Raw genomic sequence first — 56,938 nt, 5'->3', positions numbered from 1 at the left:
TCATCGGCATCATATCGAACGCGGATGTCATCCGGTCACAGATAGAGCATGTCTCCCCTGAAAAAGTCTTCAAATTCATCGAGACGCTCAAGAAACTCTACGGGATGGAACCGGCGCTGAAACGCGGCCAGGTTCAGATCAACGCCCTGCTCCCCACGCAGTCGAAGATATACGAAGACGAGCTCGAAGGGCGCATGTACGAGATCAAAAAGGGTCTTGCCGAGCCCTTGATCGTCGTGCGGCGACCCGGCCGGCTGATCCTGGTCGATGGCCATCACCGGGCGATTGCCGCAAAGAGACTCGGGATCAAGAACCTCGACGCCTATATCATCGAGATCGAGGACGACATCGAGCTCGGCATGGAGCGGACGGCACGGACGCTGAACCTCAAGACCCTCGACGACATCAAGGTGCTCGACTACGCCCGCCATCCTCTCGTCGCACTCACGCACCGCCTGGTGCGGCACGGTTAGGACCCTTCGGTCCGGGTATCGTATTTGTCGTTCAGCACGTGCTCTTTTACCACGGTCCCCTCCGGGATCGTGACCTCCGGCCAGATCCGCGTCCCAGAATGGACGATCACCCCATCCTTCAGCACGACCTTCGGCCCGATGACGGTATCGTTCTCGATGTTGCAGCCGTCACCGATGAACGTCTCGTTGTCGATGATGCTCCCGCTGACAGTGGAGTCGCGGCCGAGCACGACCCGGTTGTAGATCGAAGAGGAGAAGATCTTCGCATTGCTCTTGATGATGCAGCCGTCACCGATGCTGGTGTAGGGGCCGATGATGACGTTCTCCTCGATGATCGTCCCGGCACCGATTGCCACCGGACCGATGACCCGCGAGTTCGTGGAGAGCGAGACCGAACCGCCCATCTGCACCGGTCCGGCGATCCGGGCGCCCCTGACGACCAGATCGCCGCTGATATTGGTGAACGCGATGTCCTGGAGTTTCCACCGCTCCGCCTGCCGCAGCGATCGGGGGTTGCCGACGTCGGACCAGTTGCCGCGCGCGAGCCAGGCCTTGAGGGCATACCCCTTCTCCATCAGGGCGGGGAAGAGGTGCCGGGCGAAGTCGTACTTCTCGCCGACGGGGATGAAGTCGAGGATCTCCGGGTTGCAGACGTACATCCCGGTGCTGGCGAGGTTTGAGAAGATCTCACCGGGGCCGGGTTTTTCCTTGAACCGTTTTATGGTGTAGTCCGCATCGATCTCGGCAATCCCGTACTCGGTGGGGTCGTCGATGCTGATCAGCCCGATGGTCGCAATCGCGTCGTTATTCAGGTGTTCGCGGTAAAACTCGAGGAGATTGAGATCGACGACGTGGTCGCCGCCGACGACGAGGAACGGCTGTCCGTCCAGATACTCCTCGGCATTTTTGACGCTGCCGGCGGTCCCGAGCTTCGTCCGTTCGGGCACGTAGGTGATGCTCGCGCCGAAGAGCGACCCGTCTCCGAGCGATTCCTCAATCTCAGTGCTCATATACCCGAGGGTGATGATCACGTCGTTGAACCCGAGGTTCGCGAGATGAGAGATGAGGTGCTGGAGCGAAGGCTGATTGACGATGGGAACACAGGGCTTCGGACGGCCGAAGGTGAGGGGGCGCAGGCGCGTCCCTTCGCCTCCGCACATGATGCATACCTTCATGCCACTTCATTATCCGCATTCCGATTTATAGTTGATTCCGTCGCACCAGGACAGGTAGCTAGACATACCCGGGCGATCTACCCTTCTTCCGTATGGCTCAGTTCGAATGCACACGCTGCGGGAAGTGCTGCATGAACGCCGGGGAGTTCATCGCCATTGAAAGCCGCCTCTCGGGACGGAATTTTGCCTGCATCACAAAGATCACCGGAGAGCGGTTCGTCGCCCGGATCGAAGAGGAACACCTCGGGCTCTTCAACGATCCCGGATATGCACCCCGGTCGGCACGCCGGTGTCCGTTTCTCCGCCAAAATCCCGGCACGGACGAGTACATCTGCACTATCCACGCCTCCCGCCCGCCCGTCTGCAGGGTTTTTGTCTGCTGCAGCATGCGCATCTATGCTCCCGACGGCTCTCCCGTCGGGACGGTCAAGGGGCGACGGAGCCTCGTCACCGACGATGAAGCGCTTCGGACGTGCTGGGACGAGGCGGTCAAGCCCCTCACTACGGATGACGATGTTGCCTGGCAGGCGATGGTGCAGACAGCCCTCGCAGAACACGGATACCGGGTGGAGCGGTATGAATAAACGCCCTGCAGCCATTCTCCCCGTGACCGGCGGCCGGGTTGCGTGCCCGTCAGGACAGACCGTTTCCATCGAGAAGTGCAGATTCTGCGTTCACTCGACACACTTTCAGGTGGCGGGAAAAGAGGTGCCGTCACCGGCACGTGCCTACTGCACGATGCAGCGCAAAGCTGAAGAGGTCGATCTTACCCTGGTCGAAGCGGTCGTCTGCGACGATGCCTCCGGCGAGGGGTACCGGAGCATCATGAACATCATCAGTTAAAAAGAGCCGGGAGCCGGCTATTTCCTCCAGAACTCCCACGGGTGTTTGGTCTGGAAGGGTACTCCCCGCACCTCGTTGCTCCAGTCGGTCTCGATGGTATGGTGAACCAGCCGCACCTCTTTCCGGAGCTCGGCGAGGACCTGCTTGACCTCTGCCATATCCTTTCGGAGCGTATTCAGCTCCTCAAAGGAACGCTGCTGCTTCGTCGTGACGGTTCCACCCTGCTCGAAGTGTGCGAATCCCGCTTCAATCAGTTCCAGGATTGCTTCGTTCCGATCGAGCAGGCGTTCTTTCGCAAACTGATCGATCTGCTCCATCAGGTCGGGATCCAGTGCAAACGAGCATCTCATTACCATGCATCATTCCTCGCGAGTCATCGCATCGTCACCTGACCGGTCGTCAGGATCGCCGAAGAAAGATACGATGACGTCCATATTAACATGCTGCTCGAAATGCCGGGCGAGATCGTCGTACGGAGCGTCGACACCGACACCCCGCGCATCAGACACCGCACCGGTGATCGGATCGAAGGGTTCTCCCCGCCGCTCGTGCAGATAGCCGAGGAGCGCATTCACTGCCGGGACATTCTGGAAGAGCCCGTGCATATAGGTGCCGAAGATGAGGCCGTCGGGGCTCACCGCACCGTCGCCTGCAAACGCTTCGTCCGCGGATCGGCGCCGGGTCTCCCCCATATGGATCTCATAGCCCTGCACGACGCCCATCCGGGAGAGGATAGGGCCGCAGGGAGATGCCTGCCGCCGGACCTGCACCGTCGTCTTACGGTAGTCGGTAAACCCGGTGACGACATCCAGAAAGCCCAGCCCCTCGTAGACCCCGGCGGTGCCGGACTCGATACCGGCATCCTGAATGTGAGTGCCCAGCATCTGGTACCCACCGCAGATGCCGATGATGGGGACGCCCGCCTCCCGTGCCCGGGCGAGCTCCGGAGTCGCGCCGTTCGCTTTCAGGAGCGCCAGGTCTTCGACGGTGTTCTTCGTTCCCGGCAGGATGATGCAGTCGTACCCGGCGAGCGGCGCTCCGGGAGCCACGTACTCGACCGAGGCATGCTGCTCGAGGAGCTCGAAGTCGGTGAAGTTCGCTATCCGCGGCAGCCTGATGACGGCGATCCTGACAGAGCGATCGGTCTTTCGGCGTTTGTCGGCGATCGAGAGCGAGTCTTCGCTCGGGAGGTGCAGATCGGCGTACGGCACAACGCCCAGCACCGGGACGCCGCAGAGGTTTTCGAGCAGGGTGACGCCCGTCGCAAAGAGCGTTGGATCGCCCCGGAACTTGTTGACGATGACGCCGGCGACGAGCGGCCGGATATCCTCCGGGAGGAGTGCCAGCGTCCCGTAGACCTGTGCGAAGACCCCGCCGCGCTCGATGTCGGCGACGAGGACGATCGGCAGCTGCAGCCTGCGGGCAAGCCGGATGTTGGCAATGTCGCGGTCGTAGAGATTTACCTCTGCAGCCCCTCCGGCACCCTCGACGACCACGTGGCCGTAACGGGTCTGCAGGGAGTCGAACGCCTCCACCGCCCGCTCGAGCAGCAGGTCGGTCTCGGCATAGTAATCCCGGATCTGCACATCTTTGTACGGCCTGCCGAGCAGGACGATCTGCGAGACCTGGTCGCCTTTGGGTTTGAGGAGGATCGGGTTCATCTCGGCCACCGGCTCGAGGCCCGCCGCAGATGCCTGCATCGCCTGGGCGATGCCGATCTCGCTTCCGTCACCCGTCACAAATGAGTTCAGGCTCATATTCTGCGACTTGAAGGGCGCCACGGAGATGCCGCGGTTCCTGAGAGCACGGCAGAGTGCCGCAACGGTGATACTCTTGCCGACATGCGATGCGGTTCCGAGCACGATCAGAGACATTGCACCTGTAGCTTCGCACGACGCTTTATTAAGAGCAGCGTTCTTCTATCCCACATGAAACTCTCGGGAGCAGCACTGCATCTCCTCAAAAGCCGATACCTCCTCCCCGGCGAGACCCCCGCGGATCTCTTCCGGCGGGTCGCCGGTGCCGTCGGCGATGCAGAGGCACAGGAGTACTTCTCGCTCATGAGCCGCCGTCTCTTCCTCCCGAACTCCCCAACACTGATGAACGCCGGAACGCCGCTCGGGCAACTCTCCGCATGCTTCGTGCTCCCGGTCGAAGACACGCTCCAGGAGATCTTCGCCACTCTCGGCCACATGGCATTGATCCACAAATCGGGAGGGGGGACCGGGTTTTCGTTCAGCCGTCTCCGGCCGGCGGGCGACGCCGTCAACGGGACGAGCGGGGTTGCAAGCGGCCCGATATCGTTCATGCACGTCTTTAACACCGCAACCGAGGCGGTGAAGCAGGGTGGGCGGCGACGGGGGGCGAATATGGGGGTGCTGGCAAGTTCGCACCCCGACATCGAACGTTTCGTGAACAGCAAACGCGACGGGTCGCTCCAAAACTTCAACATCTCGGTGGGCCTCGACGCCCGGTTCTTCCGCTGCCGGGAGACCGGCCAGAGCTACGACCTCGTCAACCCCAGGGACGGGAGCGTCTGGAAGAGTATCGCACCGGCCGACCTCTGGCGGGCGGTGGCGGCGGCGGCGTGGGCGACGGGGGATCCCGGGATGCTCTTCCTCGATGCGATCAACCGGACGAACACGACGCCGGGTCTGGGAAGGATCGAGGCCACGAACCCCTGCGGCGAGCAGCCCCTCTACCCCTACGAGAGCTGCAATCTGGGGAGCATCAACCTCGCCCGCTGCATCAGGAAGACCGATCTCGATGAAGAACTGCTTCGCACGGTCACGCGCAAGGCCGTGGCGTTCCTTGATGCGGTCATCGACATCAACCGGTTTCCCCTGCCCGAGATCCGGGAGGCGACGCTGGCCACCCGGAAGATCGGCCTCGGGGTGATGGGATTTTCCGAGGCACTTATCCGGCTCGGCATCCCCTACGCATCGGGCGAGGCGGTCGCTGTCGCCGAAGCGGTGATGGCATTCATCAACGAAGAGGCACGGGCGACGTCGCACGAACTCGGAGAGCGGAAGGGATCGTTCCCGGCGATCGACCACAGCGTCTTTGCTGAAGAGATGCGGAATGCAACGGTCACCACCATCGCCCCCACCGGTTCGCTCCATATCATCGCCGATACCACCAGCGGGATAGAACCCGTCTTCTCGCTTGCACACACGCGGCAGATCGGTGAGGAAAAGGTTGATATTGTCAGCCCCCTGATCAGGGAGTACCTGCCGGCCCGGATCGGAGGCATGGACATCATGACGCAGATCCGAAAGACCGGCAGCATCCAGGATCTCCCGCTGGACGAGGATCAGAGAGAGCTGTTCCGAACTGCGATGGAGATCGCCCCGGAACACCACGTTCGCATCCAGGCAGCCTTCCAGAAGCATGTCGACAACGCCGTCTCAAAGACGGTGAATATGCCGGGGCCCTCAACGCCGGACGATGTCATGCAGGTCTTTGACCTGGCACACAGCCTCGGATGCAAGGGGATCACCATCTACCGCTACAACAGCCGCCCGGATCAAGTCCTCGCACAGGGATGTCCCGTGTGCGCAATCGACACCTGAACATGCCAAGAAATATATAACGAGAGCTGAAAGGTACATTGTAATGAATGGTGGGATATGTCCGAAATGCGGACTGCCAAGAGAACTGTGTATTTGTGAAGAAGTTGCAAAAGAGCAGCAGAGAATCACTGTGAAAATAAACAGGCGCCGGTATGGAAAAGAGGTAACTGTCATCGAGGGCCTCGATCCCTACGACATCGACCTGGAAGAACTCACAAAATACCTGAAAGGAAAACTCGCCTGCGGCGGCACCGTCAAGAACAGCTCCATCGAGCTGCAGGGCAATCACCGGGAGCGGGTCAAGGACTTGCTGACCCAGAAGGGGTACAGTCTGGATAATATCAGTTGAATCCCACGACCAGCCTCTTTCCCGGGGCTGCGTTCTCATTCTTTTTGCCAGATGTACATATGCCAAGAGTCCTGTATCGCCCGCCGATGCCGTCCCGGACTAGAATACACAGTCCCTCTACTCTTTTTCCGAACAGACCCCAGAAGTCCGGCTCCGTATTGGCCGGGTGTGCACCCCGGGTGTGACGTCCGGCATATCTGCGCCGCACCATGACCGGATACGGGCGACCGTGAAAAAGAGCACGGCCAAAACCCGGGACAGAGATGCCCCGGGAAGGCCCGGATTATATCAGGAACCGGAACGCAATCCAGGCGACGAGCACCATCAGGGCGGAGTACTTCAGCCCCGCAACCATCCGCCCCTCGCCCATGACTCCCGCGGCAAGGCCGGAGAAGAAACCCTGGATCAGGGCGGCGTGCGCAAAGAGCCGGTTGTAGAGGAAGAGGTCGACGCCGCCCATAAAATTGCCGGCAGCCGCCGCTCCCGATGCACTGACCGCAGAGCCTGCTTCCGCCATGGTGGCGAGGAACGTACTCGAGAGGACGGCGATGACGAAGAGGAAGACGACGAACGACATCAGGATGATGACCATGTAGATCAGCATGCTGCTCTGCCGTTCGGATTTGAGATTATAGAACTCGTACGCGTCGTTTGCCGCAGCCCGCAGCACCTCGGAGACATCACCGCCGGCTGCGCTGGCGTGGGCGATCAGGTCGACGCTCCGTGCCGCAAGCGGCGTGTGCACCAGCTCGCCGAACCGCCGTATGGCATCCACGAACGGTACGCTCCATGACATCTCCTTGTCGAGCTTGCGGATATAGGGCGTGAGAGCACCATACTCCCCCTCCGATACGATGCGGATGGCATGCGGCAGCGTCATGCCCGAGTCGTTCATCCCGGCAACATCACGGAAGAAGTTCGGGAGCGACTCCTCGACACTGCTGACGCGTCGCGACTCCTTGAGATCGAGCAGCGCAAGCGGAACGATGGCGATGAGCAGTGCAAAGACGGCGACGTCATCGATCATCGTCGTCGAGAAGAGCACCGAGAAGCCGTAGGACGCAATCATGCTAATGAACCCGCCGAGGAGCACCAGAAGGGCAATCGGCACGGAGATGAAGAGGACATTCACCGGGTTTTCGACGAGGTACTTCACCGGATCTTTCACAAACCGGCCGAAACCGACACGATATTTCCGCTGGTACTCGATCTTATCGAAGATATTCTGCTGATGGCGTTCGATCGTATCGAGCTCGGGAGCAGGGAGATCGTCGCTCCGGGTCTGCCCGCGGTTCAGGAAGTTATCCATGACATCTTTGAACCTCATATCACACCTCCGGGGTCATCGAGCTGATCAGAATGACGAACATCAGGCTCCCGAACGGGATGATCATGTAGATGATCACGTACAGGAAGAACGGGTCGCTGTCCCCCGAGAGGATCGTCATGATCGACTGCAGGATGATCAGAAACAGCATGCCGGCGACCATGGCCGTGACATACGACTCGGCGATCAGCCCGAGCGTCTCCAGGAACGCCTTCTGCTGCTGGTTATTCTCGAGCGAGTACTGGCGGGCCTTCGTGCGGAAGTACTCGGTGAGATTGCTCCCACTGGAGATGGCCGCCACCGCCCCCTGCAGAAACTCCTTCATCCGGTCGCTCGGCGTCACCATGGAGACCGAACGGAGAGCGTCGAGGAGATCTTTGCCGAAAAAATCGATCTCACGTGCGATGTAGCGCGCCTCCACGGCACTCTCCCCGTAGATCCTGCTCTCCCCGAGGAGGCGGAAGACCTCGTCGGGCGTGATGCCCGCCGTCGACATCGCCGTGACGTAGTTGATCGCATAGGGCAGCGTGGCGTCGATGTTCCGCCGCCGTTCGCCCGCAGCGATCCCGGGATAGATCAGGAAGACCAGGTAGGTTACCCCGCCGAATACCGCGAGTGAGAAGGCGGTGATGATGAGCGTACCGAGTATGAGACGGTAGTCGGAGAGCACGTAGAGAAACTCCGGCACCGCACCCCGGTAGGTGATCATCTCCGGGATCCTGAAGAGGAACGTGAAAAGGCCGATCAGCACGGCCGCAATCAGGCCGACCGCGATCGAGGAGATATACGCGGTAGCCATGTAGGCCTCAAACGGCGTACGCATGCGGGCGCTCATCAGGTCGTTGCGCAACTTGAGGTAGTCCCCCCGCTTGTCCTTCATCTGCGTGCCGACGAGATTGAAGCAGAACCGCTCAAAGGTGTTCATGCCCCGCCCCCTTCGCCGTAGAGATCCGTTCGCACACGCTGGATGATCGCTTCCGGATCACGGAAATACGAGATCAGGATCTTCGAGACGTCCGTATAGTGCCGGATCTTCTGAAGCCGCATCCACTCAAGCACTTCCTGCCTTCGTTTCAGCTCCTCCCGCATTCTCTCTTCGCCCCAGCCGCGATCCTCCATAATCTGCTCGAGGATGTAGGACTTGCCGGAGTAGCGGATCTCATCGGTGGACGGGTGCCACCGGAAGACCTCGTTGGTGATCAGTTCGTTCGTCCTCGGGTCGATGTCCAGCACTTCGATGAGCTGTTTGTTCCGGCGGATCCGCTGGCCGCCGACCCGCCCCTGCACCTGGATGGAGATCAGGTTCAGAGCAGAGAGCATGTTCCGCGGTACGCTTATCGGAGGATTTTCAAGACGGTGAACGGCACTCGCCACCGAGTCTGCGTGCATCGTCGCATAGGTGACGTGACCGGTGCTCATCGCCTGGAAAAGCGTCAGCGCCTCCTTGCCGCGCACCTCACCGACCAGAATATACTCGGGGCGCTGCCGGAGCGCGGCACGGAGCAGTTCGTACATGTCGATCTCTCCCCGCCCATCGCTCGCGAAGGAGTCGCGGGTGATGCTTGGGATCCAGTTCGGGTGTGGAAGTTTCAGCTCGCGGGTATCCTCGAGCGTGACAATCTTCGCCATCGGCGGGATAAAGAGCGATATCGCGTTGAGCGTCGTGGTCTTCCCCGATGCGGTTCCACCGGCAAAGATGCATGATTTGCCGCTCTCGACCGCGAGCCAGAGGAACGCGATCCCGAGCGGAGAGAAGGTATGCCACTCGATAAGGTCGGTCGGCGTGATCGGCTCTTCCCGGAACTTCCGGATGGTGAAGGTCGAACCGTGAGCGGTGACCTCCGACCCGAGCGTCATCTGGATACGCGAACCGTCACCCATAGTGGCATCGAGCATCGGCTCTGCAATGGAGATATATTTTCCCGCACGCTGTGCGAGCTTCGTAACGAATGAATCGAGTGAGGCCGAACTCCGGTACGACAGGCTGGTCTTCATCGACTCATAGGTCGTGTGGTAGACGAAGATCGTACTGTTCACGCCGTCGCACGAGATATCCTCGATGTATTTGTCGTGCATGATCGCATCGATGAGTCCGTCGCCGAGGAATTCCCTCTCGACATTGTAGAGGATCTTTTCCCGCTCCGCAGGCGAAAGCTTGATCCCGTAATCGCCGATGATGCTGTCTGATGCATCCCGGAGGGCTTTTCGGGCGGTCTTCCGGGTCATATCCCGGGCGGAGATGTCCAGCGTCTCAAAGAGACGCTCTTTGATCTCGCCCAGAAGTTCCATCTCAGCGGGATTGAGCACCGGTTCGATGACCGTGTAGGTGTACTCGTGGGATGCGCTGTCGTAGATCACCCGGATATACGCATAGGGTTCATTCACGGCGTAGGCCTCAATCTCCTCAACGCCGACCGGCGGCCTGAAGGAGAGATCGACGAGCGGCCCGTGCACCGCCGGATCGTACTCCTCCACGATCTGCCGGATCTTCGGCAGGCGCACCTTGCGGAGTCTACCGAACCGTGACTGCTCCGTATCGTCAGGAACTGCGACAGCCCCCTCTGCCGCTTCACTGATCGCCGTTGCAGAGAACGTCCGGGAAAATATGTCGTCAAACTCGGACGCAACCCGGGCATCTTCAGCGAACTCAAAGTGGTGAATGTTTCTGCTGATCTGCAGCTCGTCGATATCGAACGTCGCGCTCTTCGGGAGGATCAGGTCGGCGAGGTGACCGAGTTCATCGACCGAGATCACCCCGGCCTCTTCGTCGTCCACGTTCTCGGGAGCAGGAGACGAACGTTTGATGTTCCTTGCCCGGTTCAGAATACCGTCGCCCGCCCCGGTGCCGGGATCGCCCTTCATCTCAGGATCGGCCTTTGGCTCCGGAGCTTCAGACGGAACAGCCGGTTCATCGAAATCCCCGGCGGACTGGGAAAGAACGGAATCAACGATCGACCGAAAGCTCCTCTTCCGGGCAAACGGCGGAGACGGCGGCCGGACACCGGCCGGAGAAGCGGCCTCTTGCGGGCTCTTCGATCTCCCCTCGTCTCCTCTCTCCGGGGGAGGAGGCGTGACCTGCTCTGGAGGGTCCGCCCTGTCCGGAACTTCTGCGGCACCGGCATTGCCCTCTCCGGGAGAAGTACCTGCACCAGAGAAGGCACGGGCGGAACCAACGATAGATCGAAAACTTCTCTTTTCGGCGGATGAGGGAGCGGCGTCTCCGGAGACCTCCGGGACGGCGCCCCGGCAATCCTCCTCGCCGCGTGTCTCCGGCGAAGACGGCGGAATACGCCCTACAGACCGTCTCCTGCCGCTCGCCTCCTCACCGTCGGCGTCACCGTTCGCCGGACTCGCATCTGCAACGGGATCGCCCTGCAGCCCGGCAGCAGATTTGGCAAGAACAGAATCAACGATGGATCGAAAATTCGCCCTCTCCATGGCCGGGGGAGGGGAGGGCTTTTTACCGGTGGAATCCTTATCGACCGGCGGAGCCTCTCCCTCTTCACTCCCGGATTCTTTGGCGGAAAGGTCGCTCTCCTCGCCTTTCACGGCATTCTGTGCGAGAACACTCCTGACCGCCGCTATTAATTCGTCTTCTGCGTCATCACTTGCTCTCATATAATGTGCCCCCGATATCGACAATCGATTCGTGCTTCGCGTCCGAGAAATCCACCACAAAACGGCTGAAATCGCCGGATTTTCCGGATATAACACAGATATATCGCCCGTTCAACAGTTTGAAACAGGCACGCCCGCTGGACGTCGTTACGTCCGTGGCGAGTACGAGTTTTCCCTTTCTGATTGAGACGTGAACCCCTGCTACAGGGTTCTGGCGATCGACCACGGTCAGGCAGAGCACCCCTATTCGCTGCTTGGTACCGGTAGCAATCGTGGGTATGTCCGCCAGGCCCCCCTGTTTTATATGGCTGCGGTCATACACCCGACACCGGGAAACCAGTGCGTCGATTATGAGTGGAGCTGCTTTGTAGAGCCGGAACTCCTCCGACCCTTCAAGCTGGTAGATCGCCTTGTCCCCGAAGAGGGATCCTTTCGCATCAACAAAGAGAGCCCCCTCAGGTTCGCCGCCCACTATGGCCAGCATAAACGTCGTGTCGCCTCTCTCCGATATGCCGAAACCGCCGAAGTTCTGCCCGGCAGAATAGTGCAGCAGCTCGTCAAGGGTGAAATTCCCAAGATACGTCGATTGCCGGATAATTTCATCTATAAGACCATGTATATCCATCGAAACCGTCAAATGTATGTGTACACACCGCTCCCACCTGAGAGCAGCAGCCACATTACCAAATCAATATACAATTATTAATAATTTACGCGTCATCAACAGCACCATAGAGCACGATATTCAAAAAATAACGGCGAAACGGACGGTTTCGCTGATCGATTGCCGTGAGACGACCCCATCAGGATACCATTCGGGGCGCCTCCTTCCGCGCTGCCGCAGGACCGCCCCCGAAGCACCTGAATCCCGGTTCATCCGACCGCCGTACGCGGTGAAATCGCCAGACATAAGACCTCCAAGACACATATTCTACTCGTCCCATGATTCTGCCTCTCGTGATCACAGCAGTTGCTTTCGGCATCACCCTCCTTTACGCCTCATACCGGGACCTGAAGGAGCGACGCGTGCCGCACAAAACCTGGCGGCCCGCGCTGCTTGTTGCCGCACCGATGGCCATCCTGATCTACGGCCAGGCAATCCTTGCAGACTGGCGGACGGGCATTGCGTATATCATCATAGTCGCCCTGTTCTGCGGATTTTTTTACGCGTTTGCAGCCCTCAACATGTTCGGGGGAGCAGATGCATACGCCCTGATCGTCATTACCGCGGCGATGCCGTTCTTTCCGGTCGAACCCCTCCTCGGCATTCCACCGCACGCATTCTTCCCATTCACCGTACTTGCAAACGCCGTCATCCTCAATATCGTCGCCCCGGTGGCGCTCTTTCTCCGGAATATTGCAGAGGGGAACCGTGCACCGCTCCCGTATCTGTTTCTCGGGTTTCCCGTCGACGGCAGGAACATCCAGAACGTCTTCGGGTTTGTGATGGAAGATATCGAAGAGAGAGACGGGATCGTAGAACGACGGTTCGTCGGGTTTGCCGAGACGCTCCGGCGGATGGCATCGGGAAAGGGGCGCCGGTATACAAAGGACCTCCGGCTGCACCCCGAAGAGCACCGGGAGGAGCTCGCACTCTACCGGAAGGCCGGACGGGTATGGATCTCGTACGGCATACCGTTCATCATCCCGATCACGGCAGGATTCATGACAGCGCTCTTCATTGGGGATATCCTCTACTGGATTATGAAAACTCTGGCAGGAATGTGATACATATATGGCGATCAACTTTGACAGCGGGCCGATACCGGTGATTGTCCAGGACAGCGCCACCCGCGAGGTACTCATGCTGGCATACGCAGACAAAGAGGCACTCAGGCTCACCAGGGATACGGGGTATGCACACTACTACAGCAGGAGCAGGAGAAAACTCTGGAAGAAAGGCGAGGAGAGCGGCCACGTTCAGCGGGTCATCCGAATACTCGTCGACTGCGACGAAGATACCATCCTCTACCAGGTGGAGCAGCAGGGCGCGGCCTGCCATACGGGTCATATGAGTTGTTTCTACAGAACCATTGGCGGAGAAGAGATATCCGGGAGAGTCTTTGATCCAGAGAAGGTATATGCTAATAAGGGTGAATGACCTCAACTATATGGTGATATTTTTATGAAAATTGTACCCGATACAAGCGTCGTGATAGACGGGCGCATCACCTCAATGATAAAAAATGGTGAATATAGAGGCGCAACAATAATTATCCCCGAAGCGGTTGTCGCGGAGCTCGAGGCTCAGGCGAACCAGGGACGGGAGATCGGTTTTTCAGGGCTCAACGAGCTCCAGGAACTCTATAAAATGACGGGCGAAGGGCTCATCGAACTGAAGTTCGCCGGTGAGCGGCCGAGCCTGGAACAGGTGAAGCTCTCGAGCGGCGGTGAGATCGACGCGCTGATCCGCAGTGTCGCCCACCAGTACGAGGCCAAGTTCATCACAAGCGATCTCGTGCAGGCGGAGGTTGCGAAGGCAAAGGGGCTCGACGTCCTCTACCTCCGGCCGCAGATAGGAGACTTCTCTCCACTCTCAATCGACCAGTTCTTCGACGAGGAGACGATCGCGATCACCCTCAAAGAGAGGGTTCCCCCGATCGCACGGAAGGGCAAACTGAAAGAGATGCGGCTCGTCACCCTCAGGGATGCACCGCTCTCCGAGCACGAACTCAGATATATGGCTCAGGAGATTCTGGAGCGGGCAAAGCGCGATCCCGACGGCTTCATCGAAGTGGAGAAGCGCGGCATCACCGTGGTGCAGATCGGATCCCTGCGGATCTCCATCGCAAGACGGCCGTTCTCCGACGGTATGGAGATCACGGCAGTCCGTCCGCTCATCGACGTCTCGCTCGACGATTATAACATGGCGCCCGAGATCAAACGGCGTATCCTCGGAGACCGCAGAGGGGTGCTCATCGCCGGACCGCCGGGAACGGGCAAGACGACGCTGGCACAGAGCATCGCAACCTTCCTCGCCGACAACGACGCCATCATCAAGACGATGGAGGCTCCGCGAGACCTGCAGGTGCCCGATCACATCACCCAGTACGCGGCCCTCGACGGGAGCATGACGAATACCGCCGAGGTGCTCCTCCTCGTCCGCCCGGACTACGTCGTCTTCGACGAGCTTCGAAAGAGTGAGGATTTCAGCGTCTTTGCGGATCTGCGGCTTGCGGGAATGGGTATGGTCGGCATCGTGCATGCCCAGGGCGTTGCCGACGCCCTGCAGCGCTTCTGCGACCGTGTCGATTACAGTGTTCTGCCGCAGATCATCAATACGATCATCTTCGTCCTGAAGGGTGAGATCGCCAAGATCTACGATCTCGAACTGACCATCAAGGTTCCCGAAGGGCTGTCGGGCGAGATGCACATGCGCCCGGTCGTCGTGGTGCGGGAGCATAGCAGGCGCAGCGTGGAGATTGAGATCTTCCGCTACGAAGGCGAGACGATCGTGATGTCGATCGGAAAGGGGGCTGAAACGCCTGAAGAACCCCAGAAACCGACCGTAGAAGCGCAGGAGCCGGAAGAGAACGTTTCATGGCGGCTGGCTGAGAAGGAGATCCAGCGCGAGATCGGGAGATATACCGAAGGCCCGATCGAGGTCCGGATCGTGAGCGACAACAAAGCAGTCGTCTATATCGAGGACAAGGATGTCCCCGCCGCGATTGGAAAGGGCGGCAAAAACGTTGCGGCAATCGTGAACAAGCTCGGTATCGGGATCGATATCAGACCTCGGAGCGAGCTTGAGACGAAGAGACCGGCAGAGGAGGAGATGCAGGTCAGCAGCGGTATTCGGATCCGCATCGACAAGAAGCAGCTGACGATCATCTCCCCCGAACACAAAGGAAAGATCGTCGATGTCTTCGCCGGCAAGGAGTATCTCTTCACGGCGACGGTCAACGATGACGGCGATATCCTGCTCGCCAAGAACAGCACCATCGCCCAGGAGATGATCAAGCGGTACAACGAAGGAGAGACGATCCGTCTGCGGCCGGTATAAGGAGTAATACGGAGAGAACCGAACCAATTGCGGAGGAATTCTATTGAGCGGAGTTGATATGCACCAGAACGAAAAAGAGCTGATTGCTCGATGGGATCATGCCTTTGAAGCCGATCCGGCAGAGAGGGAGAAATACTACCTGACGGTAGCCTATCCCTACCCGAGCGGCGCCATGCACGTCGGGCACGGGCGCACCTACATCGTGCCGGACGTGATCGCACGGTTCCAGCGGATGCATGGCAAGCAGGTGCTCTTTCCGATGGCCTTCCACGTCACGGGAACGCCGGTCATCGGGATCTCAAAACGGATTGCCAACGGCGATAAGAAGACCATCGGCCTGTACCGGAACCTCTACAAGGTGCCCCAGGACGTCCTCGACCGGTTCATCGACCCGATGGAGATCGTCCGCTACTTCAGCGAGGAGTACACGCGGGTCATGCAGCGGTGCGGCCTCTCGATCGACTGGCGGCGGCGGTTCATCACCATCGACCCCCAGTACTCGAAGTTCATCGAGTGGCAGTACAAACACCTGCACGAAGAGGATCACGTTGTCAAGGGCGCCCACCCGGTGAAGTACTGTCCCCAGTGCGAAAACCCGGTCGGAGACCACGACCTCCTCGAGGGCGACAAGGCTGAGATCATCAGGTTCACCCTGGTGATGTTCCGGTGGGGCGATGCCCTGGTACCGTGCGCGACGCTCCGCCCCGAGACGACGTACGGCGTGACGAACCTCTGGGTGAACCCCGGCACCACCTACGTGCGGGCGAAGATCGACGGACGCGAGTGGATCGTCAGCCCCGAGGCCGCCGAGAAACTCCGCCTGCAGGACAACGACGTCCGGGTTATGGAGGACGTCCCGGGAACCGCCCTGATCGGTGAGACCGTCTCCCACCCGCTCTCCGGCGACGTGCCCGTCCTCCCCGCCTCCTTCGTCGATCCGGATATGGGCAGCGGCATCGTCATGAGCGTGCCCGCCCACGCACCCTTCGACTACATCGCGCTCCGCGACCTCCAACAGCAGGGGAAGTACGCCGATATTACGCCGATCTCGCTTATCAGCGTCGAGGGCTACGGCGAGTTCCCGGCAAAAGACGCCGTCGAGCGTGCAGGCATCACCGACCAGAACGATCCCGCCATGGAGACGCTCACCCAGGAGGTCTACAGCGCCGAGTTCTCACGCGGACGCCTGCACGACCAGTACGGCGGCAAACCCGTCCGGGAAGCACGTGACGACGTGGCCGAGACGATGATCGCGCAGTACGACTCCACCGTCATGTACGAGTTCGACATCCGCCAGGTCATCTGCCGCTGCGGCGGGAGGGTCTTCGTGCGGATTCTCCACGACCAGTGGTTCCTGGAGTACAGCGATCCTGCGTGGAAGACGGAGATCCACGATCAGCTTGCTGAGATGGCGCTCGTCCCGACCGAGGTCAGGGCAGAGTTCGACAGGACGGTCGACTGGCTGAAGGACTGGGCATGCACCCGGCGGGTCGGGCTCGGAACAAAACTGCCGTGGGACCCGGCGTGGATCATCGAGCCGCTCTCGGACTCGACCATCTACATGGCCTACTACACCATCGCCCACCATCTCAAGGCGATCAGCCCGGAGAAACTCACCCCGGACGTCTTCGACTACATCTTCCTTGGGCAGGGGGCACCGGAGACCGTCGACCGTGCAACGCTTGATGCTATCAGAGGCGAGTTCCTCTACTGGTACCCCTACGACTACCGGTTCAGCGCCAAGGATCTCATCTCAAACCACCTCACCTTCCAGCTCTTCCACCACCGGGCAATCTTCCCGCATGACCTGCAGCCGCAGGGGATGGTGGTCTTCGGCATGGGTCTTCTGAACGGGGCGAAGATGTCCTCGAGCAAGGGGAACGTCTTCCTGCTCGAAGATGCCATCGAGGAGTTCGGCGCCGACACGGTCCGGATGTTCCTGGTGGGGAGCGCCGAGCCGTGGCAGGACTTCGACTGGCGCAACGAACTCGTCTCTTCAACGAGAAGGCAGATCGAGCGCTTCTGGAACACCATTATGGAGGCAAAGGACGCCGAAGGCACCGCCGGCATCGATGCATGGCTCCAGAGCAGGCTCCAGCAGCGGATCGGCAGCACAACCACAGCGATGGAGGCGTTCCAGACCAGGCAGGCACTCCAGGAGGCATTCTTCGGTATCGAGTCCGATCTGAAATGGTATCGGCGGCGGCTTCCGGAGGGGATCGGCGGCGCTGTTCTTCAGGATCTCTGCCGGGCATGGGTGCGGCTCCTAGCACCGTTCATCCCCTTCACCTGCGAGACGCTCTGGAAACACCTCGAAGGACCGGGCATGGTCTCCTTCGCAGACTGGCCGGTGACCGACGAGGCGCTGGTCAACCCGGAGATAGAACTTGCCGAGGAGCTCCTCCTCCGAACGGTGGAGGATATCGAGTCGATCGTCAGGCTCATCCCCATGGAACCCGCCTCGATCAACCTCATTGTGGCGCCCGCATGGAAACACGAGATCTTCCGGACGGTAGCCACAACCGCCGACAAGACCCGGGTGGTCAGGGAGGTCATGAAGGACGAAGAGATGCGCAAGCGCGGCCGCGCGGCAACCGATACGGCGCAGCAGATCACCAAACTCGTCCTGAAGTTCCCGCCCAAGCTCGTGGAGCAGCTCCTGGAGACCTCGATCGACGAACGTGCGGTTCTGCAGGGTGCAAGCGAATTCCTAGCAAAGGAGTTTTGCGTGCCGGTGCGGATCCTCACGGCCGAAGAGAGCGGGCACCCGAAGGCATCCGGAGCCCTCCCCTTCAAGCCCGCAATTGTAATCGAGTAATATAATCTTTCTTTTTTGGTACGCCTGCAGGATTCCGGTCTACTTTCGCCCCGCAGGGCTCTGCGGCGAATGCGAGTATCGGGCACAGACGGGCTGCAGGGGCTGCACGGCGATACATAAGCCGTTCTGGGGCGACAGTTGTCCGCTGAAAACCTGCTGCGAGGCAAAAGGGCTGGAAAACTGCGGTCAATGCGAGGAGTTTCCCTGCGAGGCGCTGATACGGTTTGCATTCGACGAGAGCCAGGGCGACGACGGAAGAAGAATCGCACAGTGCAGAGCATGGTGCGGAGAGTGAGGAGGCGATACGTACGGCGTCAAGTCCGAAGTTTGCAGCGTTCGTAGCCGAACATCTCGCCGGTGCGGGGGATAATCACATACAGAAAAATGTTCGGCGAATACGGCTTTAACTGCGACGGAAAGTTTTTTGCCTGCGTCTGCGATAACCGGTTCTTCGTAAAGATTACCGAACAGGGAAAGGAGTTCATGCCGGACGGTAAGACTGCACCGCCGTACACGCGGATACCCTGTGCCCCACTTCCGGCGCCGATACCCGGGAAAAGAAGAGGTTATCCCAATACTCTCTGGCAAGAGAGGCCGGCCCCGTATGCCCTAACTTTAGATACGGGGATTTGAGCGTATACCGCATTCTTCCCCTGATGAGGCTTGTCCCGGGGACGCCCTTTTTCCCGGGCGTCTCCCCATGCCGTGGACCGTGGCGGCCAATTGCCTCCGGGGTGGGGCCGACGGGGAGGAGTTTTCCCCTCCCCTGTCTCCCGCGAAGATCCCCAGGACCGCATCAACCCCACCCCTCAAAGGGCGGGGGCAGTCATGGCGATACCCAGGGGAACGCCGTGCCCCCGAATACCCCGGATTGCGGTCATCCGGAGCAAGAGATGGGATCTCATCAATTGCCTGAACCCCGCCGATAGCAACGGAAATACAGTGCAGGCATACGGTACGTTGACGCCAATGGGGAAGACGCCCTCCCGCACCCTCCCCCCACGCGATACCCCCAGAAATATCGTGTTTGTAGGTTCTGCCTCTGATTGCACCTCCTTGGCTGATACATCGAGATGTGTTGCGTCGATTCGGATCGAACGTTTCCATCCACGAATACTTTTGGGATGACCTCAAAGATAAACCACTGAACCCGTTTCAGGGGAAAACGGGGACTGACAGTTTTTGCGGGCTTTGAGCCCGGGAGACCCCGTCACTATCCCCGCACCGCTGCTTCACGTGAAACCGGCGGGAGGCGGGATGAGAAAAGTATCGACCGGCCGCCTCACTCGGCCATCTTCTTGGCCTTCTTCGCCCGTTCTTTCGAGTTATATCCGGTTGCCTGCTCAAGATATCTGCGGAAACGCCGGTTCGTGTCGATGATCGTCTCATCGTCCACATCTGTCCTCGACTCCGTGTCGACGATCAGGGTCTTGCCCTTCTCACCCGTCCAGACTTCAAGACGCTTCAATGCACCGTAGCTGACGACATAGTGGCCGTCCGACTCCTCAGGCTCGATCCCGAACTGATCCCGGAGACCCTGAACCATGTTTTCCGCGAGATTTTTGCCGTAGCCACGTTTTATTGAATACTCTTGCATAATATTTTTAAGGGACATCCAGCTATGTTAAACTAATCCGACGGGGAGCGAAGTGATCGTATGGATGATATAAAGGTAATTGCCAGGGACCTCGGAAGCGCTGAAAAATCAGTGCTTATAGGGTTTCCGGGCAGCGGGCTCGTGGGCAGTATCGCCCTGCAGTACCTGGTCGAGCAGATGGAGTTCGAACAGATCGGATCGATTACCAGCAAATACTTCCCGCCGGTGGCGCTCATGGCAAAAGGCGTGATCAGCGCCCCCGTGCGCCTCTACGAGAAGGACAGCCTTGCGGCGATCGTCTCGGACGTCCCGATCCACCCCATGATATGCTACGAGGTGGCAAACGGCATCATGAACTGGCTGGTACAGTACAACCTCCGGGAGATCGTCATGATTGCGGGAATTACTACAAACGAACCGGAAAAACGGGTCTTCGGCGTGGCGACCAACCAGAACGTGCTGGAGAAGATCGCTGAGAACACGATAATCCTGCCGATGGGCAGCATCTCCGGGATTGCGGCAAGCATTCTCACGGAGTGCAAGACCAGGGGGATTCCCGGGATGGGGCTTCTCGGAGAGACCGTGAACACCCCGGACCCGCGGTCATCCGCCTCGACCATCGAGGTGCTCAACAAGATCTACAGCCTCGGCCTTGATGTGCAGCCTCTCCTCGACCAGGCGGTTGAGATCGAGGCAGCGATGGCACAGATCGCCGAACAGGTGCAGAAGACCGAGACGGCACAGCCCAAGCGTGAGCAGCTGCCGATGTACGGGTGATAGCCATGAAGTGTACAGCATTAACCGGGATATCACCGTCCGTTATCGCCGAGCTCAAGGCAGGGAAAGCCCGGACACTCGAACTCTCGAGTGCCCACAACATCATCTCGCTGACCGACGCCACACCGGGAGAATGCATCTTCATGACCTCGGTCGACCAGGACGACCTCTCCGATGGCGATCCCGGGATTCTCGTCGAGCTGCTCTCGCTCAATATCAGTATGAAGCGGATCGTCGAGTTCGTCAACCCTGCCTACTTTGAAGAGCGCGAACGGATGTCGGCCCGGATCAAGATCCGGTACTCGGGATCGACGATCGCCCGCAATGTCGAAGGAGAAGATTGGGGAAAACCGACGAAAGTGGATGTCATACGGTCGTCCTGTTACCGGGCAGGGTGAACGCTTCCGTCCACCCCCTTTCTGAAGAGAGGTGCTGCCGCCATTCAAAGGCTTAATTACCACAGAGCCACAACAAATATGGGAACACCATCAGGGTCTGTGGCTTAGCCAGGACATAGCGCCGGGCTTCTAACCCGGACGTCGGGGGTTCGAATCCCTCCAGGCCCGTCTTCTTCTTGCCTGCACCAGTGCAGGGACACCCAAAGCCCGAGCGGAGCGTGGACACGCTGCTTCCTGGCATATGAGAGACAGCAGAAAAGCACTGCAGCAGAGACCGAAACCGGGAGCGCGGCACTTCACCTGGTTGTCGGAACGATCGCCGCGGCCTGTGCGCATCGCGCGTGTTCCGACGGCGGCCGGCAACGCCGGTGCCGCGAAAAAAGATTGGCCGAGGTCACCGGACCTGCGTCCCCGGCGGGACAGGGCGGAGCGGTACGAGCAGGGACGCCTCGTCGCCGGCGGCAAGGATCATCCCCTGGCTCTCGACACCGAAGATCTTTGCCGGTTCGAGGTTGGCGATCATCGCCACGTCCTTCCCGACGAGCTCGTCGGGCGTGTAGAACTGGGCGATACCGCTGACCACCTGCCGCTGCTCATCCCCGAGGTCGACGGTCAGTCTGTAAAGTTTCTTTGAGCCTTTAATCGGCTCGGCCGCCGTTACCCGGGCGATCCGGATCTCGAGCTCGGCGAACCGATCGATCGGAACGGTGGCGGCCGCCTTCTTCTCTTCGGCCTTCCTCGCCTGATCGACCCGCTGCTTCAGGAGTGTCTCGAGCGCCGAGAGCCGGTCGTCCTCGATCTTGACGAAGAGCGGGGCGGGCTTATGGAGCTGCCGCGCTCCGAGCGGCTCTGTACCCTCGCTGACAGCGTGCGTGCCGGCAGCGTCGGTGTTGCCAAGCATCTCCCATGCACGCTGCATCGTCTCGGGGAGGAGCGGTTCGAAGACGAGCACCAGCGCCTTTACAAGCTGCAGGCAGTTTGCGATCACCTGCTCGGCCGCCTCCTTATCCTGCTTGATCAGTTTCCAGGGGGCGTTGTTCTGGATGTATGCGTTGCCGAAGGAGGCGAGCGTCATCATCGCATCGGCGGCGTTTTTGAACTCGTAATCCCGCATCGCCCGGTCGACGGCGTCGAGCGCCCGCCCGATCTCCTCGACGATCATCGGCTCTGCCGCCAGGGAGGATGCACCGGAGAACTCCTTGGCGGCGAAGTGCATGGTGCGGTAGATGAAGTTGCCGAGCGTGCCCACGAGTTCGTTGTTCACCCGCTCCTGGTAGATCTTCCAGGAGAAATCAAGCTCCTTGGTGTGATTGGTATAGGTCAGGAGGTAGTAGCGGAGGTAGTCGGCGGGGAGGCCCTGGTCGAGGTAGTCGTCGTTCGTCCAGACGACGTATCCCCGGGATTTAGAGAACTTCTTCCCCTCGATCGTCACCATGCCGCTCGCCACCACGGCGTGCGGGAGGCCGACGCCGGCACCCTCGAGGAGCGCCGGCCAGAAGATGCAGTGGTGGTAGATGATGTCGCCGCCGATGAAGTGAGTGACCCGTGTATCATCGCCGCACCAGAGATCCTTCCAGTCCCTGCCGGCGCCGTTCGCCCACTCCTTCGTGAACGATATGTAGCCAATGGGAGCATCCACCCAGACGTAGACGACGAGGTCGTCCCTGCCCGGGAACTTCACGCCCCAGTCGAGGGTGCGGGTGATGCACCAGTCGTGGAGTGCCTCCTTCACCCAGCCGAGAGCGTAATTCCGGGCGTTCGAAGTGCCCCGGAGGTCCGGGAGATACTCGAGGAGGAAGTCCTTGAACTCACCCAGTCTGAAGAAGTAGTGTTCCTGATCGCGGTATTCGGCCTTTGCCCCGCAGACCTTGCAGACCGCATCCTTGATCTCGCCAGGCTCGAGGTGCTGCCCGCATCCCTGGTCGCACTCGTCGCCACGGGCTACGGCGCCGCAGTAGGGGCAGATTCCCTCAACATACCGGTCCGGGAGGAACCGGCTGCAATCCGGGCAGTAGCTCTGGCTGACGGTCTCCGCGTAGATGTATCCCCGGTCGATGAGCCGCTGCACGAGGTCTTTTGTCAGTTCGTGATTGGTAGGGTCGTCCGTCATCCCGAACCGGTCGAACTCCACCAGCATGCGTTTGAATGTAGCGTCGAAGTGCTGGTGATACCGCTCCGAGAGCTGGCGCGGTGTCGTGCCCTCCTGCTCCGCACTGATCACGATGGGTGTCCCGTGGTTGTCGGACCCGCAGATAAACACAACATCCTCACCGACGCGCCGCATATACCGCACGTAAAAATCAGCAGGTACATACGTTCGCAGATGTCCAATATGGCAGGGTCCGTTCGTATACGGAAGCCCGCACGTCACCAGCAACGGCTTACCACTCATCCTTATCATCTCTGATTGCGATGCTAATAATAGTGTTCGACACACGGGACGCTGCGTCTGCGGTGTGTGCGAGAACGCCGGCACACCCAGCGGACAATTGAACATCTGGCGAAGAGGCACCGGTAAGAAATGGCAAAACGTCGCGACATCCCGGTTCAATCCTACGGCTCCGAGGTCGGGACACCCTCGGTCGAGGAGCTTGCGGCATGGATCGCCGGACGCCGGGGACGGGCAGGGGGCGACCTCGTCACCTACCAGCTGGAGACGTCGCTTGCCCTGCAGCAGCCGATAGCGGACCCCTGTGTCGGCGGGATCTTCTACGCTCAGCGCCTCCGCGATGCCCTGATCGGGTTCCGTGAAGGAGTGCTGAAGGACGAGCCCGGCATCGATCCGCGCGAGGTTGCGGCGGATGCACGGGCGCTTGTCGCAGAGAAGAAAGGTATCAGGATGGCAATCCCCGCACCCCACCTGCTCGGGCTCGCCGACGACTATATCGGGGATGCGGAGGAGTTTGCAGAGCTCACTGCGGAGCTCTATGCACGCCTGATGCGGGAGATGCGTGACGCCGGCGTGTGGGGGCATGTCCTGATCGCCGATAGTGCCGATGCCATCGAGCTTGAAAACCTCGCCGGACGCCGGTGCACGTTCTTCCCGCGGGATCCGGCGGTGTTCGACCTCGAACTGCTGCTCGAATACCAGACCGAACTTCCCATCCTGCCCGACCAGCTCCCCTGGGCGATCGACCGGACCGAGGAGTACTCGATACGGCGCCTGGTGCTGATGCACGCAGAGAGCGGCGACCTTGCCGCCGCGGCCGAGTACACCGACCCGGAGCGCCTCCGGGCGGGAGGCTACTGCGAGCAGGACTGCGCCGGCTACTGGCAGGCCCGCGTGGACGAGGCCTTTATTCTGAGATAGTGCCGGCGGCCTCGACGAGGCGGCGGTAGTGGCGGTTCTTCTTCAGCAGCCGGAAAGCCAGCCGGTCAAGAAGCGAGAAATCGAACGATCCCCCGGCCGCATGCGGGTGGCCGCCGCCCCCGAATTCGCGTGCGATAAGGTGGCTGATCGGCGGGACGGAGCGGATGGAGAACCGGCCGTTTGGGGAGACGATCACCTCGATCTCGGTATCGAGGCGGTCACGGATAGTATGCGCAGTCTCGCTCGGGTAGCCATACAGGGGGGCGAAGACGATCCGGTAGGGCTCTCTATAGACCTTCGCGTGTCGGAGGCTCTGCGCGATCTTCTCCTCCATCTCGCGGAGAATTTCTGCGTACTCCGCTTCGATGCGTGCATCGGTGAAGACGCCTCGTACCAGGCAGTCGCGGACGTAGTCGCGGCTCTGCTTGCGCATGACGACCTGCCCGAGCACCTTTGAGCGCGGGTCTTCGTGTTTCCAGAGGTCGTAGTCGCAGACCACCCGCGCAACCTCCGCCGCAACCGGGCTGTCCGGTGCGAGGTCTCGGGCAACGATGCCGGTGGCGCAGGTGGAGGTGTCGACGTGAAGCAGGTTGACGATCTTTTCGACCGACCGGATCTCCTCGTCACGCCAGCGGTGATGATCCCGCCATTCGATCCGCCAGCCATTCGACCGGGCTTTTTTGATCCGCTTCCCCACGTCCCTGAAGCAGCCGAGATCAGAGATGCTTAAGAGGTCGCCGCGGCCGGGCGCACCGGCGACAGCATCGAAGAGGGCAGGGAACTTCCCGACCGATGCCCAGATCGTGAAGACGTCGCCGTGCACCATCCGGTGAATGGCATCCCCGCCGGCGGCGTCGAGATCGTTGTGGGTGAGATGAACGACGTGCTGGCTCCGCTCCGAGAGCGCCTTCATCAGGTTCGATTCCCTGCCGTCCTGTCCGCTGCTCCGATCCATCGGTATAAGGTTCGGCCCGGGACAAGATAAACAGCCACGTCTCCGGGTGTCGATGCCGGAATAGCGAGAGTCGGAGAGGCGTGGGGAAGTGCCGATCACATCATTTATTAGGCTCTACAACCAACACTGATCTCCAAGCCTCAGTAGCTCAGTCCGGGAGAGCGCCAGACTGAAGATCTGGTTGTCCCCGGTTCAAATCCGGGCTGAGGCACTCTTGTTTTCCGGTTTAAATCCGTAACGTAAGTTTCGTTCGGTCTCCGACAACCCTCCAGCCCGGAGCGGATATAAACGACGTTCATCTCCGGGAAGTGCTGGATGAGAAGAGAACTTTCGCCGGGAGCCTCCGGAGAGGCACTATCGATCTTTCGTACCGCGAATGTCGCGTGCCGCTTTGCTGATGCCTTTCCACCGTTTCCGCTCAAGCCGGGTGAGCCCGATCTCGGCTTTTTCCTGCTGGAACGCAAGCTCTTTTGTGAGCAGAATATACCGCTCAAGGCGATCCTGTGAGAGGAGACCCTCCGCGACCGCTTCGCGGACCGCACACCCCGGCTCATTCTCATGCCGGCAATTCGAAAACCGGCATCCGGCTGCCAGCTCACGAATTTCCGGGAATGTATCGCTCAACCCAGAACCGGCGGTGCCGAGCCCGACCTCGCGCAGCCCCGGATTGTCGATGACCAGCGCACCGCTCTCGAGGATGAACATCTGGCGGACAGTGGTTTTATGATGCCCTTTCCCATCGTACTCCCGCACCCGGGCGGTATCCTGCACGGCCCGGTGCAGCAGGGTATTGATCAACGTAGATTTCCCGACCCCCGATGACCCGATGAGGGCAACGGTTCTGCCGGGTTCGAGAAACGGATCGAGCGCCGAAAGGCCAAAGCCGGTCACGGCGCTGAGTGCAATGACCGGCACCCCGGCGGCGACGGGAGCAACCGCCGACGTGAGCACCGAGGGATCGTCGGCAAGGTCGGCTTTGCTGATGAGAATGACCGGCTCTGCACCGGACGCATGGACGACTGCCAGGTATCGCTCGAGCCTGTGGCAGTTCAGGTCGGGGCCGGCCGCAGTCACGATAAAGACGGTGTCGATGTTTGCAGCCAGCACCTGGTCTTCCCCGTCTTTGCCGGGGACACCGCGGGTAAAGACAGTCTTCCGCGGAAGGATATCCACGATCAGAGAGACTCCCGCATCAGGCTTTTCGAGCAGTACGACAAAATCACCTACTGCCGGCATCCGACCGGCACGGTGAAGCGCTCCGGAAATACCGGCCTGAATAAATCCGGAATCGGTTATAACGTCAAAGACAGTGCGATGCCGGCTTGACACCCTTCCCGGGATATACGAGCCCCGATAGCGTTCAAACGCAGAAGCGAATGACCCATTCCACCCGAGACCCTCGAGCGTGAACGGATGCGATGAAGTGAATCGTGCGGCATCTCTGTTCATAGCACTCTTTTCCGAATCATGTATGTTCCCGAATGACGAAAAAGATTACACTACGTGAGGGATATCTCCAGGGGAGCTTTGGGGAGGGGGATGCCGCACCGACTCACGCAATCGGCGCGTAGATCCAGGTAACGAGATCGTCCTCCGGCGTTTCGCAGGGGTCGTTGACATAGACCTCGCGCAGGGGGGCGATTATGTCTTTTTTGTTCGCCGCAAGCCAGGCAAAGAGCTCTTCGTACGCCTCTCCACAGTCACGGTACGGCCCCATATGGATGATCCGCGCCATCGTGCCGCCCGGCAGCTCGTAGACCCGGATCTCACCATCGCCCTCGACGGCGCCGGCGACGGGGAAGACTACTTCAAGGTCTGCGTTCCCGGCCTCTGCAGCCTGCATGGCCGCCTCCGGAGATTCTTCGTGGCAGAGAAACGCCGGGGGAGCCGTGATCTCGATGTCCCGGCGCGTTGCAAACTCTGCAAGTTCCATGATCATCGGAGCGATCTCTTCATACCGTCCGCGGCGGCGAATGCCGATGACCTGCTGTGGAAGGACATCCACAACTGCAACATTCTTCATATGAATTCCTCGTCATCTATGGCTCCCCAAAGCCTCATCAAGGTTGTGGAACAGCATCCCACAGCAAAAGCAGAGCGGAGTGGACGGCGGTCAGGCGTACCGCCAGACTCCCTCCGGAACGACGATCTCGAAGCAGGCACCGTCTCCCTCCGCACCGGCCTCCCGGATAGTCATTCCGGTGATGGAGAGGATCTCCCGCACCAGGAAGAGCCCGTACCCCGTGTTCTTCCCGTATCCCCGCTGGAATATCCGTTCTTTCGCCGCCACAGGGATCCCTGCGCCGTTGTCGCTGATCCGGAGTATGCCCTTTCCATCCCTGACAGTGAAGGTGACACGGATCTCTGTCGCATGCCCGCCGTGCCGCACCGAGTTCTCGATGAGATTAAAGAATGCCTTCTCCAGCATTGAATCGGCAAATATCTCTGCAGAGCCGGTATCGATTGCCACGGCAACACCGGCAGGATTGAGGGATTCCGTGGCCGCAGACACAACGGCCTCGATCCGCTGCCATAACGGCGCCTTCACCCCCATGTCCTCGTAATCCCGGGTGAAGGTGATCTGGCGCTGAATCGTACGGGTCAGTTCCATGATGCGACGGTAGTAGTCCTGCGCCTCGGCACCGGCAGGAAGCGACTCCCCCAGGAGCTCCATATACCCGACGATGCCGGTGATCTGATTGAGGATGTCGTGCCGGGTGATACTCGAGAGGAGCTGGAGCTTGGTATTGGCCTGCTGGATCGCTTTCTCGGCTCTCAGGCGATCGGTGACGTCGTGCATCGCGGCCAGCAGGACGGTCTGCCCGTGCAGTGACAGGGCTTTCAGGGAAACCTCCGTATCAATGAGGGTGCCGTCACTCCGTCGGTGCTGCCAGAAGACATGCTGCGGGGAACCGGCACGTGCCTCAAATACCAGCTCCTGCGCACGTTCCACAGATCTTCTGCCGTCGGGCTGCACCTCAGGGGATATCTCTGCAAAAGTCTTCCCGAGCAGCTCCTCCCGGGTATACCCCAGCAGCTCCAGAACCCGGCCGTTGCAGTCGACGATGGCGTCGGTCAGCAGAAGCACCCCATCGGACGAATTATCAAAGAGCGTGCGATACTGCTCCTCGCGGTCGCGCAGCTCCACTTCCACACTCCTGCGCTGCAGTGCGATGGAAGCCTGGTGGATGAATGCCGTAAGGACGGCAGGGTCGTCAAGGTCGTGCCCCTCCGGAAGATAGATCACCGCGTCGGCATAGAGCCGCCCGTTCCAGGTGAAGCCGACGCCATAGATCGGGCCTCCGCCGGTCGCCTCCTCAAGGCACCTGCAGACCTCGGGCGAGACCTGCCCGAAGGTGCATTCCTGCAGGCCGCCGGGGATCTCCGAGAGCTCGCCGGTACGCATGGCCTCGATCGCCCAGGAAGGGACGGCGAAGCCCAGCCCGTCCTCCCGCAGATCACGGAGCTCCTCCATGGCGTGCCGGAACCCCGGCGAACCTGCGATTGCACGTACTTCCAGAATCCGACTGGCATCGTCGATCGAGGCGATGACGTTCGACGAACCCGGCACGAATTCCAGCAGGCGGTCGCTGATGTAGCCGTAGATATCGATCGTCGGCGTCATCTCCACGAACTCGGTCGCCGTCCTCGACAAAAATTCGAGGTTCTGCATATGCTTTTGATCGAGCACCTCGATCCGCTTCCGCTCCGATATGTCGGTTATCGTACCCAGTATTCCCTGCGCCCGGCCGTCGCGCCGGACGCAACTGGACGCGATCAGCACCGGAAACGTGCTCCCGTCTTTCCGAAGAGCGGTATACTCCGCAGAGTAGGGACGCTCCTCCCGCATCAGGCGCGCGATACCCTCCTTCGCCCGCTCGCGGTCACCCGGAACGACCGTCTGCAGGACGTGCACGCCCCGGTGCAGATCCTCGGGGGAGTAGCCGAACGCCGCAAACGCGCTCCGGTTCGCAAACGTAAAGCACCCGTCTCCACCGATCTCGAAGACCGGCTGCGGCAGAAGGTCGGCAAGTTCCCGGAAGTGCCGTTCACTTTCCCGCAGGGAAGCTTCGTCCTGTTTCCGCTCGGTGATATCCTCCAGCGTCATGATGATGACATTGTTCGGGAGAAGGTTCGCCGAGATCACAAGATTCCTCTCCGTCTGGTCGGGAAACGTGCAGCGCGCTTCGTAACCGGAGACGTCCTCTCCCCGCCGCAGGCGATCCAGAAGCGCCTGGCGTTCCTCCGTGTTCGGCAGAATCTCGTCGAGGGATCTGGCATCCCATGGCGCCGCTCCGGCACCCATCCAGGTGCATTCACGGTTTGCCTCAATGACCGCGCCGGTCCTCTCATCGATAAGACAGATGGCGCTCCCCGCGTGATCGAAGACGTTCCGGTACATCATCTCCTGCACTTTCAGGTTTCCGGATATAACCGATATGCCGACGCCGAGACTGACGAAGACATAAAACTGCATCGTAGCAGCGATGAGCACCTGCGTATCAGGGAGCGCAAGACCGTACACAAGAGCAAGATACGCCACCGCACAGGACGCGGAAAGAAGGATACCGCGCTGCGGGTACTGAAACGCCGCAAATATCACCGGAAAATAGAACAGGTGCGCAAGAAAGAGGTACATCCCGCCAGAAAGAAAAAACATGCCGAGCTCTGCGATCAGGATGGTGAATATGATCAGTCCCAGAACACTGTAGAGGATGAAGGCATCTTTCCTGTAGTGCAGCACCCGGCAAACACCTTTCCAGAGATTGGTTGCACAAAACCAGGTATATACCTTTCCATAATGGAAACATAATACTTCAGTGCAATAATCAATTTTAGCAAGAAAAATGCCTTTTTAGCGTGAAAATCTCGGTTAAGGAGCGATCCCTGTTGCCGAAAAAGAAAGCGGATCTCCACCACTCCGGGGATGCATTCCCGGAGTCCTGCCGTCCCAAACGTGCCGACAGCAGACGCTCATATCCCAGGAATTCCGGTACCGCGCATGAAAACAGAGCCATAAAAACAATCGCCGCTGCAGTATAAAATACAAAATATATTATTGTGCGGCTGTATACCGTACCTGCACCTTTAGACACCGCAGAGATCGTTGGCGCAGAGAGGATCGGAATACTCCTATCCGGGAACCCTGCAACGTACGGGCAGAACCTCCCACCGCCACACCCGGAGAACAGGAATGACAGCATGAAAGAGACACCACGCGAGCTCCAGAGGCGCAGAATGCACGCATCCCTGGCGGCGATCATCGAGTGTGCGGCAAAACTCCCCTCCGAAAGCAGAGAGCGTCTGTTCGATGCCGCAAAGACGCTTGCTGAAGAAGTTGATGCGATGCAGCACGATGCACCCTGCAGGATCGCCACGGCGGATGAGGGCATGGAAGACGCGTTCCCGGAGATGCTCTTTCGGCTGCAGCAATGCTCGTGCCTCCTCCGAACCCTTCCCGAAGAGATCCTTATCGTTGACCGCGACCTGCACTGCGTCTACAGCAACCGTCAGGCAGAACTCGCCCCCCGGCTTCCGGAGCCTCTCACGGAGAAGATGCAACAGGTCTTTACAACCGGAGAGACAGCAGCCGGCGAGATGGAGTACACGGACGGTGGCGAGGCGCGCTGCAGCGAATACACCGCACGGCCGCTTCACGGCCGGAACGAAGAGATCAAAGCCGCCCTCTGCATTCTGCACGACATCACCGGTCAAAAAAACACGGAAAAGCGGCTCAAAACAAGTGAAAACCGTTTCAAGCGCATATTCGAGACTTCTCCCATCGGTATCGCCTACTGCACCGCGCGTGGGCGCCTGCTCGACGTAAACCCGGCATTCACCTCCATACTTGCGCTGAAACAAAGGCGGGGTAGTGAGGACTTCAACATCTTCCGGGCGTTTGCCTGTCTGGAACCGGAGTTCGACAGGCTCCGCTCCGGGGAGATGCTCCACGCAACCGTCCCCTATGACACCGGGCCGCACCGCTCCGGCGGCGTTAATCCGCGGCCCGCCACGGTGTATCTCAATCTCATGATCAGCCCGGTCATCCCGGCAGAGACCGGGTTCATCAAAGGATACCTCGTCCAGGTACAGGATATCACCCGGCAGGCACGGATTGAAGAGCAGAAACAGCGGGCTTACGATCAGATTGAAAAGAACATCGAGCAGTTTGCAATACTCGGCGACCATGTCCGCCACCCGCTCCAGGTGATACAGGGCCTGGCGGATCTGCTCGACGACGAGCCAGCGTCCGGGAAGATTGCCAGGCAGGTGCAGAGAATTAACGAGATCGTCAGGCAGCTCGATCAGGGGTGGGTCGACTCCCGGGAGATCCGGGAATTCCTCCGCCGAAATGAACTGTATCAGGAACCGTCGGGTCAGATAAGGTCTGCGGGGAGCGGCTCTGTACGCTGACCGGATGAAGATTTAGCGCTGCCGGATCTCCCCGCCCGTCCTCGGGCATCGCCCCTCTGCCCCGGTTCCGTCTCCGGGCTCCACACAGCCGGAGGGCGTGGTGCCGGCCACGGGTGCACGGGAGCGTCAGAGATACTCCGCACCGTTCACCGTATCGGAGGTCATGACCCTCGGGTGATAGCAGATGACGCTGCCACGGGCGGTTATCTTTCCGTTGACCAGCTGATCGGCAACCGTGAGGTGATCGAGGACACCGCGCGTCAGAAGGAAGTTCTCCCGCACAAACTCTCTCCCCCGGCTTCCCATCGTCTCGGCCAGATCGGGATTTTTGAGGAGGTAGATGATGCGGTCTGCGGTCTCCTGGACGGTCGAGACGAGATAGCCATTCCACCCGTCCTTAACCTGAAGCGGGATCCCGCCAACGTCCCCGGCGACGACGGGTTTGCCCTTCCAGAGACCCTCCGAGACCGTGAGGCCGAAACCCTCTTTTATCGATTTCTGCACGATGATCTGCGACGCCCGCTGCAGGGCGTTGATCTCGCGGGGGCTGTCCGGCGGCAGATCGAGAATATGGATATCGGGATGCTCCTCCGCCGCCTGCCGGACGTTCCGCAGGACAAGGAAGCACTCGGGGTCGTCGCACGCCCTCCCGCCGACCAGGAGGAGCTGACAGCCCTTCTTCCTGCACGACTCCCGTTCCCGGACATGCTTGAATGCCTGGATCACACCAACGGGGTCTTTGAAGATGTCGTAGCGCGAGACCTGGGTGATCAGCGGCCTGTCCGGATCGACACCGTACTTCTCCAGCGTCGCCGTGATCTCCGTCTCTGAAAGGTCCCGGTTCTTCTCAGAGAGGGGGTCGATGAAGGGAGGGACGATGAAGCTGGGCACGTGCCAGAGTGGGAGATACTGGAAGCTTGAGAAGATGCTGGCATGGTATTGCTCCACCAGTTTCCGGATGAGCCGACCGATCTCACTGACCGAGTCGACCGAGAGCGTTTCAAGCTGCACGTGGCATCGCCAGATCAGTCGTTTGCGCATGAGTTCGTCACGTGCCAGGAACTCAATGAGGCCGAGAGGCTGGGGGTCGTGGACGGTGACCACGTCGGACTCCTCGTCGATCAGACCGTCATTCTTGCGGAGCGTCTCCCAGTAGGTCTCGATCATGGACGGTGAGAAACCGTCCTTGCCCTGGAGGAAGTTGTGGAGAGTCTTTGTCACCTCAAAGAACGCAGGTTCCGCCTCCATCACGCTCCACGTCGTCTTCAGGCCGAGAGCGGTCAGGAAAGGAATATACGAGTTTAATATCTCGGCCACTCCGCCTCCCGAGCGTGTCGAGTTGATCTCCTGAAATGCAACGCCGCTTAGCCGGTCCGTGAGTTCTTCCAGTGCCGCTATCTTCTCGTCACCGACGATCGTTCGGTACTCCTGCAGGGAGGGAGGGGGCGGCAGATCTGTCACCTTCATCAAAGTCCACTGAATGATACAACAGCACCAGAGACTTGAAAGTATTTTCGGTTTTCCAAAAACCTTCAGGCGGCGAATCATGGAGCGGTGCCGGGATAACCGCCTAACGGAAGAGCAGAAGACTGCTGTCCCTTAGAGCAGATCTCAAAAGAATTCGTGGGCGAAACGATCGATCGGGATCGACGCAACTCATTTCGATGTATCAGCAGAACGGAAGTGCATCAGAGGCAGAGCCTAAAAAAACGATATTTCTGGCGGTATCGCGTGCGGGGAGGGGGCGGGCTCCATTAGCGCTAACGTACCCTCCGGGTGCACCGAAATTCCTGTTGCTATCGGCGGGGTCCAGGCATCAGATGAACTCTCATCTCTTGCTCCGGATGACCGCAATCCGGGGCATTCGGGAGCACGGGCTTTCCCCCGGGGCGATAGCCGCCACGGTCCACGGCATGGGGAGATGCCCGGGAAATGGGTCGTCCCCGGCACCAGCCCGGTCAGGGGAAGAACGCTTGAATTCCTGTATCGAAGGGTAGCGCTAATGGGCACCGCCCCCTTCCTGCCGGAGAGTGTCGGGATACCCTCATACGCCGCCGGGCAAGAGTAGTGCGCAGGGAAACAACCGGCAATCCTCGTACAGGGAACCGGGAGCGTTTGCAGAGCCACGGATCACCCTGTGCATGCCGCGGCATATCCGGCCATCGGCAGATCTCCCGGGACAAAAAAGACATTCAGGAGCGTAAGTCAGGTGTTTTTCCGGCTGACTTCTCCTCCAAATGAGAGGAGTTCTCTTTGGGAAGAATTCTCTCCAAGACTGTTTTCAACTCGGCGAGCGAGAGGGGTTTTTCCAGGACACCGACGATATCGTCTGCATACCGTGAATACTCCTCCGGCCAGACATGCTTTGCGGTGAAGAGCAGAACCGGGATGTCTTTCAGCTCCTCGTTGCGCTTGAGCTCCTCGAGGAACTGCCACCCATCGATCGGGGACATCATGACATCAAGGATGATCAGTGCAGGCCGCTCTTTCTTCAAAATTCTCAGTGCATCCCAGCCATTATGCACCAGAAGAGGCTCCCGGTCGATCTTGCGCAGCAGTAACTCCATCACTTCGAGCGTCGGTAGATCATCGTCTACCACCATAATTTTATCTCCCACTTCCTCACACCTCCTTGGATATACGTATCGTAAATGTACTTCCCGCTCCCACGTCACTGGCAACGGTTATCTCTCCCCCATGCATCTGGACATACTTTTTGGCGATCGATAGCCCGAGCCCCAGACGCCCGCATTCACGGTTCAATTGCGTTGCATCTCCGACGTAGAACGGCCTGAAGATCGACCCGAGTACCTCATAGGGGATACCGATGCCATTGTCGGTTACCATAATATAATGGTTCTGGTTTGACTCAGTATACCGTATCCATACATTCTTCGGAGGGCTATTATACTTTACTGCATTGGAGATCAGGCTTCCGAGTACCTGGTACATCCTGTCGGAATCCCCGCGGATATACAGGTTCTCCGGCACCTCGTTCGCGATCTCCGCCTGCTGGTCGTATCCCCCGTCGAGTACAACCGTATCGATGAGCGCCCGGAGATCAACATCCGCAATATGCAGCTCGACATGCTCCATGGCGAGGAGAGAGAGATCGAGCATCTTGTCGACGACGGCACGTTCGTGGCCAGAACTTTCCAGGCAGAGCGCCAGGATGCGACATGCCTCCTCGTTCAGGCCGTAATAGTCAGGGTCGTCAAGCATCAGCCGGAGATACCCGATGATCGGCTGGAGGGGCGTTCGCAGCTCGTGGGCAGCGGTCGTAAGAAATTCTTTCCAGTGATCGATCTCCCATTCAAGCTGCATGCACACCATCTTCTGCTGTTTCACTTCAGTGACGTCGCGTGCGACCCCGACGATGCCGATCAAATTGCCGCCTCCGCCGAGCATGGGGCTGAGTGTCACGGAGAAAACGTGGGAAGAGCCGTTAAAATCGCAGGTGAGGTCGTAGGTGGTCGCTCTCCGAGTCTCGATCACCTCCGCAAGCTGCAGCGCATGCCGCTCTGCCGCATCGGAGGGAAGAAGGGCGTCCATCCGTTTCCCGACGATCACTGCAGGGTCGATGCCGTTCTCTTCGGCCCGTACCCAGTAGAAGTGGAGGAACCTCCCATCGGCATCCTGCATGAAGATGAGATCGTGGGACTGATGGATGAGGCTCTGGAGGCGACCGTTGCTCTTGAGCAACTGGTCGCGCTCGCTGCGGAACTGCCCGATATCGACCACGGAACATTCGTAGAGGGTATCAGGGGGGAGCGAACGGCAGGAGAGCAGGACGGCATGGAAGTCACCGCTTCTCGTCAGGAAGGTCTGCTCGAGGTTCCCGACGTACCCTTCTCTGCGCATCGCGTCGGCAAACCGCTGCAGCTCGGCGGCATCCGCCCAGAGTGTCTCGGGAGGGACGCCAAGGAGCTCGTACGGTTCGCATCCAAAGATCTCGGCGCACCGCCGGTTGACAGCCAGAATGCGCAACGTGCCGGTATCACAGAGGAACCGAGCATCATCGGCCTCTTCGATGAGCCTCTTGTAGCGTGAAACGGCGAGATGTGTGTTCTTCGTGAAGAGGGACGTCGCCCCGAGCATCCAGAAGAACAGCGACGAGTATAGCCCGAGCGATATAAGGTCGACCGAAGATCCGATGGTGAAATAGTGCAGGTGGATGAGCAGAAAACCGGCGACGAGAACACTCGTAACTTTGAGTCCCTGCCGGGGAAACCAGAGTGATATCAGGACAATCGGGAGGCAGTAGACCAGTGGATAGTACTGCTCGACGTGGTTGCCGAGAGCACAGACGGTGACCATGAGGGATACAAGAACAAGTGCCAGTATCACCACCATCTTCACGAGATCGCCTTCGCTATAGAGGTTCTCCCACAAGACCAGATGCGTGGAGCGGTTCTCGGGCATACTAGGCACTGAAGACTATTCAAGTTGCGATATTTAAAACATTCGTAATTGTAAAAGGGAAATATCCCATATTTCCCCGAAAAACCTACAAATATTGTCGTGCATCCCCCCAGGGCGGATCAAAAACCCGTCCCTCCCCGGAAAGCCCTGATACGGCGACGAAGCGGCGCTCCAGGAAACCCAGGGTATAATTGCTGCCGGTGTTGTACATACATGATACATGCGTCCATATGTCTTTGTTAATGTGGCGATGAGCGCCGACGGAAAAATATCCACAAAGGAGCGAAGACAGGTGAAGATCTCCGGAAAGAATGACTTTTTGCGGGTCGACCGGATCAAGGCGGAGAGCGACGCCGTCATGGTCGGCATCGGAACGGTCCTCGCCGACAACCCATCGCTGACGGTAAAGAGCCAGCAGCTTCGCGACGAGCGCAAACGCGAGGGAAAAGATGAAGACCCGGTGCGGGTGGTCATCGACAGCCATGCGCGAACGCCTCCCGACGCCGACATCCTCAGAAAGGGGACGGGCACGCGGATCATCGCCGTCTCCGCAGCTGCTCCACAAGAAAGGGTTGAACACCTGAAAAAAGTTGCAAACGTCGTCGTTGCCGGCAGCGAGAGCGTCGACCTGCCGGAAGTTCTTGCAATCCTCTATCAGCACGGCGTCCGGCGGCTGATGGTTGAGGGAGGCGGCACCCTGATCTGGTCGCTCATCAGCCAGGGACTGGTCGACGCGATGTACACGTACATCGGCAGCATGGTCATCGGCGGCAGAGATGCACCCACGCCCGCGGACGGCGAGGGATTCCTGCACGAATCCGATTTCATCAGGCTGCAGCTCTCTGAGGCTGAACCGATGGACGACGGCCTGCTCGTCAGATGGGACGTCCGTATCATTCGCTGAAAAACAGGGAGGGTTTTTTTCGGGCTTACCAGGCATGAGAACTGCAGGGCATGCCCCCAATTGCTGCCCTGCAGGCGCTCTTTGACCTATCGCCCTTTAAGAACCTGGTCGTAGACCCGGTAGCTGTTTCCGGTCTTCAGCGTGACCGTCACGATCACGCGGTCGTCTCCACGAGTCCCCGCAATATCCACCTGGCTGCCGATCACGGGCTGCAGATCGGAGCTCGTGACAACTTCCCCGGTAGAACGAACGACCGTGACGTTGATGTCCTGCGTCCATGACTGTCCTTTGCCGCCGCGGAAGATGACGGAGATTTCGTTCGAGATCGGGTCTTTCTGAGCCTGAATATCCACTTCGCCGTAGGTCGACGGGATCGTCTCCGTCGGCTCGGGGGTAAGGGGCACTGCCGCCGTTGCTGCGGGTGTCTGCGTCGTCGATACCGGCGTCGTTGCCGTCGGTGTCGTGCCGGAGTCGGGTGTGCCGGTGCAGGCCGCCGCGAGCGAGAGAGCAGCCAGCATCACCAGCACGGAGATGAATAACCTCAGTTTCATAAATCATCCATTGTCAGTGAGCTATTTTAATTTTCGTACTCTATGGCTCTGTGAACACCGGCAGCAGGGCCGCATCGACGGAAGGAGATCAGCCGAAAACTGCAGGGAGGCGGCTCTCATTCACCAGGCGGGAAGAGCGGATTTTCCCACTATTATTCAAATTATACAATAATATTTAATGCCAAAGAGGGCATGAAGGGTGGCTGATCGACATGAGTGACGACGCAGTAGCAACCGTTCTTATCACAGGCGGAGCCGGTTTTATCGGTTCGCACATAACCGATGAGCTGTTACGCCATGGCTATCACGTCAAAATCCTGGATAACCTCACACCGCGGGTTCACGGCGTCGAGCGGAGACGACCGGAATACCTTGACCCGCAGGCCACCCTGATCGTCGGCGACGTCAGGGACGCACACTCGGTGCAGGAAGCCCTGGAAGGAGTTGACGCAGTCATTCACCTGGCGGCGGCCGTCGGCATGCGGCAGAGCATGTACAACATCGAGCAGTATGCAAGCACGAACAGCCTCGGTACAGCCGTTCTGCTCGAAGAGCTGATCCGACGGCCGGTCCAGCGGCTCGTTGTCGGCTCCAGCAGCAGCATCTACGGTGAAGGACTGTACGGTTCGCTCAACGGCGGGGTATACACCACCATCAGGAGGACCGCCGACCGGCTCGGCAAAGGCGACTTCGAACCGCACAGCCCGGACGGCGAGGTCCTCTACCCGCTCCCGACACCGGAGGCGAAGGAGGCATCGCCGCAGTCCGTCTACGCCCTCTCAAAATACGATCAGGAGAAGATGTGCCGGATCGTCGGCGACGCATACGGCATGCAGGCAGTTTCGCTCCGTCTCTTCAACGTCTACGGCCCGAGGCAGGGTTTTGCAAATCACTACACCGGGGCTCTGACAGACTGTGCCGTCAGGCTGCTCATGGGTGAGGCGCCGCTGCTCTTCGAAGACGGAAACCAGCAGCGGGATTTCGTGCATGTCTCCGACGTCGCGGCGGCATTCCGCCTGGCGCTTGAGGTGCCGGAGGCGGCCGGGTCGGCCTTCAACATCGGGAGCGGCCTGCCGCATACGTTCCGGAGCGTTGCGGCAACAATGGCCGCTATGCTTGGAAAAACAGATAGTACGCCGCTGACGACCGGCACCCATCGCATCGGCGAGGTCAGGCACTGCTTCGCGGATATCAGCCGGGCGCGCGAGATCCTGGGATACGCCCCGGCAATCCCGCTCGCGGAGGGGGTTGCCGATCTGGCATCCTGGGTGGCCGAACAGATGGCACAGGAGCGTGAACAGAGACTCCAGCAGCGCGAAGTCAGTACCGGCGGCATGGCGATCTGACCACCCAAACCCGTGCATTTCTGCAACCCGTACAGGAGAAGAGACCCTTTCCGGCGGGGAGAGGGGAGACGAGAGCCCCCGGAAAGCGGTGTCCATAGAGGGTCTCCAGCCACCATCTTTTTTCCCGCCTGCTCTCCACACTGATCACGGGATGTGAGACCTGTGAATCCGTTACAGCGATGGGAAACGCGGCTTGGCATCGCCCTAGTCGCGACATCCGTGATAATCTACCTGACGAAGTACCTCCTCCTCGGGGACGCGCTCAACACCTACCAGTACCTCTTCAACGCCATCGGGTTTCTCCCGATCAATGTCCTGCTGGTGACGGTGATCTTAAACCAGCTCCTGAGCGTCAGGGCAAAACGCGAGCGGCTTGAAAAACTGAATATGGTCATCGGAACGTTCTTCTCCGAAGTCGGCACCGGGCTTCTGGCCTATCTCTCGGATCACGATCCGAGTCTCTCCAGGATCCGGGGCGATCTCATCGTCAGGGGAGACTGGACGGATGAGGAGTTTGCCCGGGTGCGCACCCGGCTCGGCGACTACGACTACGACGTTGCGATCGACAGGATCGACCTTGCGGCCCTGCACACGTTCCTGATGGAGCGCAGGAATTTCCTGCTTCGGCTGCTCGAAAACCCCGTAATGCTCGAACACGAGTCGTTCACCGATCTTCTCCGGGCGGTCTTTCACCTCACCGAAGAACTCGAACGGCGAGGCGATCTTACAGGGCTGCCCAGAAACGACCTTGAGCACCTCACCGGTGATATCAGGAGGGTCTACGGCATGCTCGTCCGCCAGTGGCTCGATTACATGCACTATCTGCAGAAGAGTTACCCGTATCTCTTCTCGCTTGCGATGCGCTCGAACCCCTTCGACGAAGAGGCATCGCCCGTTGTCCGGTGAGCACCCTCCATTTTTTTCTGCTACGTCCGTTTCGCCGGGGCCGGGGCAATTCCGGTCGGGAAGATATAAATACTGATCAGGAGTACGCCCCGCGATCAGCATGCGTGACTACTCCGTTATGATCGGCGGAAAGGCCGGAGAGGGGATCAACACGGCGGGGCTGGCGATTGCCGGCATATTCACCCATCTCGGATACCACGTCTACATGTACTTCGACTACCCGTCCCTCATCCGGGGCGGACACAACTTTGCCGTTGTCAGGGCGGCAGAGCAGAAGATTGGCGCCCATCGAGACACCGACGACATCCTGCTCGCACTCGACCAGAACTGCATCGACCGGCACACCGGCCGAATCCGTGACGACACGGTCATCATCCACGACACCTATCGGGTGGTGAGCGCGGGCGGCCATCCCGTCGACGTCAACAGGATCCTCGACGAGGAGAACGCTCCTGCTATCACCCGCAACTCCGCGATCCTTGGCGCGTTCTGCAGCGCAGCAGGGATCGGGCGGGATGTCCTGGAGGACGTCTTTGGAAAGACCGTCCCGGAGAAATACCTGGACGTCAATCTCCGGGTCGCCGGGCGCGGGGGTGATGCCGTCGACGAGGTGATGCGGATCGAGGCGCTGAACCGGCCGGGTCTCCCGGTGCTCACGGGAAACGAGGTTGCAGGGCTCGGCCTCGTCCGGGGCGGCCTCGATACCTTCGTCGCCTACCCGATGACGCCCACCTCAAACCTCCTGCACTTCCTTGCCGGCCACGCCGATGACCTCGGGGTGAAGGTCATTCATCCGGAGAACGAGATCGCCGTCATGCTCATGGCGCTCGGGCTTGCGTATGCGGGCGACCGGACGGCGGTCTGCACATCGGGCGGCGGGTTCTGCCTCATGACCGAGGGGCTGAGCCTTGCCGGGATGTCCGAGACGCCGGTGACGATCGTCCTCGGCCAGCGGCCGGGCCCGAGCACGGGGGTTCCCACCTACACGGCGCAGGGCGACCTCCACTTCGCGCTGAACGCCGGCCAGGGAGAGTTCCCGCGCTTCATCGTCGCTCCCGGAGACCTCGAGGAGATGTACGCCTGGTCTGCGGGTGCGCTCTCGCTCTCCTGGAAGTACCAGATCCCGTCGATCGTCCTCGTCGACAAGACCCTGGCCGAAGGAGGGTATACCTTCGATATCGATGCGGCCGGGCCGATACCGCAGTACGAAACGCAGCTCTGGGACGGCACGGAGCCGTACCGGCGCTACCGGGACACGGAGAGCGGGATCTCCCCGCTCGCCTTCCCGCCCGGGAGCGGCGCTCCCGTCAAGGCGAACAGCTACGCCCACGACGAGGTGGGGTTCACGACGGAGGATGCAGAGGGGATCGCTGGAATGCAGGAGAAGGTGCTCCGCAAGGCCGAGGGCCTGAGGCGCGACGTCGAGAGCGCCCGGGCCGTCGAGATGGCAGGAAAACCGGATGCCGGAACCGCGATCGTCTGCTGGGGCTCACAGAAAGGAGCCTGTATCGAGGCCGCGGAGCGCTTCGACGCCCGGGTCGTCCGCCCGATCATCCTCGCCCCATTCCCGGCGGAGCAGTGGCGGTCCGCGACGGCAGGCGCCGATCGTGTGATCGCCGTCGAGAACAACGCCACCGGGCAGCTGGCACGGCTTCTCCGGCAGCACGGCTTTCCGGTCGACGACCTCGCCCTGAAGTACGACGGGAGGCCGTTCTCCGTCGACGAACTTGCCGGGAGGCTTGCGGAGGTGATCGGATGATCCACGGGAAACCGGCCGGCGACCTCATCAGTCCTGCCGAAAACACCTGGTGCCCCGGGTGCGGCAACTTCTCTATCGAGCATATGATGAAGTCCGCACTCGCTGAACTCTCAGAGTCCGAGGGTATCGGGCTTGAGAAGTTCGTCCTCGTCGGCGGTATCGGGTGCCACGGCAAACTGGTCGACTATCTCAACGTCAACAGTTACTACGCCATCCACGGCCGGGCGATCCCGCTCGCGACCGGGATCGCGGTCGCAAACCCGGACCTCCGGGTCATCTGCTTCGTCGGGGACGGCGACACCTACGCCGAAGGGCTCGGCCACCTCATCTTCGCAGCGAAGCGGAACGCCGATATCACGGTGATTGTGCACGACAACCGGGTTTACGGGCTGACGACCGGCCAGTATACCCCCACGTCTCCATACGGATTCAAGGGCCGCTCCACGCCGGGCGGGATCACGGAGCGGCCGATCAATCCCCTCGAACTGATGCTGGTCTCCGGGGCGACGTTCATCTCCCGGGGATATACAAAGAGGCTCAAACCGCTCAAAGAGACATTCAAAGAGGCTATCCTGCATAAGGGGTTTTCTTTCGTCGAGATCCTGCAGATCTGCGCGACCTACTTCAACCGGACGGACTGCTACAACGAACAGGTCTATGCAGTCGCCGACGAGGGGCTGGGTACGGCCAGCTTCGATCAGGCGCTTGCAAAGAGCCGCGAGTGGGACTACACCTCAAAGACCCGTATCCCCCTCGGAACGTTCTACCGAAGAGAGATGCCCGTATTCGGGGAGAAGTTCCAGGAGTTTTCGCGGCGCGAGAAGAGGAGGGAGGAAGCGGTCCGCGACCTGCTGGAGGGATACCGCTGAAAGGCTCGCCGATCTGCCGGAGGGGAGCGCAACGCATATATAGGGACTTCGGCAATCTTCCATCATTCGAGGTGGTTTCACGATGATAGGGAAAAGAATGGGCGATGCACTGAACGAACAGGTCAAGTGGGAGCTCTACTCCGCATACCTGTACCTCTCGATGGCCGCGTACTTCGAGTCGGTTCACCTCCCCGGGTTTGCGCACTGGATGAAGAAACAGGCGCAGGAGGAGGCCGGCCACGCGATGAAGATCTTCGACTATCTCGCCTCACACGACTATCGCATCCGGCTGCTTCCTATCGATGCGCCCCCCGGCGACTGGAGTTCTGCCGAGGAGGTCTTTGCCGAGACCTACAAGCATGAGCAGCGGGTGACCGGGCTCATCAACGACCTGGTGCGCATCTCCGAAGAGGAGAACGACAACGATGCCCGGGAGATGCTCCGGTGGTTTGAGAAGGAGCAGGAGGAGGAAGAAGAGGGTGCGGAGAGCGTCCTTACAAAGACGCGTGCCGCCGGAGAGAGCCTCCAGTCGCTCGACCGGGAGCTCGCCGGCCGCTAACCTCCGCCGGGATATCCGGCACACCACTTTTTTGAGACTGCCCTCCGGGAGATATGCATAAATCTCTGAGCGGCAACTACCCGCAGGGTCTGCTCTCCGGAAAACCGCCGGAGAGCCACGGAGCCCGAGTGATCGAAGGGGGCAGACAACGATGAAGAGGCTTGACGGCAGGTATGCCCTGGTAACAGGCGGGTCGACCGGCATCGGCCGGGCGATTGCCATCCGTTTCGCACAGGAAGGGGCGAACGTCGCCATCAACTACCATTCGAGCGGCGAGGAGGCCGAACTGACGAGGGAAGAAGTCGAGACGGCCTGCAGCACGATCAGGGAGTATGGGTGCGAGGAGATGGTGGTGCAGGCGAACGTCGCCCGGGAAGACGACGTGCAGGCGATGTTTGCACGAGTCCTCGATGCATGGGGGCGGATCGACATCCTGGTGAACAACGCAGGGATCCAGAAGGCCGCCCCGACCGAGGACATGAGCGTGAGCGACTACGACAAAGTTCTTGCCGTGAACCTCCGCGGATCGTTCCTCTGCGCACGGGAGGCGATCCGGCACTTTCTCGCGCGCGGGCAGGGCGGCGTCATCATCAACGACTCCTCGGTCCACCAGATCATCCCAAAGCCGACGTTCACGCCGTATGCCGTCAGCAAAGCGGGGATGGGAAACCTCACCCGGACACTTGCTCTCGAGTATGCAGGACGGGGCATCCGCGTCAACGCCGTCGGCCCGGGGGCGATCGCGACGCCGATGAACAAAGCCTGGGTTGAAGACCCGGAGAAAAAGGCGGAAGTGGAGAGCCACATTCCGATCGGCCGCGCGGGAACGCCGGAGGAGATTGCAGCGGTATTTGCGTTTCTGGCATCGGACGACGCATCGTACATCACCGGGCAGACGGTCTACGCCTGCGGCGGCCTGACGCTGTATCCCGACTTCCGGACCGCCTGGTCATCACCGGACTGACGATCAGACAGTGGGAGACTATCCCCACAAAACCCTGTTGCGACACCGCTCCACACGCGCCGAGAGCCGACGGTACACGCCGGATTCAGCGAGTCAGGGACGGCCTTCTGGATCCGAACCGGGACAGATTAATATATCGTGATTTTTATACAGGAGATACTCTCCCCGGCATCCGGTTCCGGCCCGATATCCTGCCGGACAGACCGGTACACGGAATGGGGATACCCTGCCGGCCCTGCACGGCTGCGAGCGGACGAGCGAAAGCGGCACCGGCAGGAATCATCGGAGGATGTGGCGGATCGATGGTATTTCGGACACAGGCGACCCTCACGGAGGAAGACGTTCAGCACGGCCTGAGATGGGTTACCCGCGACGGCCTCGCTACCCAGGCCATGGTCACGCTGACCGGCGGGATCTTTCTCGTAGCCTTTGCCCTGGAGCTCGGGGCGTCGAACACGGTTATCGGTCTGCTGGCTGCGATCCCACCGCTCGCCGAACTTCTGCAGATCCCGTCGATCTACCTTGTCGATAGGATCCGGAACCGCAGGCTCGTCGTTGTCCTCGCATCCGGAATCGGCCGGCTCTTCTGGGTGCCGATCATTCTCATCCCGTTCTTCCTCTCTCCGGAGCAGGGTGTCATAGCGCTCATCGCAGGCATCGTTCTCTACTCCTCGTTCTCGGCGGTATCGCACTGCGGCTGGAACTCGTGGATGCGGGATCTCATCCCGCAGACCCAGCTCGGCTCGTTCTTCTCCCGGAGGATGGCGCTCTCGACCGGACTCGCACTCGTCATCAGCCTCGCCGCCGGGTTCTTCGTCGATTACTGGGGCGGCCTCTTCCCCGAGCAGGTTGCCTTCGGCTACTCGGCGCTCTTCTCCCTCGGGCTCGTCGCCGGGATCATCGGCCTCATTTTCCTTGCAGCCACCCCCGAGCCAGCAATGATCCTCACGGAAGAGGGCGCCGGGTTCCTCTCCATCATCGCAAAGCCGTTCCGGGACCTGAATTTCCGGAATCTGATCGTCTTCCTCGGTTCGTGGAACTTTGCCGTCAACCTCGCCGCCCCGTTCTTCACGGTCTACATGCTCCAGCGTCTCGGGCTCGACCTCTCGCTCATCATCATCCTCGGGATCCTCAGCCAGATCATGAACATCATCTTCTTCCGCTCCTGGGGCAGGGTAGCCGACCGGTTCAGCAACAAGTCCGTCCTCGCCGTGAGCGGGCCGCTCTTCATGATCACCATCTTTGCGTGGACGTTCACCACCCTCCCGGACGTCTACGTGCTGACCATGCCGCTCCTCATCGCCATTCATATCGTCATGGGCATCTCCCTTGCGGGAGTCTCGCTGGCAGCCGGGAATATCAGCCTGAAGATGGCACCGCAGGGGCAGGCGACGAGTTACCTCGCCGCGAGCACCTTTACAAACTCCGTGGCAGCAGGCATCGCACCCATCCTCGGCGGGCTGACCATCGACTTCTTCGCGGAGCGCGAACTGATCTGGACGCTCGTCTGGAAGGATCCGGTACAGGAACTCGCGTTCGTCACGCTCGATCTCCAGCAGTGGGACTTTTTCTTCTTCTTCGCGTTCCTGCTCGGCCTCTACTCCCTGCACCGCCTGAGCATGGTGGGCGAGGAGGGAGAGGCAAAAGAGCAGGTCATCGTCGAGGAGCTCGTTTCGGAGGTCCGGCGGGATATGCGGAACTTCTCACCCGCCGGCGGACTTCGTGACCTCGTGAAATTCCCGTTCTCCACGATCGGACGGCAGAAGAAGAGGTGATAGAGGAGCCGCCACTCGCCCGTAACCTTTATCGGTTAGAACCCCATCACGACACCGGAGGTGAGAGAGATGGCGGCGAGAAACCTGCTGCTCATCGCGGTCCTGGTTGCCGTGACGGCGGGGTGCATGGGAGACGGCCTTGAGACCAATGGAGCTGCCAATCAGTCTCTTCCGGAAAACGGGACGGTAGACCTCCCGGCTCCCCGGATGGAGAGCAACACCTCGATCGAAGAGGCGATCGCGGCCAGGCGTTCCGTCCGCGAGTACACCGGCGAGCCGATCACGATCGCAGAACTCTCGCAGCTCCTCTGGGCGGCACAGGGCATCACCAGTCCCGAAGGACACCGGAGTGCGCCCTCTGCCGGTGCGCTCTACCCGCTCGAAGTGTACGTTGCGGCGGGCAGCGTCAGGGAGCTTCCGCCCGGCGTCTACCGCTACGCCCCGGACGGGCACCGCCTCACCCGGGTGAGGGAGGGAGACTTCCGGGCCGAACTTGCAGAGGCGGCCGTCGGCCAGGAGAGCGTGCGTGCTGCAGCGGCGGATATCATCATCGCAGGTGTTTATGAACGGACGACCGGGAAGTACGGGGAACGGGGAGTTCGCTACGTGCATATGGAGGCGGGGCATGCTTCGGAGAACATCTATCTCCAGGCGGAATCACTCGGGCTCGGAACGGTCGCCATCGGGGCGTTCGACGAGACGGCACTGCAGCGGATTATGGGAATGGCGGAGAACGCAACACCGCTCTATGTCATGCCGGTCGGGAGGCGGTAAGGCTTATGCGGCACAGATATGAACCGGAACGTCGCCACCGGCAGGCGGGGGAGACCGGGATGCAGATGCTTGAGACAGTCCTGAGCCGGCGCAGTATCAGGGCATATACGGATGAGCCGGTGCCGCGGGAAACGATAGAGGGGCTGCTCGCCGCGGCGATGGGCGCACCGTCGGCGGCAGACGAGGAGCCCTGGCAGTTCATCGTGATCGACGATCCCCACATCCTCGAGAATCTCCCGAGCGTGCACCCCTTCACGCCGGGGAGCGGGCATGCACCGGCGGCCGTTCTCATCTGCGGCGACCTCTCTCTGCTGCGGACGCCGGGGTTCTGGGTGCAGGACTGTTCGGCAGCCACGGAGAGCCTCCTCCTCGCCGCCCACGCGATGGGTCTCGGGGCGGTATGGACGGCCGTATTCCCTCTGGAGGATCGGATGCTCGGGTTCAGGATCCTCTTCTCCCTGCCCGATCACATAATCCCGTTTGCTCTGGTACCCATCGGTCACCCTGCAGAGGAGCCGCCGACCGCCGACCGGTTCAGAAAAGAGCGCATCCACTACAACGGCTGGTGAGGACAGATGCCCTCCCAGAACCGGAGCGGGGAAGCAGAGAAGCGGTGCGAGCAGATCGGGTTTGCCAAAAACCGCCTCGAAGCCCTGACCGACGGCATCTTCGCCGTCGCAATGACGCTGATCGTCGTCGGGATGTTTCCCGAAGCACTGCAGACAGCCTCTGCAGGGTCGGCAGCTGCCATCGTCGCCCGGGCCGTCCCCGACGTGTACCACTACGTCGTCGCGTTCCTGATCCTCGCAGGGTTCTGGATCGGCCACCACATGCAGACCCGCTACCTCCGCGCCATCGACAGGCCGTTCCTCCAGATCAACATCTTCATCCTGATGTCCGTCGCTCTCGTCCCGTTCACGTCCTCGATCGCAGGGGACTTTCCCTACGACCCGCTTGCAGCCGTCCTCTTCGAGGGGAACGTGCTCGTCGTCGGGCTTCTGCTCGTCCTCGCCGGACGGTACATCCGCACACATCCCTGCCTCCTCTCCGACAGAAGCGACCCCGAAGCCCTCACCGTCGGCTGGATGCGCGGCCTCGTCATCCCCGGCCTCTCTGCCGTCGGCATCCTGCTCGCCCTCGCCGGGGTTCCCTGGACAACGACCATCTACATAGCAGCGCCAATCCTGCTCCGGATCATCGGCACCCGGGACTGATCGCCGCCGCCTACCCGGGCGGCCAGGAGGTGAGCGAGGGCTGCTGCTGGCTGATGCAGTGGATCGTCCCGAGGCCGTGCACCATCGCGGTGCAGTCGATGCCGATCACGCGTCTGCCCGGGAAGGCCTCGCCGATGATCCGCAGAGCCCGCTCATCGTTTTCGTGGCCGAAGACCGGCACCAGCACGACCGTATTGCCGATGTAGAAGTTCGTATAACTCGCAGGGAGCCGCCGGTCGCCCCCCACGCGCCCGGGCATCGGGAGCGGAACGACGGTCAGGGGATTGCCGTCCTGGTCGGCCGAGGCTTTCAGGATCCCGTAGTTCTCCATCAGGGGAGCGTAGTTTTCATCGTTTTCGTCCTCCTCGACGGCGCAGAGGACGGTGGTCGGGTTTACGAAGCGGGCGATGTCGTCGATATGGCCGTCGGTATCGTCCCCTGCAACCCCGTCTTTGAGCCAGATGACGTGGGTGGCACCGAGGTAATCCCGGAGATAATCTTCAATCTCACCGCGGGAGAGGTGCGGGTTCCGGTTCGGGTTCAGCAGGCACTGCTCGGTGGTGAGCAGCGACCCCAGCCCGTTCACGTCGATGGAGCCGCCCTCCATGACGATGCCGGGGGTGAAGACGGGAAGATGGAGGTCCCGGTTGATCGTCAGCGGGATGGCGTCGTCCCGCATCAGTTCTTCGTACTTGCCGCCCCAGGCGTTGAACGTCCAGTTCACCAGAGCACGGCGGCCGCTGCTCCGGTTCACCACGAATGTCGGCCCGTAGTCGCGGAACCAGACGTCGGCGTAGTCGGTGACGTGGAACCGGATCCGCTCCGGCAGAACTCCCGCAGCCCGCAACAGATCCCGGGTGCGCCCTCGCATCTCTTCGTCGAGCACCAGGAGGTTGATGACCTCGTCCCGGTGGACCGCCGCGATCAGGGAGACATACGACCGCTCGACCGCCTCGATCTCCGGGAAACTCTCGGAGTCATGCGGCCAGGAGAGCCAGATGGCATCGTGCCGCTCCCACTCCGCAGGCATACGGTAGCCGAGCTCCCGCGGCGTCTGCAGGGCGGCGGCGGCCGTGAGGAGGCCGTAGGTTTCGGGGCGCCGGTTCCGGAAAAATCCCCATCCATCCCGGACGGCGGCGTTTCGGGAGAGATCGAGGTCTGCGACGATCACCTCCGCACAGGTATCGCTCCCCCGGGCGAGGATTGTTCCGAAGCAGTCGCAGACAAACGAGCTGCCCCAGAACGCAAGGTCCCCCTCGCGCCCCACCCGGTTGACCGCGGCGACATGGACACTGTTTGCGATGGCGTGGCCCCGCTGAACCGTCTCCCACGCCTCGCGCCAGTCGCCCTCGGGGGGGTTCTCCTCACCGGCGATCCAGCCGATCGCCGTCGGGTAGAAGATGATGTCGGCGCCCTGCAGGGCGACAGCCCGCGCAGCCTCCGGGAACCACTGGTCGTAACAGATGAGCACGGCGATGCGGCCGTGCCGGGTGTCGTAGATGCGGTACTCACCACCGGGCGAAAAGTAGGTCTTTTCGTAAAAGAGCGGGTCGTAGGGGATGTGCACCTTCCGGTAGGCGGGGAGAAGACGCCCGTCCGCATCGATCACCACGGCGGTGTTGAAGTACTCGCCTACGGCGGTGCGCTCGTAGAGGGGGACGACGATGACCACCCCGTGCTCCCGGGCAAGCGCGGCAAAGGCGTCCGTCGATTCGCCGGGTATGGTCTCGGCATACGCATCGGGGTCGGCATCCTCGGTCTGCGGAAAATACCGTGTCCGGAAGAGTTCCTGCAGGCAGACGATCCGGGCGCCCCGTGCAATCGCCGAACGCACCAGCTCGAGTGTCTCTGCCAGATTCCGGTGTTTGTCCGCGGAGACCGCCGTCTGGACAAGGCCGATCGTCACCGTGCTGCTCTCTGTCATCTCCTCTACCGTTGACCGGAGAAACCAATAACCCGATCGGATCGACTACCCGGTCAGGTCGAGGATCCGCCGGATCTCCGTGGCAACCGATTTGCTCCCGGAATCGAGCGGTACCAGGCGGAGCTCGTCGGCCGACCGGACACCGACACCGAGCTCCGCCGCCCGGGCGATCTGCTCCTGCGCAAATATCCGCCCCTTCATCACCTGCGGCGTGGAGCCGTAGAAACGGAGGAGGGCGATTGCCACCGCATCCAGCGCCACCCGGTCGGTACTGGCGAGGAGAAGGCCGGGCTCGATGAGGCTGCCGCGTTCCGGCCCGCCCGTCGCAAAGCCCTGCATTGCGTCCATGACGATCAGGTCTGTCGGGTAGAAGCGGTTGATCTCGGCGATCATGCTGCGCTGGTGCGGCGATGCGTGCAGCTCCGCCATGTAGTCGTACGTCCCGTCCGGGTCGTGCCGGGCCACGAGACCGACGGAGTTTTTGAGCGAGAGGGTGACGTGGCCGCCGAAGCGGTGCGTCTTGAGGCAGCAGGTCTGGATCACCACATCCGCGTCCCGGAAGACCTTTGCAATGAGAAAGCCCCGCTTCCAGTGCAGCCCCTCGGCATCTATCCGCTCCCATCCGTCGGCAGGGAGGTCATCCAGAACGACCGCATCGAAGCCGAAATCCTCTGCAAGGGCAAAGACACCCCGGTTCTCCAGCACCGCCCGGGTCTGCCCCATACCGCTCCGTTCGGCAAGGGTGACCTCTGCAGCGCCGGCGGCCAGGATCTGCTCCAGGAGGGAGCGGAACGTCTCGGGATGCGTCGATGCAGGAAAGGGATCGTCGCTGTTGTAGTTTGCCTTCAGCGCGACGCGCTTTCCCGCGAGAGGAGGAATCTCGATCTCATTCCAGAGCGCCTGGATGCCGGTTTTTCTCTCATTCCCGCGTATCAGATAGACTTCAGATGCGGCAGGCGACGCCATGCGCGGAACTGATCCGCCAACGTATAAAAGAATTCCCCGACCGGGGTCACGGCAGGCATATGCCGCCGGAGGGTGCCATCCACCCGGGGCCGCTTGCAGACACCCGCAGGGGACGCCCCTCCGCCCTCCCTGACGTTCACGACAGCCCATTAATAGCGGATTGTTCGGCAAAAAACGCTCAAATATGCCATAATAGCGATACATGCACGTACGACACGTATAAGAGTATCAGCAACACACTACCTAGTAGAACCTGGCTGCTTTCAGAGGCGCCCCCCCTGCCGGGAGCCCTCCGGGAGCGGAGCCATGAGGAGATGCTCTATCCATGTCATCCAGAATGCACACACCCCACACCACCTGTCCAAGCTGCCATGAGGAGGTCTTCCTCGATGAACTGGTAGGGGGACGTTGCCCGCTCTGCGGCTACTCGCTTGACGATGACGATGGGGTGTGCGGCGAATACGAAGATTCCCTTGAGCGAGCCGATCTCAGTTGGATGATCTTTAACTACTTCCTCTTCAAGCGGTTCGACAGCATGGGCGCAAGCCCTCTCCAGACCATGCAGCTGCTCTCCCAATACGAGGAAGCCTGCAACTGCAACCCCGTCACCATGGGTCAGCTCCAGTTCGAGCTGGAGGTCGCAATGACGCTCCTTGACCGGCTGAAGCCTAAAAAATGCTCCAGGTGCGGACAAATTTTCCTGAGAGGCGGAAAGAAGACGATCTGTGGAGATCTTACCCGGACGGAGTTTTCTCCGGCATACATCTGCCCGGGCTGCTGAACTTTTTTCCACCGGCCCTCCCGGAAACGCCCGGCAATTCTCGTGCAGGTGACCGACAGGGAGCGTGTGCCTCCGCCCCCCACGAAGATCCGAGCAGATCCCAGAAGTATTCGTGGATGGAACGATCGACCGGATCGACGCACTCCTCTCGGGTACAACAGCAAAAAAGGTGCATCGGAGGCGAACCTGCAAGCACGGATATTCCTGGGGATATCGCGTAGGGGGAGGGGGCCAGCCCTCTCACGGCCACGTTTTCAGAACTGCACTCGCATATCCCGGCACCGACCGGGAAGATTTTACTGGAGCAGGGCATCGGAACGTACCGGTCGAACCTGCTCGGGATATGGCCGCACCGACAATCTTTGGAGATGAGCGCACGATGAATCGTGACCGCACGGAGTCGGCCGGATTTTCCAAAAAATAGTTTGAGCCTCTTCCAGGGCTCAAACGCAGTGTTTAGTAGGTTCTGGAAACCATCGCTGATCTTCCGGTGCCGCCGCAGACGATGCACGGGCCCGTCGAGACCAGGATATATTCGGATCTGATATCCGACCCGAGGATGCTGGCGTCGACGGCCTCTTCAACCGCCGTTGCGCAGTCCTGCGAACCGCACCAGTGCACGACCGCAACACCCGACTTCACGGCGTCTGCCGCGTCTTCGAGGGTATCGACCGTCCTGATCCGGTCTGCCATCCACCTGCCGGCTCTATCAAAGATCTCTTCCCGGAAGCGGCCGAGGATGCTCCCGACACCTTCGACAACGCCCCTGCGGTCGATGGCGTGCTTCTCGCCGGTCCGCGTAACCACGACCACCGTGTTGGCGTCGATGTCCCGCGGCCCGATCTCCAGCCGCAGCGGAACGCCCCGCATCTCCCAGTAATAGTACTTGGCGCCGGGCCGCAGGTCGCGCGTATCGACCCTGACCGAGAAGCCGGCGGCCTTCAGGTCGTCTTCGAGGGCTGCAGCGGCGGAGAGCACCTCGTCACGCCGTTTGCCGACGATGATCGGGACGATAACCGCCTGCAGAGGAGCTGTTTCGGGCGGCAGGACAAGCCCCCGGTCGTCGCCGTGGACGCTGATGAGCGCGGCGATGGAGCGCTCGGAGATGCCGTAGCAGGTCTGGTAGGCGTAGTGGTGTTCGCCGTCCGCACCCTCGAAGGTAATATTGTAGGTCTTTGAGAAGTGATCGCCGAGCAGGTGCACCGTGCCGATCTGCAGCGTCTTTCCATCGGGCATGACGGTGTCAACGGCGATGGTGTAGTCGGCACCCGGGAACTTGTCCCATTCCGGACGCCGGGAGATGATCACCGGGACACAGAGCCGCTGGTAAAACGTCCGGTAGAGTTCGATCGCCTCCTCTACCTGCCGCTCTGCCTCCTCCCACGTTGCGTGGACGGTATGCGCCTCTTTAAACGACGTGATCTCGCGCAGGCGGATCAGCGGCCGCGTATGCTTCGTCTCGTACCGGAAGGTGTTGACGATCTGGTAGAGCTTGAGCGGAAGATCGGCATGCGACCGGATCCAGAGGGCGTACATCGGGTAGATGGCGGTCTCGCTGGTAGGCCGGAGCGCAAGCGGCACGTCGAGCTCGTTTCTGCCGCCGTGGGTGACCCAGTAGACCTCGTTCTCGAAGCCTTTGATGTGGTCTGCCTCTTTCATGAACTCGGTCTCAGGCACCAGGAGCGGGAACATCGTCTCCTGATGATCCCGGTCCATCAGATCGCGGAGGATCTGATAGGCCAGTTTCCTGATTGCGAATCCGTGCGGGTACCAGACATACAACCCCTTGACCGGGTAGCGGACGTCCATAATCTCCGCTCGCCAGAGGATTTCATTATACCAGCCGCTGAAGTCGTCTTTCGTCGGGAGTGCCCCTGTATCTGCTTCCATTCGTCTCGTACCCCGGATGGTGAATTGAGTCTTACGCGATCAAACGTAGGATTGCAGGCGTAATAAATGCCTCTGTGACCGCGGCGACTGCAAGGAGCGGAACGACGATTTTTACAAAGGTTTTTCCAAGATGGGATGCGGTCTCTGCCGCGTCGCCCTCCCCCTGCCACTCGGCGGCGAGCGCCTGGCCGAGCAGGATACCGAGGGCGCCCGCCACGATGAACGACGGTATCTCAAAGATGCCGTGCGGGATCAGCGCCGCGGCGATGAAAGCGATGCCCTGCTGCTGGCGCACGAGCTCGATGATGGAGCCGATCAGAAGGCCGTTTAAGCCCAGGATCAGAATGGTCAGTGCACCGAGCGACGCACCGCCGAGGAAGAGCAGGATGCAGGCACCGAGGTTGTTTGCAAATATCTTGACGAAGAGGACGGCCGGCGCATCACCCGCGAGTTCGCTGGCGACCTGTTCCTGAAAGACCTGCAGCATCTCTTCGCCGATGGCCGGGTCTTGGGCGACCGCGGCGATGCCGAGACCGAGCGATACGGCGAAGACCAGGAACGCGATGCCGGCCGCCCGAAGAAAGGGTTTCTCAAACATACAGTATCATCCGCACCATATCCCGAATGCCGGGCGCCATCCCGACGACGATCATCGCGAGCACGATGAGGTGCCAGAGGTCGGGGTTTCCTTCTTTTCTGTACAGCTCAAGGATATAAATAGCCGGGATAATGACCGCAAGTTTCAGGAGAAACATCGAGAACGCCGTGCCGGTCAGGGCGATCAGGTTGGCACCGACGACGTGCTGCTCCACGTAGTGGAGCGGGTGCAGGTCGATGCCGTAGCTCGTTGCACTGGCATCCAGCAGATGCCCGAATATCAGGAGTTTGTAGAGGCTATTGGAGACATAATCCCACTTCAGGACGTACCGCAAAAACGCCCAGAGGCCAAGCGAGGTAACCGAGGTCATGGCGAGGATGATCACGAGGACGTCCAGCGCCACTACGGTCTCCGTCAGGCCGAAATAGGTGAGGACGGCTGCGGCCGCGATGGACGAGACGATGCCCGCCCCTCCGTACAGGCGGCTATACCGGGAGATGAGCCCGCGCCGTTCGAGCAGTTTTCCTGCAAAGAGGAAGACGATCGCGTAGAAGAAGAGCGTGAAGAAGATGAGCGGAGTGATCAGCAGAAACTGCAGGTTCGAGGTGATCATTCCCGTATCCTGCACGACCCGCAGGAGTCCTCCGAGGACGACGTACGGCATGGTGGCAAGGACGAGTTCCTCATCGATGGCGATCCCGGAGCGCTTCAGCCAGCGATAGACGAGATACACCGAAATGATCAGAATGAACGCATACGTGAGTGTATCGACAATAGTATAGGCCTCGCCGTATCGTATTGGATCGATGTAGTATTTGTATATGAACTCACTAATCATTACCTGATTAAAATGAGCGCAGATGGTATAAATCTACTCAAGAGCAAGACTTTTGACAAATCCAAATGGATGCAGCTGCCTCGCGATGTCGTGATCGGCCACGACGTCATCGAACAGCTTCCGGCCATCTGCGAAGATCTGTCGCTCGGGACCTCTGCGCTCATCATCACCGGGAAACAGACACGCGACGTTGCCGGGGATCGGGCACGCCGGTACCTCGCCGACGAGTACGACGTCACCGTCGTCAGCACCGAGACGATCTCCCTCGATACCATCACGGCGATCGAAGAGGCAGCACGCGACACGGATTTCCTGATCGGTGTCGGCGGCGGGAGGGTGATCGATACCGCGAAGATCGCCTCGTTCAACATCGACCGCCAGTTCATCAGCGTTCCCACCGCAGCGTCACACGACGGCATCGCATCGTCGCGGGCATCGGTCCCTACGGTGGACGGCAACATCTCGATGAGCGCCCATCCACCCATCGCCGTCGTCGCAGACACCGGCATCATCGCCCAGGCGCCCCACCGCCTGCTTGCGGCAGGGTGTGCGGACGTCATCTCCAATTACACCGCGATCCTCGACTGGGAGCTCTCGCACCGCCTCACCGGAGAACCGCTCTCAGAGTACGCCCTGACACTCTCCCGCATGACGGCGGAGATCCTGGTGAAGGACGCCGGCCTGATCCGGCCGCAGAGCGAGGAGGGAGCCTGGATCGCCACAAAAGCACTGGTCTCGTCGGGGGTGGCGATGAGCATCGCCGGGTCGTCGCGGCCGGCGAGCGGCGGGGAGCACAAATTCAGCCACGCCCTTGACCGCCTGGCGCCGGGGAAGGGGCTTCATGGTGAGAAGTGCGGGATCGGGGCAATCATCACCATGTATCTCCACGGCGGGGACTGGCGGGAGATGCGCCGATCGCTCAAAAAGATCGGGGCGCCGACCACACCGGCCGAGATCGGCGTCGGCGACGAAACGGCGGTCGAAGCACTCCTCGCGGCACGGCAGATCCGGCCGGAACGGTTTACCATCCTCGACACGGGCCTGACCCGTACGTCGGCGACGAAACTCGTGAAGATGCTGTATCAGGAGTGACGGGAGAGATGATACTGAAAAAGACAAAAGTGACGCTGATTGGTTCGATGCTGGCAAAGCAGGACCTCGAATTCATCTACGAAGGTTTCTCAGAGGAGTGCGAAGGCTGCAAGATGCGCAAGGCCTGCCACAACCTCCAGCAGGGGAAGAAGTACCGCATCGTCGAGGTCCGGCCGGGCACAAAACACGACTGCCCCGTTCACATGGATTCGGTCAATGCCGTCGAAGTGGTAGAATCTCCGGTCGTCGCCCTCATCAGCGCCGATATGGCCATCGTCAACTCAAAGATACAGTACGAGTTCTCCTGCACCAGGACCGCCTGCCGCAGCTACGAACTCTGCCACCCCGAGGGCATCATCGAGGAGTACTTTTGAGAAGAGGGCGGTTTTTCGAAATCCTCTGTAGTATTTTTCGAGGATAAGGTGATAGTGTGCAGAAGGAAGAGCTACTCCACTTACACATGTTATTGGTACATGTCAGGAAATACTACGAGAACATCACCGGGGAGGAGGTCCTCACCGACAAATACGCTTCTCTTCATATATCTCCGGTTCACATCCACAAAAACAAGATTTCTCACAAAAAGGCTATTCTCACGCTGGGCGACGAGATCGTGGGCCATATCCGGACGAACCATACCCCTTTTATTGAATATCATCCGGAGCTGCCCTCCGAGCGGGTAGCAATCGAATAAGCCCCGACAATGGACGAAAGCGAGATGTATCGGGAGATAATCTCCCGTATCTATTCTGCAGGAGCCGAAGCGGCCGATATCCAGAAGATCAAACTCGAAGTATGCCGGGAGTACGGCATCGATATGCCGAAGAACTCCGCCGTTCTTGCAGCCGCACGGCCGGAAGAGCGCGAACAACTGCGCAGGATCCTGCTGGTGAAGCCGACGCGCACCATCTCGGGCGTCGCGCCCGTCGCGGTGATGACCTCGCCCCACCCCTGCCCCCACGGCATCTGTCTCCCCTGCCCGGGCGGGCCGGACCACCCCTTCCAGTCGCCCCAGAGTTACACCGGGGAGGAGCCGGCGGCGCTGCGCGCACGGGAGCATGCCTACGACCCCTACCGGCAGGTGCAGGCGCGGCTCGCCCAGTTCCAGGTTCTCGGCCACCACATCGACAAGGTGGAGCTGATCGTGATGGGCGGGACGATGACCGCCCGCCCGCTC

The 56,938-nt window shown here is 60.4% G+C and carries 53 protein-coding genes and 2 tRNA genes (2 of these 55 running past the window's edge); 33 read left to right on the top strand and 22 right to left on the bottom strand.

Features of this window, described 5'->3' with window-relative positions; all coding sequences use genetic code 11:
- Positions 1 to 473 carry the 3' portion of a CBS domain-containing ParB/RepB/Spo0J family partition protein gene (locus FGU65_RS10230; RefSeq protein ID WP_301664362.1) on the top strand. 313 nt of this gene lie to the left of the window's left edge, so the window shows 473 of its 786 coding nt (coding positions 314-786); its start codon lies off the left edge, out of view; it ends in the stop codon at positions 471 to 473.
- Here FGU65_RS10230 and FGU65_RS10225 read toward each other — a convergent pair.
- Entirely contained in the window at positions 470 to 1,648 is a 1,179-nt protein-coding gene (locus FGU65_RS10225; protein WP_301664361.1) for a nucleotidyltransferase family protein, read from the bottom strand. The two genes, FGU65_RS10230 and FGU65_RS10225, sit on opposite strands and share 4 nt — an antisense overlap.
- Before the next feature lie 92 nt (positions 1,649 to 1,740).
- Here FGU65_RS10225 and FGU65_RS10220 point away from each other — a divergent pair, with 92 nt between their 5' ends.
- On the top strand, positions 1,741 to 2,232 hold the full coding sequence (locus tag FGU65_RS10220; protein WP_301664360.1) for a YkgJ family cysteine cluster protein: 492 nt from the start codon (positions 1,741 to 1,743) through the stop codon (positions 2,230 to 2,232).
- Positions 2,225 to 2,491 carry a hypothetical protein gene (locus FGU65_RS10215; RefSeq protein WP_301664359.1) on the top strand — a complete coding sequence of 89 codons (267 nt, stop codon included), beginning with the start codon at positions 2,225 to 2,227 and terminating at the stop codon, positions 2,489 to 2,491. The genes FGU65_RS10220 and FGU65_RS10215 overlap by 8 nt, the downstream gene beginning before the upstream one ends.
- Before the next feature lie 17 nt (positions 2,492 to 2,508).
- Here FGU65_RS10215 and FGU65_RS10210 read toward each other — a convergent pair whose 3' ends face one another.
- Together FGU65_RS10210 and FGU65_RS10205 are read right to left on the bottom strand one after the other, a co-directional pair.
- A complete protein-coding gene (locus FGU65_RS10210; RefSeq protein ID WP_301664358.1) occupies positions 2,509 to 2,847 on the bottom strand; it encodes a type II secretion system protein E in 339 nt (112 codons plus the stop codon).
- A 3-nt stretch (positions 2,848 to 2,850) separates the two neighbouring features.
- Positions 2,851 to 4,365 (bottom strand): cobyric acid synthase, encoded by a 1,515-nt coding sequence (locus FGU65_RS10205; RefSeq protein WP_301664357.1) that lies wholly within the window; start codon positions 4,363 to 4,365, stop codon positions 2,851 to 2,853.
- A gap of 54 nt (positions 4,366 to 4,419) precedes the next feature.
- Between FGU65_RS10205 and FGU65_RS10200 the strand changes: the two genes are divergently transcribed.
- Together FGU65_RS10200 and yciH are read left to right on the top strand one after the other, a co-directional pair.
- On the top strand, positions 4,420 to 6,063 hold the full coding sequence (locus FGU65_RS10200) for an adenosylcobalamin-dependent ribonucleoside-diphosphate reductase (protein ID WP_301664356.1): 1,644 nt from the start codon (positions 4,420 to 4,422) through the stop codon (positions 6,061 to 6,063).
- 43 nt (positions 6,064 to 6,106) lie between these two features.
- The gene (yciH, locus tag FGU65_RS10195; RefSeq protein WP_301664355.1) at positions 6,107 to 6,412 is read left to right on the top strand and encodes a stress response translation initiation inhibitor YciH; all 306 of its coding nucleotides are present in this window, start codon (positions 6,107 to 6,109) and stop codon (positions 6,410 to 6,412) included.
- A gap of 283 nt (positions 6,413 to 6,695) precedes the next feature.
- On the opposite strand, the gene FGU65_RS10190 is transcribed toward yciH, so the two are convergent.
- The 4 genes from FGU65_RS10190 to FGU65_RS10175 are packed head-to-tail and all read right to left on the bottom strand — an operon-like array spanning position 6,696 to position 12,036.
- Entirely contained in the window at positions 6,696 to 7,739 is a 1,044-nt protein-coding gene (locus FGU65_RS10190) for a type II secretion system F family protein (RefSeq protein ID WP_301664354.1), read from the bottom strand.
- Between the two features lies 1 nt (position 7,740).
- A complete protein-coding gene (locus FGU65_RS10185) occupies positions 7,741 to 8,664 on the bottom strand; it encodes a type II secretion system F family protein (RefSeq protein ID WP_301664353.1) in 924 nt (307 codons plus the stop codon).
- Positions 8,661 to 11,357 (bottom strand): ATPase, T2SS/T4P/T4SS family, encoded by a 2,697-nt coding sequence (locus tag FGU65_RS10180; RefSeq protein ID WP_301664352.1) that lies wholly within the window; start codon positions 11,355 to 11,357, stop codon positions 8,661 to 8,663. Before FGU65_RS10180 ends, FGU65_RS10185 begins: the two co-directional genes overlap by 4 nt.
- On the bottom strand, positions 11,344 to 12,036 hold the full coding sequence (locus FGU65_RS10175) for a hypothetical protein (RefSeq protein ID WP_301664351.1): 693 nt from the start codon (positions 12,034 to 12,036) through the stop codon (positions 11,344 to 11,346). Before FGU65_RS10175 ends, FGU65_RS10180 begins: the two co-directional genes overlap by 14 nt.
- Before the next feature lie 278 nt (positions 12,037 to 12,314).
- Between FGU65_RS10175 and FGU65_RS10170 the strand changes: the two genes are divergently transcribed.
- From FGU65_RS10170 to FGU65_RS15905, 6 genes are all read left to right on the top strand, one after another.
- Positions 12,315 to 13,085 (top strand): A24 family peptidase C-terminal domain-containing protein, encoded by a 771-nt coding sequence (locus FGU65_RS10170; protein ID WP_367652379.1) that lies wholly within the window; start codon positions 12,315 to 12,317, stop codon positions 13,083 to 13,085.
- Positions 13,086 to 13,092: 7 nt separating this feature from the next.
- Positions 13,093 to 13,458 (top strand): phosphoribosyl-AMP cyclohydrolase, encoded by a 366-nt coding sequence (hisI, locus tag FGU65_RS10165; protein ID WP_301664349.1) that lies wholly within the window; start codon positions 13,093 to 13,095, stop codon positions 13,456 to 13,458.
- A 24-nt stretch (positions 13,459 to 13,482) separates the two neighbouring features.
- The gene (locus FGU65_RS10160) at positions 13,483 to 15,360 is read left to right on the top strand and encodes a PINc/VapC family ATPase (RefSeq protein ID WP_301664348.1); all 1,878 of its coding nucleotides are present in this window, start codon (positions 13,483 to 13,485) and stop codon (positions 15,358 to 15,360) included.
- A 43-nt stretch (positions 15,361 to 15,403) separates the two neighbouring features.
- The gene (gene leuS / locus FGU65_RS10155) at positions 15,404 to 18,178 is read left to right on the top strand and encodes a leucine--tRNA ligase (protein WP_437344445.1); all 2,775 of its coding nucleotides are present in this window, start codon (positions 15,404 to 15,406) and stop codon (positions 18,176 to 18,178) included.
- A gap of 1 nt (position 18,179) precedes the next feature.
- Positions 18,180 to 18,473, top strand: a complete 294-nt coding sequence (locus FGU65_RS15910) for a DUF3795 domain-containing protein (protein ID WP_367652382.1) — start codon at positions 18,180 to 18,182, stop codon at positions 18,471 to 18,473.
- 62 nt (positions 18,474 to 18,535) lie between these two features.
- Positions 18,536 to 18,811, top strand: coding sequence for a TfoX/Sxy family protein (locus FGU65_RS15905; RefSeq protein WP_367652378.1), 276 nt, complete (start codon positions 18,536 to 18,538; stop codon positions 18,809 to 18,811).
- Between the two features lie 649 nt (positions 18,812 to 19,460).
- On the opposite strand, the gene FGU65_RS10150 is transcribed toward FGU65_RS15905, so the two are convergent.
- Positions 19,461 to 19,775 carry a DUF5611 family protein gene (locus FGU65_RS10150; RefSeq protein ID WP_301664347.1) on the bottom strand — a complete coding sequence of 105 codons (315 nt, stop codon included), beginning with the start codon at positions 19,773 to 19,775 and terminating at the stop codon, positions 19,461 to 19,463.
- 60 nt (positions 19,776 to 19,835) lie between these two features.
- Here FGU65_RS10150 and FGU65_RS10145 point away from each other — a divergent pair, with 60 nt between their 5' ends.
- From FGU65_RS10145 to FGU65_RS10135, 3 genes are all read left to right on the top strand, one after another.
- Positions 19,836 to 20,552: a proteasome assembly chaperone family protein gene (locus FGU65_RS10145; protein WP_301664346.1), complete on the top strand. Its 717-nt coding sequence runs from the start codon at positions 19,836 to 19,838 to the stop codon at positions 20,550 to 20,552.
- Between the two features lie 5 nt (positions 20,553 to 20,557).
- On the top strand, positions 20,558 to 20,950 hold the full coding sequence (locus tag FGU65_RS10140; RefSeq protein ID WP_301664345.1) for a DUF473 domain-containing protein: 393 nt from the start codon (positions 20,558 to 20,560) through the stop codon (positions 20,948 to 20,950).
- Between the two features lie 93 nt (positions 20,951 to 21,043).
- A tRNA-Arg gene (locus FGU65_RS10135) sits at positions 21,044 to 21,118 on the top strand.
- A gap of 226 nt (positions 21,119 to 21,344) precedes the next feature.
- On the opposite strand, the gene metG is transcribed toward FGU65_RS10135, so the two are convergent.
- Positions 21,345 to 23,342: a methionine--tRNA ligase gene (metG, locus tag FGU65_RS10130; RefSeq protein ID WP_301664344.1), complete on the bottom strand. Its 1,998-nt coding sequence runs from the start codon at positions 23,340 to 23,342 to the stop codon at positions 21,345 to 21,347.
- A 129-nt stretch (positions 23,343 to 23,471) separates the two neighbouring features.
- On the opposite strand from metG, the gene FGU65_RS10125 reads away from it, so the two are divergent.
- Positions 23,472 to 24,260, top strand: coding sequence for a hypothetical protein (locus FGU65_RS10125; protein ID WP_301664343.1), 789 nt, complete (start codon positions 23,472 to 23,474; stop codon positions 24,258 to 24,260).
- On the opposite strand, the gene FGU65_RS10120 is transcribed toward FGU65_RS10125, so the two are convergent.
- Positions 24,247 to 25,215 carry a phosphoesterase gene (locus FGU65_RS10120; protein ID WP_301664342.1) on the bottom strand — a complete coding sequence of 323 codons (969 nt, stop codon included), beginning with the start codon at positions 25,213 to 25,215 and terminating at the stop codon, positions 24,247 to 24,249. The genes FGU65_RS10125 and FGU65_RS10120 overlap by 14 nt on opposite strands.
- A 137-nt stretch (positions 25,216 to 25,352) precedes the next feature.
- On the opposite strand from FGU65_RS10120, the gene FGU65_RS10115 reads away from it, so the two are divergent.
- A tRNA-Phe gene (locus FGU65_RS10115) sits at positions 25,353 to 25,426 on the top strand.
- Between the two features lie 143 nt (positions 25,427 to 25,569).
- On the opposite strand, the gene rsgA is transcribed toward FGU65_RS10115, so the two are convergent.
- The 3 genes from rsgA to FGU65_RS10100 all read right to left on the bottom strand — a co-directional run bounded on the left by rsgA (position 25,570) and on the right by FGU65_RS10100 (position 29,959).
- Positions 25,570 to 26,451: a ribosome small subunit-dependent GTPase A gene (gene rsgA, locus FGU65_RS10110; protein WP_301664341.1), complete on the bottom strand. Its 882-nt coding sequence runs from the start codon at positions 26,449 to 26,451 to the stop codon at positions 25,570 to 25,572.
- A 316-nt stretch (positions 26,452 to 26,767) separates the two neighbouring features.
- Positions 26,768 to 27,238: a GyrI-like domain-containing protein gene (locus FGU65_RS10105; RefSeq protein ID WP_301664340.1), complete on the bottom strand. Its 471-nt coding sequence runs from the start codon at positions 27,236 to 27,238 to the stop codon at positions 26,768 to 26,770.
- Positions 27,239 to 27,328: 90 nt separating this feature from the next.
- Positions 27,329 to 29,959 carry a PAS domain S-box protein gene (locus FGU65_RS10100; protein WP_301664339.1) on the bottom strand — a complete coding sequence of 877 codons (2,631 nt, stop codon included), beginning with the start codon at positions 29,957 to 29,959 and terminating at the stop codon, positions 27,329 to 27,331.
- A gap of 458 nt (positions 29,960 to 30,417) precedes the next feature.
- On the opposite strand from FGU65_RS10100, the gene FGU65_RS10095 reads away from it, so the two are divergent.
- Complete coding sequence (locus tag FGU65_RS10095) at positions 30,418 to 31,629, top strand: PAS domain-containing protein (RefSeq protein WP_301664338.1); 1,212 nt, start codon at positions 30,418 to 30,420, stop codon at positions 31,627 to 31,629.
- Positions 31,630 to 31,755: 126 nt separating this feature from the next.
- On the opposite strand, the gene FGU65_RS10090 is transcribed toward FGU65_RS10095, so the two are convergent.
- The 3 genes from FGU65_RS10090 to FGU65_RS10080 all read right to left on the bottom strand — a co-directional run bounded on the left by FGU65_RS10090 (position 31,756) and on the right by FGU65_RS10080 (position 36,051).
- Complete coding sequence (locus FGU65_RS10090) at positions 31,756 to 33,096, bottom strand: glycosyltransferase (protein ID WP_301664337.1); 1,341 nt, start codon at positions 33,094 to 33,096, stop codon at positions 31,756 to 31,758.
- 725 nt (positions 33,097 to 33,821) lie between these two features.
- Positions 33,822 to 34,232 (bottom strand): response regulator, encoded by a 411-nt coding sequence (locus tag FGU65_RS10085; RefSeq protein WP_301664461.1) that lies wholly within the window; start codon positions 34,230 to 34,232, stop codon positions 33,822 to 33,824.
- A 19-nt stretch (positions 34,233 to 34,251) separates the two neighbouring features.
- Complete coding sequence (locus tag FGU65_RS10080; protein WP_301664460.1) at positions 34,252 to 36,051, bottom strand: PAS domain-containing sensor histidine kinase; 1,800 nt, start codon at positions 36,049 to 36,051, stop codon at positions 34,252 to 34,254.
- A 220-nt stretch (positions 36,052 to 36,271) separates the two neighbouring features.
- On the opposite strand from FGU65_RS10080, the gene FGU65_RS10075 reads away from it, so the two are divergent.
- Positions 36,272 to 36,955: a 2,5-diamino-6-(ribosylamino)-4(3H)-pyrimidinone 5'-phosphate reductase gene (locus FGU65_RS10075; RefSeq protein WP_301664336.1), complete on the top strand. Its 684-nt coding sequence runs from the start codon at positions 36,272 to 36,274 to the stop codon at positions 36,953 to 36,955.
- Positions 36,956 to 37,041: 86 nt separating this feature from the next.
- Here FGU65_RS10075 and FGU65_RS10070 read toward each other — a convergent pair whose 3' ends face one another.
- Positions 37,042 to 37,506: a hypothetical protein gene (locus FGU65_RS10070; RefSeq protein WP_301664335.1), complete on the bottom strand. Its 465-nt coding sequence runs from the start codon at positions 37,504 to 37,506 to the stop codon at positions 37,042 to 37,044.
- Between the two features lie 212 nt (positions 37,507 to 37,718).
- Here FGU65_RS10070 and FGU65_RS10065 point away from each other — a divergent pair, with 212 nt between their 5' ends.
- The 10 genes from FGU65_RS10065 (at position 37,719) to FGU65_RS10020 (ending at position 47,672) form a co-directional block, all read left to right on the top strand.
- Positions 37,719 to 38,852 carry an NAD-dependent epimerase/dehydratase family protein gene (locus FGU65_RS10065; RefSeq protein WP_301664334.1) on the top strand — a complete coding sequence of 378 codons (1,134 nt, stop codon included), beginning with the start codon at positions 37,719 to 37,721 and terminating at the stop codon, positions 38,850 to 38,852.
- A 153-nt stretch (positions 38,853 to 39,005) separates the two neighbouring features.
- Positions 39,006 to 39,758, top strand: a complete 753-nt coding sequence (locus FGU65_RS10060; protein WP_496401170.1) for an MJ1433 family protein — start codon at positions 39,006 to 39,008, stop codon at positions 39,756 to 39,758.
- 100 nt (positions 39,759 to 39,858) lie between these two features.
- Entirely contained in the window at positions 39,859 to 41,517 is a 1,659-nt protein-coding gene (locus FGU65_RS10055; RefSeq protein ID WP_301664332.1) for a 2-oxoacid:acceptor oxidoreductase subunit alpha, read from the top strand.
- On the top strand, positions 41,514 to 42,386 hold the full coding sequence (locus FGU65_RS10050) for a thiamine pyrophosphate-dependent enzyme (RefSeq protein WP_301664331.1): 873 nt from the start codon (positions 41,514 to 41,516) through the stop codon (positions 42,384 to 42,386). The genes FGU65_RS10055 and FGU65_RS10050 overlap by 4 nt, the downstream gene beginning before the upstream one ends.
- A gap of 82 nt (positions 42,387 to 42,468) precedes the next feature.
- Positions 42,469 to 42,945 carry a ferritin gene (locus FGU65_RS10045; RefSeq protein WP_301664330.1) on the top strand — a complete coding sequence of 159 codons (477 nt, stop codon included), beginning with the start codon at positions 42,469 to 42,471 and terminating at the stop codon, positions 42,943 to 42,945.
- A gap of 151 nt (positions 42,946 to 43,096) precedes the next feature.
- The gene (locus tag FGU65_RS10040) at positions 43,097 to 43,909 is read left to right on the top strand and encodes a glucose 1-dehydrogenase (RefSeq protein WP_301664329.1); all 813 of its coding nucleotides are present in this window, start codon (positions 43,097 to 43,099) and stop codon (positions 43,907 to 43,909) included.
- Positions 43,910 to 44,211: 302 nt separating this feature from the next.
- Positions 44,212 to 45,684, top strand: a complete 1,473-nt coding sequence (locus FGU65_RS10035; RefSeq protein WP_301664328.1) for an MFS transporter — start codon at positions 44,212 to 44,214, stop codon at positions 45,682 to 45,684.
- A 69-nt stretch (positions 45,685 to 45,753) separates the two neighbouring features.
- A complete protein-coding gene (locus FGU65_RS10030) occupies positions 45,754 to 46,458 on the top strand; it encodes a SagB/ThcOx family dehydrogenase (RefSeq protein ID WP_301664327.1) in 705 nt (234 codons plus the stop codon).
- A gap of 65 nt (positions 46,459 to 46,523) precedes the next feature.
- Entirely contained in the window at positions 46,524 to 47,027 is a 504-nt protein-coding gene (locus tag FGU65_RS10025; RefSeq protein WP_301664325.1) for a nitroreductase family protein, read from the top strand.
- 6 nt (positions 47,028 to 47,033) lie between these two features.
- Positions 47,034 to 47,672 (top strand): TMEM175 family protein, encoded by a 639-nt coding sequence (locus FGU65_RS10020; RefSeq protein WP_301664324.1) that lies wholly within the window; start codon positions 47,034 to 47,036, stop codon positions 47,670 to 47,672.
- Between the two features lie 10 nt (positions 47,673 to 47,682).
- On the opposite strand, the gene FGU65_RS10015 is transcribed toward FGU65_RS10020, so the two are convergent.
- Positions 47,683 to 49,596: an agmatine deiminase family protein gene (locus tag FGU65_RS10015; protein WP_301664323.1), complete on the bottom strand. Its 1,914-nt coding sequence runs from the start codon at positions 49,594 to 49,596 to the stop codon at positions 47,683 to 47,685.
- A gap of 45 nt (positions 49,597 to 49,641) precedes the next feature.
- Positions 49,642 to 50,562 carry a DUF362 domain-containing protein gene (locus tag FGU65_RS10010; protein ID WP_301664322.1) on the bottom strand — a complete coding sequence of 307 codons (921 nt, stop codon included), beginning with the start codon at positions 50,560 to 50,562 and terminating at the stop codon, positions 49,642 to 49,644.
- A 325-nt stretch (positions 50,563 to 50,887) separates the two neighbouring features.
- On the opposite strand from FGU65_RS10010, the gene FGU65_RS10005 reads away from it, so the two are divergent.
- Positions 50,888 to 51,343 (top strand): hypothetical protein, encoded by a 456-nt coding sequence (locus tag FGU65_RS10005; RefSeq protein ID WP_301664321.1) that lies wholly within the window; start codon positions 50,888 to 50,890, stop codon positions 51,341 to 51,343.
- Positions 51,344 to 51,799: 456 nt separating this feature from the next.
- Here FGU65_RS10005 and proS read toward each other — a convergent pair whose 3' ends face one another.
- The 3 genes from proS to FGU65_RS09990 are packed head-to-tail and all read right to left on the bottom strand — an operon-like array spanning position 51,800 to position 54,669.
- Positions 51,800 to 53,233 (bottom strand): proline--tRNA ligase, encoded by a 1,434-nt coding sequence (gene proS, locus FGU65_RS10000; protein WP_301664320.1) that lies wholly within the window; start codon positions 53,231 to 53,233, stop codon positions 51,800 to 51,802.
- Between the two features lie 31 nt (positions 53,234 to 53,264).
- Positions 53,265 to 53,831 (bottom strand): stage II sporulation protein M, encoded by a 567-nt coding sequence (locus FGU65_RS09995; RefSeq protein ID WP_301664319.1) that lies wholly within the window; start codon positions 53,829 to 53,831, stop codon positions 53,265 to 53,267.
- Positions 53,824 to 54,669, bottom strand: a complete 846-nt coding sequence (locus FGU65_RS09990; protein ID WP_301664318.1) for a DUF63 family protein — start codon at positions 54,667 to 54,669, stop codon at positions 53,824 to 53,826. Before FGU65_RS09990 ends, FGU65_RS09995 begins: the two co-directional genes overlap by 8 nt.
- Positions 54,670 to 54,681: 12 nt before the next feature.
- Between FGU65_RS09990 and FGU65_RS09985 the strand changes: the two genes are divergently transcribed.
- The 4 genes from FGU65_RS09985 to FGU65_RS09970 form a co-directional block, all read left to right on the top strand.
- Entirely contained in the window at positions 54,682 to 55,761 is a 1,080-nt protein-coding gene (locus FGU65_RS09985) for an NAD(P)-dependent glycerol-1-phosphate dehydrogenase (RefSeq protein WP_301664317.1), read from the top strand.
- 8 nt (positions 55,762 to 55,769) lie between these two features.
- Entirely contained in the window at positions 55,770 to 56,135 is a 366-nt protein-coding gene (locus FGU65_RS09980) for a UPF0179 family protein (RefSeq protein ID WP_301664316.1), read from the top strand.
- 86 nt (positions 56,136 to 56,221) lie between these two features.
- Positions 56,222 to 56,455 carry a UPF0058 family protein gene (locus FGU65_RS09975; RefSeq protein WP_437344446.1) on the top strand — a complete coding sequence of 78 codons (234 nt, stop codon included), beginning with the start codon at positions 56,222 to 56,224 and terminating at the stop codon, positions 56,453 to 56,455.
- A gap of 9 nt (positions 56,456 to 56,464) precedes the next feature.
- A protein-coding gene (locus FGU65_RS09970; protein WP_301664314.1) for a tRNA uridine(34) 5-carboxymethylaminomethyl modification radical SAM/GNAT enzyme Elp3 crosses the window boundary here: on the top strand, positions 56,465 to 56,938 show its 5' end (the start). It continues 1,107 nt past the right edge of the window; the window shows 474 of its 1,581 coding nt (coding positions 1-474); its start codon is at positions 56,465 to 56,467; the stop codon falls past the right edge of the window.

Source organism: Methanoculleus frigidifontis (assembly GCF_030464345.1).
Taxonomy (GTDB): domain Archaea; phylum Halobacteriota; class Methanomicrobia; order Methanomicrobiales; family Methanoculleaceae; genus Methanoculleus_A; species Methanoculleus_A frigidifontis.
The sequence above is the reverse complement of the archived record's forward strand: the minus strand, read 5'-3'. Positions and strand labels throughout refer to the sequence as shown.

Bases quoted from the DNA above. Each gene is read 5' to 3' on its own strand.
- FGU65_RS10225 (WP_301664361.1), bottom strand. From the start codon at position 1,648: ATGAAGGTATGCATCATGTGCGGAGGCGAAGGGACGCGCCTGCGCCCC.
- FGU65_RS10220 (WP_301664360.1), top strand. From the start codon at position 1,741: ATGGCTCAGTTCGAATGCACACGCTGCGGGAAGTGCTGCATGAACGCC.
- FGU65_RS10215 (WP_301664359.1), top strand. From the start codon at position 2,225: ATGAATAAACGCCCTGCAGCCATTCTCCCCGTGACCGGCGGCCGGGTT.
- FGU65_RS10210 (WP_301664358.1), bottom strand. From the start codon at position 2,847: ATGGTAATGAGATGCTCGTTTGCACTGGATCCCGACCTGATGGAGCAG.
- FGU65_RS10205 (WP_301664357.1), bottom strand. From the start codon at position 4,365: ATGTCTCTGATCGTGCTCGGAACCGCATCGCATGTCGGCAAGAGTATC.
- FGU65_RS10200 (WP_301664356.1), top strand. From the start codon at position 4,420: ATGAAACTCTCGGGAGCAGCACTGCATCTCCTCAAAAGCCGATACCTC.
- yciH (WP_301664355.1), top strand. From the start codon at position 6,107: ATGAATGGTGGGATATGTCCGAAATGCGGACTGCCAAGAGAACTGTGT.
- FGU65_RS10190 (WP_301664354.1), bottom strand. From the start codon at position 7,739: ATGAGGTTCAAAGATGTCATGGATAACTTCCTGAACCGCGGGCAGACC.
- FGU65_RS10185 (WP_301664353.1), bottom strand. From the start codon at position 8,664: ATGAACACCTTTGAGCGGTTCTGCTTCAATCTCGTCGGCACGCAGATG.
- FGU65_RS10180 (WP_301664352.1), bottom strand. From the start codon at position 11,357: ATGAGAGCAAGTGATGACGCAGAAGACGAATTAATAGCGGCGGTCAGG.
- hisI (WP_301664349.1), top strand. From the start codon at position 13,093: ATGGCGATCAACTTTGACAGCGGGCCGATACCGGTGATTGTCCAGGAC.
- FGU65_RS10160 (WP_301664348.1), top strand. From the start codon at position 13,483: ATGAAAATTGTACCCGATACAAGCGTCGTGATAGACGGGCGCATCACC.
- FGU65_RS10150 (WP_301664347.1), bottom strand. From the start codon at position 19,775: ATGCAAGAGTATTCAATAAAACGTGGCTACGGCAAAAATCTCGCGGAA.
- FGU65_RS10145 (WP_301664346.1), top strand. From the start codon at position 19,836: ATGGATGATATAAAGGTAATTGCCAGGGACCTCGGAAGCGCTGAAAAA.
- FGU65_RS10140 (WP_301664345.1), top strand. From the start codon at position 20,558: ATGAAGTGTACAGCATTAACCGGGATATCACCGTCCGTTATCGCCGAG.
- metG (WP_301664344.1), bottom strand. From the start codon at position 23,342: ATGAGTGGTAAGCCGTTGCTGGTGACGTGCGGGCTTCCGTATACGAAC.
- FGU65_RS10125 (WP_301664343.1), top strand. From the start codon at position 23,472: ATGGCAAAACGTCGCGACATCCCGGTTCAATCCTACGGCTCCGAGGTC.
- FGU65_RS10120 (WP_301664342.1), bottom strand. From the start codon at position 25,215: ATGGATCGGAGCAGCGGACAGGACGGCAGGGAATCGAACCTGATGAAG.
- rsgA (WP_301664341.1), bottom strand. From the start codon at position 26,451: ATGCCGGCAGTAGGTGATTTTGTCGTACTGCTCGAAAAGCCTGATGCG.
- FGU65_RS10105 (WP_301664340.1), bottom strand. From the start codon at position 27,238: ATGAAGAATGTTGCAGTTGTGGATGTCCTTCCACAGCAGGTCATCGGC.
- FGU65_RS10095 (WP_301664338.1), top strand. From the start codon at position 30,418: ATGAAAGAGACACCACGCGAGCTCCAGAGGCGCAGAATGCACGCATCC.
- FGU65_RS10090 (WP_301664337.1), bottom strand. From the start codon at position 33,096: ATGAAGGTGACAGATCTGCCGCCCCCTCCCTCCCTGCAGGAGTACCGA.
- FGU65_RS10085 (WP_301664461.1), bottom strand. From the start codon at position 34,232: ATGGTGGTAGACGATGATCTACCGACGCTCGAAGTGATGGAGTTACTG.
- FGU65_RS10080 (WP_301664460.1), bottom strand. From the start codon at position 36,051: ATGCCCGAGAACCGCTCCACGCATCTGGTCTTGTGGGAGAACCTCTAT.
- FGU65_RS10075 (WP_301664336.1), top strand. From the start codon at position 36,272: ATGCGTCCATATGTCTTTGTTAATGTGGCGATGAGCGCCGACGGAAAA.
- FGU65_RS10070 (WP_301664335.1), bottom strand. From the start codon at position 37,506: ATGAAACTGAGGTTATTCATCTCCGTGCTGGTGATGCTGGCTGCTCTC.
- FGU65_RS10065 (WP_301664334.1), top strand. From the start codon at position 37,719: ATGAGTGACGACGCAGTAGCAACCGTTCTTATCACAGGCGGAGCCGGT.
- FGU65_RS10055 (WP_301664332.1), top strand. From the start codon at position 39,859: ATGCGTGACTACTCCGTTATGATCGGCGGAAAGGCCGGAGAGGGGATC.
- FGU65_RS10050 (WP_301664331.1), top strand. From the start codon at position 41,514: ATGATCCACGGGAAACCGGCCGGCGACCTCATCAGTCCTGCCGAAAAC.
- FGU65_RS10045 (WP_301664330.1), top strand. From the start codon at position 42,469: ATGATAGGGAAAAGAATGGGCGATGCACTGAACGAACAGGTCAAGTGG.
- FGU65_RS10040 (WP_301664329.1), top strand. From the start codon at position 43,097: ATGAAGAGGCTTGACGGCAGGTATGCCCTGGTAACAGGCGGGTCGACC.
- FGU65_RS10035 (WP_301664328.1), top strand. From the start codon at position 44,212: ATGGTATTTCGGACACAGGCGACCCTCACGGAGGAAGACGTTCAGCAC.
- FGU65_RS10030 (WP_301664327.1), top strand. From the start codon at position 45,754: ATGGCGGCGAGAAACCTGCTGCTCATCGCGGTCCTGGTTGCCGTGACG.
- FGU65_RS10025 (WP_301664325.1), top strand. From the start codon at position 46,524: ATGCTTGAGACAGTCCTGAGCCGGCGCAGTATCAGGGCATATACGGAT.
- FGU65_RS10020 (WP_301664324.1), top strand. From the start codon at position 47,034: ATGCCCTCCCAGAACCGGAGCGGGGAAGCAGAGAAGCGGTGCGAGCAG.
- FGU65_RS10015 (WP_301664323.1), bottom strand. From the start codon at position 49,596: ATGACAGAGAGCAGCACGGTGACGATCGGCCTTGTCCAGACGGCGGTC.
- FGU65_RS10010 (WP_301664322.1), bottom strand. From the start codon at position 50,562: ATGGCGTCGCCTGCCGCATCTGAAGTCTATCTGATACGCGGGAATGAG.
- FGU65_RS10005 (WP_301664321.1), top strand. From the start codon at position 50,888: ATGTCATCCAGAATGCACACACCCCACACCACCTGTCCAAGCTGCCAT.
- proS (WP_301664320.1), bottom strand. From the start codon at position 53,233: ATGGAAGCAGATACAGGGGCACTCCCGACGAAAGACGACTTCAGCGGC.
- FGU65_RS09995 (WP_301664319.1), bottom strand. From the start codon at position 53,831: ATGTTTGAGAAACCCTTTCTTCGGGCGGCCGGCATCGCGTTCCTGGTC.
- FGU65_RS09990 (WP_301664318.1), bottom strand. From the start codon at position 54,669: ATGATTAGTGAGTTCATATACAAATACTACATCGATCCAATACGATAC.
- FGU65_RS09985 (WP_301664317.1), top strand. From the start codon at position 54,682: ATGAGCGCAGATGGTATAAATCTACTCAAGAGCAAGACTTTTGACAAA.
- FGU65_RS09980 (WP_301664316.1), top strand. From the start codon at position 55,770: ATGATACTGAAAAAGACAAAAGTGACGCTGATTGGTTCGATGCTGGCA.
- FGU65_RS09975 (WP_437344446.1), top strand. From the start codon at position 56,222: ATGTTATTGGTACATGTCAGGAAATACTACGAGAACATCACCGGGGAG.